Origin of the sequence: Fibrobacter sp., from assembly GCF_045112255.1 — a bacterium.
Taxonomy (GTDB): domain Bacteria; phylum Fibrobacterota; class Fibrobacteria; order Fibrobacterales; family Fibrobacteraceae; genus Fibrobacter.
The window spans coordinates 1-57,671 of sequence record NZ_JBGUHR010000037.1 but is presented as its reverse complement, the minus strand read 5'-3'; the positions used below and the strand labels follow the sequence as shown (position 1 = coordinate 57,671).

Genomic DNA, 57,671 nt, shown 5'->3' with positions numbered 1-57,671 from the left:
AAAGGAAGCATCAGTCCAAGGACTCGAATAACAGGGACTAGCTCGTTCTGACTGTTATAGAACTTGGCAATAAATGGAGCGCCGCAAAACAGGGCAAGATACAAAGTACAAGCTAGCAGCAGGCACGAATAAAAGACGGTCGTAAAATCAAGATTATCAGCATCTTTCTTTTGAATCAGAGCTGTATTTAAACCGCTCTGGACAAAAACATTTGAAATGGTAATAAAGACCATGATAAGAGCTATCAAGCCAAAATCTGCAGGCGATAGCAATCTTGCCAAAACAACCGCAACAATAAACTGAACACCTTGGGTACCAAGGCGTTCAAAATATTTCCAGAATAGCGAGGATATAACAGATGATTTTAGAGACATTGGTAAAAAATTAAAGAACTACAGCCTTCCCTAATTCAGCAGACTTATAGGCGGCATAAATGACACGCAACGTTTCGTGAGCGACCCAATAATCAGACTTTGGCTCACGATTATAATAAATTGATTCCATAAAATCACGCATTTCATCGACATATCCACGCATGATGACATCTTCCAAGAACGGATTGTTCCAGCCTTTCTTAGACGGCAGCATTTCTGAAATATAGACATCATCAAGGCCATCTTCGTCCAGGAAATAGGTGCTCATCAAATCGGACATGGTCAGTTTGCAATTGATCACGGCATCGTTACAATACAGTTCGACATAGTTACGGCTTCCACCCAACAAAGTATCGGTCGCCATAACAACCGCCTTGGTTCCGTCAGAGAACGTAATGATCACCGTTCCAAAATCTTCAACATCGTTTGGCCTTGCCGCAATATGACGATGTTCGTAATCGTTCAAATTCGGTGTTATTTGGGCCATGTCGGCAAATACAGACTGGACCGATATCTTTTCGTTTCTCGCCTTGGCCTCGATTTGCTTGAGCCAAATAATTGCAGATAACGGATGCGCACCTGTCCTTATGAACGTCCCGCCGCCGGTCTTAGCCCATTCACCGGCAACCGGAGAGCTGGAGCCTTTCAAAGACTCCTCGCCTTTTGAAAAAAGGATCTTCGACTTTTTCGCCGTGATGATTTCCGCGGCCTTTGTTACTGCCGGGGCGTAAATGAAATTTTCGGCATAGCAGAACTTCTTTTTCGATTTCTCGACGCAATCCTTCAAGTGGTCAAGAGAGGTCAGCAACCGTTCATACATCTTCACTTTCGAGACACATTTACCAATCGGCGTACTGTCGCCATCTTCCCCAAAATATCCGCTTAACGGCTTTTCGCAGATGACGTGCTTCCCCGCTTTTAAAGCCTGCTCGACCATATCAGCGTGAGCGTATGGCGGAGTACAGACATCAATGACGTCTATTTCAGGGTCGTTTAACAGGTCCTCGAATTTAAGGGAGTATTCTAAAAAACCAAAACGCTCCTGCATCTTTTTGACCTGGTCTTCGCGTCTCGCGATAATTCTCTTATAACATAACGGAATGCCGCTAAATCTTTTTAGGGCTTCCATATGCAGTTCTGTCGCTCGACCAGCGCCGGCCATGCCAATGCAAAGTTCGTGTTGGTTATTCATTCTACGCTCCTATTCAACTGTTACGGCGTCATTAACATAGGATTCAATAAGTTCTTTTTTCATCGTGGATTGATCAGGGAAGCAAAAGAACATGAAGCCGACCGGTTCGGACATATTGTTCTCTATCAAATCACCACTCTGCTTTAGCATAAACACGCTGTCCAAATGCTTATTGTATCTGGACGGGATTTCGATAGACTTAATCTTTCCGTTTTTGGGGGCCAGAATCGTCTTGTAGGCAAAGCAACCCTCTTGACTTACAACAGAAGGAAATGCCGACAGATCCAGGCCACATCTTGCGCGAGTTTCCCAATATTCCCAGTCAATACCTGTAAGGGCGTTGCCCGGGACATGGTACATATTGCCTAAAATGCGACGCATGACTTCGATAATCTGGGCCTCTTTTCCATCATAGATGTACTGCAAATGGAATATGCCATCCTTTAGGTTCAGGATATGGGCGATTTTCTCGATCTGTTCTACAAGCTTGCCTTGAACGATTTCGAAATTGTCGGCAGGATACGTATCGATTTCAACGCGGTACGGATTTAAAAAAGAATATTCGTTATTGCTGCATATCGCGCATACTTTCTGATTGCGCAAAAAAGTGCAGAAGCCATGCTGTGTGCCAGACACATAGGGTTCGATAACAATTCTTTTGGCCCGGGATTTCAGGAATGCTTCCTGGACATACTTAATCCCTTCCGCTTTGTTGTCAGCCCTGTGAATTCCATTTCCCGCGCTGCAATCTGTCGGCTTTACAATTATCGGATATGCGCATGTATCCAGATGCTGGAGAGCGTCTTTCTCAGAAGAGAACGGAGTCGATACCGGACTGGTAATGTTGTTTTTCTTTGCAAATTCCTTGAACAAGTCCTTGTTGTGGAGCGTCAAGGTCGTTTCGTACGAGTCATAGCCGGGCAATCCGAGCTTTTCTGCGACATAGGCTGCGGTGTACACACCGAAATCATTACAACACTGAATGATGGCATCTATAGAATTTTTCCGTGCAATTTCCAGGATTTTTTCTTTGTCCGAATAATCCGCAAGAATAAATTCATCGCACCATTTTTGACCAGGCAGATTTTCCCTGTTACCGGTAACGATAATGTAATACCCAAGCTTGCGAAGTGCACGAACCAAGCCCAGGTCATTGTGGCTCGAGCACAGCAATAACGCTTTCTTCATTATACATTCCCCTTATTGCAAACAAGTTCCAGCACCCTGTTCACATCTTCGTCCGTAAGTCCCGCATGCATCGGCAAGCAGATGACTTCATCGGCCATACGGGTTGCAACAGGGAGGTTTTCCTTGGTTGCAGACGGCAAGCCACGGTAAATGGCGAAACTCGAAATCAGCGGATAGAAATAGCGGCGTCCAAGGACATTGTGTTCCTTCATTTTCTCGTAAAGAGCGTCACGGCTGATACCATATTCCTTCTCGTCCACGAAAATCGGGAAATACGAGTAGTTGTAGGTCACGTCATCGCGTTCCTTGAACATGGAGATGCCAGGAACATTCGATAACGCTGCACGGTACTTCTGCGCGACCTTCTTGCGGGCGGCAATGGCATTGTCAATGTGCTTGAGGTTGCAGAGGCCGTAAGCAGAACGGATTTCGTCCATCTTGCTATTGATGCCCGGAGCAACCACAGTCGTTTCGCCTGCAAAGCCGAAGTTCTTGAGGTAGTCGATGCGCTTTTTGGTGCGGGCATCGTGGCAGATAAGAGCGCCGCCTTCCACAGTGTTGTACGTCTTGGTTGCATGGAAGCTGAGCGTGTTCATGTCACCTGCATCAAGAATCGTGCGGCCATTCACCTTCACGTTGAAGGCGTGGGCGGCATCATAGATGATGGCAAGGCCGTATCTGTCCGCGATTTCCTGGATGGCTTCGATATCGCACGGGTTACCGTACACATGCACAGGCATAATGGCTGTTGTCTTCGGAGTAATCGCTTCCTCGATTTTCTGAGGATCAAGGTTGCCCGTCGCCGGATCAACATCGACAAATACCGGGGTAAGCCCATTCCACCAGATAGAATGTGTCGTCGCCACAAAGCTGTACGGGGTGGTAATCACTTCGCCCGTAATGCGCATCGCCTGGAGCGCCGTAATAAGCGGAAGAGTCCCGTTAGTAAACAAGCTAATGTATTCAACTCCAAGATATTCGGCGAGAGCGCGTTCCAACTCCTGATGATAATGGCCATTATTAGTAAGCCACTTGCGGTCCCAAATATCCTTAAGATACGGCGTGAGTTCTTCCAAAGACGGAAGAAGGGGGGAAGTGACGGTTATTTGCTTATTTGCCATAAATTCTCCATGACAGTTCTACAATATAACAGGTAGATCTTTTACACTGTAAAAATTGCAAAAATACACTTATTTTCGATCCAAAAGATTCACCAAAAAACATCCACACTTAAAAAAGGGCTTTATTCTACACAATTTATATAATACGGAAACAACAAAATACCTCATCGTCCAGTAAAAGCTTTCAAATTTCACAGGGAACAATGAAAGCTCGATTTTCTTAAAGGCATCCCAATCATACGTAAAGAAACAATGAGGGAGAAGTCTGATCGAAAATCTCTTTTTTGCCTTATCCCAACCTTCAAAACGTCTTGCATGATCAAGAAAATAAAGATATGTTTTGTTATGGGTAAAACAGAACTTAAATATTGCTCTCTTTGATTTAAAATGCGAAGCTGACTCTGAAAGTTTTCTATAGACACTTGTACATTCAGGTAAATAGTGTCCCTTAGAGATAGAAGCTAAATGCAAAAACATCAGTCTATCCCCACAAAAATATTCTTTTCTATTTAATTTGGGTCTAGAGAGATACAATTCCTTTCGGCAACAGAATGTTAAAGTCCATATAGACGATGTCGGATTCAGCATTTCATGTGCATAATTATCTCCAGACAACCCCTCGATATTCATATCAAAAAACTGTTGCGTTTGCTGATTAAAGCCTTTGAAATTGGTATAAGAATATCCATAATCCAAATTCTTTTCAAGGAAGCTTATTTGCTTTTGCAACTTTAAAGGATCTATCCAATAATCATCACCTTCACAAAAAGCTATATACTTTCCCTTACATGCAGAATCGACGATTTTATCCAAAGAATCATCATTCTTTGAATACTGATTTTCAGTTTCATAGATAGGCTTGATTATCTTAGGATATTTTTTTTCATATTCGCGTATGATATCCGCAGTTTTATCGGTAGATGCATCATCATGGACGATTACTTCAAATGGGAAATCGGTCTCTTGACTTAAAAAGCCATCCAAAGTCTGAGCGATGTAAGACTGCTGATTATAAGTAATACACCGAACGCTGACCAGCGGAGTATTCCAATCTTTTGGCCATTTTTGAATAATTTCTTCCTGAGTTCTATTTAGCATAAATCAACCATTTTTAGAGAGACCTGCAAAAGAGCCGTAACTTTCGCTTCGTTTTATTGCGAAGAAAGCGAACAGGAACCACATATGCATATAAGCCCAATTGCCACTTTGAACAATCTGTACAATAAAAAATGAAAAAAGCAAAGCAAAGGATCTTATGGATGCCACTATTTTTTTATTCCGCTTCCAAATGACAACAAGCGGGCGGATAAACAAAATAAAGCCATATACCCCAAAATTAGCCAGCACTTGAAAAATTATTGCAGAGGACATTGCATTTCCCGTTTTTCTCATATACAGGACATCGTTGAGATTCATTGCAAAAGGCATGAATTTCTGAATATATTCTAAAGTAAAAACGTGACAACCACCTGCACCCAAACCAAGCAGAGGATTATGAAGAAACATTTTTAGAGCAATCATAGGAAGCCCAAGTCGTACAAACGCGCTTGAATCAGACTCGATTGTTTCAGAAATACTCTTAAACTCCAATACTCTCTTGGCAAAATACGTACCAGGGTCAAGCAATAAAACCTGATACATCGCAAAGCAAATCAACGCAAGCACCAACAACACTGCGATAGATTTCAAAACCATTTTTTGGAAATTTCCCTTCGCAATGCTGGAAAACACACCATAAAAGGCCACCGACAAGATGATCAAAAGATATCCCTTCGTGCTAACCGTAAACAGCAAGAGCATTGCGGCGACAATCGTACAATACATCCATTTTTTCAAATGAAAAACTTTATACAGATAAGCATAAACGAAAATGGCAAAAACCATGTGCTGGGAGGCATAAGAAGCTTCCGAATTTGTCAAGCACGGACGGAATTCCTGCCAGCCTCCAAAGATAGCGTTGATGACGGACTTAAATACGTGCGGCAAGATATGGTAACAGGATAAAGTTTCCAAAGTGCCCAGGAACATCGCCGGAATATAGGCGTATCCAACATACTTTAAAACGGTCTTGGGAAAATCGGGATCCTTATGGCTAGATAGGAACTGCGAAAAGACAATAACAGAAAGCATCCCCATCGCCAAGCCAGGAACATAATATTTTAAGCCAACAAAAGATCCTGTATGGAAAAGCAAGACAACACTTCCAACAGAGACAGAAACAACACTAAAAAAGAGAATCTGAATAACAGGCTTAGGCAAACTAAAGCGGCCATGATTCTGGAGCAAATAAATGGCAAAGGCGGCGACAATAAAATACAGCGACAATGGCCTATAGACAAAAGGCAATATATGCGGTATAGCGTCGTACGGCAATGCAAGAATTGCCATAATCACTAATTTATCTGCTAAGGAATGCGTAGACATCGTCTTTCCCAACCCTTACATTTTCGAATATGCGTCCAGTAATTTCTGGGTTACCACAGCTTCCGAATACTTTTCAGCAATGAGCTTCCGCAATGCGGGCTGATAAGTCTCGCCATTCATGAATTTTTTTACAGCTAGGCCAATTTCATCGACGCTATAGGGATCGACAGCGATGGCATTCGGTAAAAAGTACTCCTTAGGGCCGCCTATATTTGTAATCACAATATCGCAATCATAGCTGGCAGCTTCTAGAGCCACTAACCCAACCCCTTCTCGAATCGAAGGCAGCGCAAATACTTTCGCCCTAGAATACAGGTCCTTTAATTTTTCATCGGATACGCGGCCCAAATTCTGGATATTCTGGCGAGAGCCAATCTTACGCGCTAATTTTGCGTTAAATTCATCTGTACTTGCACCCGCCAAAACCAAGTCAAAATTATACTTTAGCGCGGCATCGACAAGCCGTTCCACATTCTTTGTCGAATCGCAAATTCGAGACACATGCAAGCAGAAGTTTTCCTTCTTATTTTGATCCAAAGAATCTACTTTCGAAAAGCGGCTGTTTAAAGGGACCAGCTGTATTTTGGAAGGGCTAATACCGAACGCATCCGACAGGAACTTCTGTTCATATTGCGTTCTGGCAAGGAACACGTCAAAAACAGATTTATAACGCCTTAACGCAGAATAGTCCGCAAATATTTTTGCCTTCGGATATGAAATCCGGGAAAGAATTTTATATACAAGCAACGGATAATGCGGATCTAATACTGGAGAACAGACAAACTTCGCCTGCGGTGCACGCAGTTTTAAAGATGAATAAAGGGAAAAAAAAGACGAACCAAAAAAGAAAAAATGTATCACATCAAAACTTTTCCAGTCGTATGTCTCCCAGGGATTTATTTCAACAACTTCATGCCCCATTTTTTGCAACATGTCGCGCCACTGGACAGCCTGCATCTTGATTCCTCCAAAGGAACCACTGACTATCGTAAAATAAGGCAGCAAGTACGCAATTCGCATTACGAGTATTCTCCAAAGTCAACAGAATCGTAATTTCCGTGTCGATTGTAACGCTTTTCTACAGGTGGCAACTGCATATAATCGCCATACATGTTCGTCAGGTATTCTATATAGCCTTTAGGTATTGCAAACTCAGTATCTTCAAACGGAACTTTTATGGTTTCAACAAGTCCTTCTTTTGAACACGTTTCCTTATAGCCGTATGCACCTAGCAAATTTACGGCAACGGTTCCCGACGACAAGTTGTAAAATTTCAGGCTTTTCGAAATGATATTTTTCAATACAAAATCAGGCACCAGATGAGCAACAGCGCCCATTATCTTGGCAACGATCCATTTAACATTGGATTTCTTATTGTACAGGACTCTGGGAACATATCCCTTTTTATAAATGTAAAATTTATATGTAACCTGAAATGCAGCCAGCTGCAAAAGCCTTTTTCTTTTTGTCGGGGCTGCGGTATCGATCGGGAAAACATCCACAAAGATTCCCTGATGGACACTTTTGGGGGCATTGCGTTCAGGATACTTGGTTCCATTCAATTTTACTTTTGCAAAAGGGAACCCGTAACCTTTTTCCGTATCCCAAGTTTCTAAAAAGAACTTCTTCTTGTCTAGTTTTTCTTCCGCAATTTTGATAAACCGTTCATAGTCTTCCCTCAGCATTCCTACATCAAAGTCATCGTCCCAGGGAATGAAACCTTTATGTCGAATGGCACCAAGAAGAGTTCCACCAATCAGGAAATACGGAATTCCATTTGATTCACACAATTCCTTTATGGCTTTAGCGATATCCAATTGCAAAAGCTGCAACTTACGCAAATTTTTTTCAAAAACTTCGTTCACGGTTCCCTTCTATGCTTTTTGCACATTCAAATCTTTTTTTATCTGAGTCGTGCTTATTTCAGGTGTCCTTGGCAAATAGACTACTTCCACGCCTTCTTCTTTCAGGAAATCAAACTTTCCAGCCCAATCATCGCCCATTACAAAAGTATCTATATGGTATTCGTGAACATCCGTTCTTTTCTGTTCCCAGCTTTCTTCAGGAATAACAAGATCAACGTAACGAATAGATTCAACGAGAGTCTTTCGCTGTTCATAAGAGAAATAGCACTTCTTATGTTTTTCATTCCAGTTAAATTCATCGGAAGAGACAACAACGATAAGATAATCCCCAAGAGCCTTTGCCCTTTTCAGGAGATTAATATGACCATAATGCAAAAGGTCAAATGTACCATATGTTATAACGCGTTTCATAGCATTCCTCTAGCAAATCCAGCCACCAATTTTTCGATCTTTCGTGCAGACCACAAATAGCGATATTTCGTAAATAAGTACGCCAGCCCTTTTATGTGTTCCCAGTTGTGCTTACTGAAAAGCTTTTTGCGCGAAAGGCGCTGCCAGCTATGCAAGATCCTGGCATTTTTATTTTGGACAACTCCGAAGCCAGCCAACCAGCAGCGCAGGCAGAAATCAACGTCTTCAGGCGCATAAAAAATCTTCTCGTCCAGGTAGCCGACCCGGTCCAAAATCTCCGGCCGGAACATCCAGCAGGCGCTCATCAGGTACCCGACAGGGACAACTTTCTGGTCAGCCGGATAGCTGTAAAATTCAAGCGACTCGCCCCAACGCTGGGCTTTCTTTAAAGGCAGGACCTTGGAAAGCTTAATCGTCAATGTCGGTATCTTGCGGCCGCTATTTTGCAGAACGCCCGCTTCATTCCTCATTTCCGGCCCGACAATACCAACACGCTTGTTGTCCAAGGTTTTTACCATCGCCTGAATGGCATCGTCATTTACTTCGGTATCGGAATCCAGAACGCAAATGTAATCGGTATCAGGACTAATTTCCTTGAGGGCCAAATTACGCGGGACCGTAGTCCCTTCATTAACTGCACGTTTGATAACATGCAGTTGAGGATATTCTTTTGCCAATGAATCCAGGATTCCTACAGTCTTGTCTGACGATCCGTTGTCTACAACATACGCAGAAACATCAAAGGACTTCAATGCAAAGACAGAACGCACACATCGTTCTATAACGCGTTCGGAATTCCATGTAAGAATGACAAATGCTAAGGTCGGTTTTTTAGCGCCCATGCTACACCAGTTCCTCCTCTCCGCAATCTTTAAACCAATCACGGAAAGCGTCTTCTAGTGAATAGGAAAGTGGATAATCTTTCGCTAGTTTCTGGCCGTCGATATTTGTGCTCACCATCAGTTTTCTCACACGGGCAGGGCATATGCCCAGACCAAGGCCGCCAAACAAGCCACAGAGAGTCGCAGCGGCCATCATCGGTTTACGTGGGATAAAAGGAATCCGACGTCGCATGCCGGTCGCCTTGAGCATGGTATTGGCAATCTGCTCAATCGTGAACGACGGGTAATAACAGCAGTTGTAAAGCTTTGTTTTTTCGCCTTCAGCTTCGCCCATTGCAAGCATCACCCGAACCAGGTCCTTCACATAAATACAGGCTTTTATGGTGTCCTTGCGGCCAGCGTATGCAAACTTGCGCTTTTTCAGAGCCTTATAAAGGCGGGTCATATTGCCATTTTCACCCTTACCGAATACAATGCCCGGCCGTACGATCGAGAGCCTGCGACTTGCATTTTCAGCAGCCCACTCACGATGGATCTTTTCAGCCACCAGCTTGGAGATTCCATACGGGGTGTTCGGGGTCGGAAGAGTTTCTTCCGTCTTCAGTTCTTCCGCAGCACCGTACGGAGCAATGCTGCTCGTAAAGACGATATTTTCGATGCCATGCTTGCGGGCAAAATCGCAGACATTTTCAGCACCGCGAATATTTGTTTCGAAATAGGCGTAATCAGGATGCCCCGGAGTGCGGTGAATTGCGGCAAAGTTAAACACGAGAGTATTTGCGCCAAAATCGCCCTGCAATTCAATGGAGTTGCGAACATCGACACGCTGATAGGAAATCACACCATCTGATTGAGCGGTATCGGCAAGGAGGTCAGCAATGTATATCTTTGCATCTGGGTATTTTTCACGGAGCAGGTCCACCACATGCGAACCTATAAAACCACATCCGCCAAAAATGACAAAAGAATCAAATTTCATTACATCATCCGCCTTATTCATAACAGTCCTGCAATATAGAAAATATAAGAATAGTAAAATAAAATGCTTTTTTTTTCACTATATAATAGGCACAATTCCATATAACGGCACCTTTTTCCAGATGTTAATTTTTTCTAAATTTGGGCGCATGGCAGAAAAAAAGAAAATTCTCGTTATGGTCGCAAGCCCGAAAAGGGAACGTAGTGGAACCCTCATCCCGACAAAGGCTTTTGTTGAAGGGATCGAGCAAAATGGCGACTATGAAACCGAATATATTTTCATCGACAAGATGAACATCAAGCCGTGCCGAGGTTGCCTCAGCTGCTGGGGACGCGAGGACGGTTCGTGCTTCATGAAAGACGACGATGTTCCGATGATTCGCGAAAAGCTCATCAATTCGGATATTGTCATTTGGAGTTTTCCGCTGTTCCTGTTTGGCGTCCCGGGCCAGATGAAGGTCTTGATGGACCGCATCGTGGGCATGGTCCATCCGTACATGGGCCAGAAGCTCAAAGAAGGGGCTAACGCCATGGGCACCCCGCTACACGGGCTGCAGTTCCAGAAAGAGGGCCAAAAGATCATTCTGCTTTCGAGTTGCGCCTGGATGGACTTGGACGTGGTTTACGAGCCGGTCCGCAAGCAGTTCGACATCATTCTCGGTCACGAGGGCTACACGCTTATCGCCTGTCCGCAAATGCGTGCGCTCGACCACCGTGGCGGGCCGCGCCGCTTGAACATGCTCCGTGAAAAATACCGCAAGGGCGGCGCCGAACTCGCAACGACAGGCAAGCTTTCACAGGAAGCGATTGACTTGATGCAGAAGCCGATCTTTAGCGACGACGCCTACGAGACGCTCGTCGTGGAATTCGTGACGCACATGTTCGATAGAGACGATAATTTCTAGCGCCTTCGTTCGGCGAGTTACTAGTTAATAGTTATTAGTTACTAGAAATTTGTTAAAAGACGCGGCATTGCCGCATGTGTCATGCCCCGTCGGTGCGGGGCATCTTTTTTTTAGGAAAAATGCCGATCCCGGAACAGAGTCCGGGATGACGCTTTGAGAGACATAAATACAGAAAAACCCTGGCGAATGCCAGGGTTTTCCGTAAAAGCAAAATCGCAGATTAGCGCTTGCTGAACTGGAAGTGCTTACGAGCCTTCTTGCGGCCGAACTTCTTACGTTCAACGGCACGTGCGTCACGAGTCATGAGGCCTTCCTTCTTGAGAGCCGGCTTCACTTCTGCGTCGTTAGCAACGAGTGCGCGGGAGATGCCGAGACGGACTGCGCCCATCTGGCCAGCGATGCCACCGCCACGAGCGGTAACTTCGACGTCCCATTCTTCAGCGTTGCCAAGGATGGCGAACGGAAGATTTGCAATCATGTCCTGCACTTCAGAATGGAAGTATTCCTTGAAATCACGACCATTGATAGTGCGCTTGCCGGAACCCGGCTTCAGGATCACAGCGGCGATAGCGTTCTTACGACGGCCAGTGCCGCGGTAGATCTTCTTATTTTTTGCGGTAGCGATAGATTTATCCTCCGTTCTAAATTACAAGTCTACGACTTCAGGTTTCTGAGCAGCGAACGGATGTTCGGCGCCAGCAAAGATTTTGAGCTTCTTGATCATCTTGTGGCCAAGAGCGCTGTGCGGGAGCATGCCCCAGATAGCTGCTTCGAGCGGAGCAGTCGGGTTCTTTGCCAAGAGGTCGGCAAAGTTGATCCAACGTTCACCGGCGATGTGGCCAGTGTGGTGGAAATACTGCTTCTGGAGAGCCTTGTTGCCAGAAACGGCAACCTTTTCAGCGTTGATGACAACCACGAAGTCGCCAGTGTCGACGTTCGGGGAATAGATGGCCTTATGCTTGCCCATGAGGAGACGAGCAACTTCGCTAGCAACGCGTCCCATGGGTTTTTCAGCTGCGTCCACAAGCTTCCACTTGCGGGAGACAGTCTTCGGGTTTACCGTAATGGTCTTCATGTAAATCCTCTAGTGAGTGAAATTCCGGGGCACACGCGCCCCGAGAAAAGCAGAGTAAATTTAGATGATTTTTCGCAAGGGTTCAAGGGTAAAAAAACACTTTTTTGACAAAAAGCCCGAAAAATAAGGCTTACACACTATATCAATTATATCAATTAATACAATTGTACTAATATTTTAGCTACGCCGGTACGAAAGCCCCGCTCTTTACGGGCCATTAAAGAACCCGAATAACAGAGCGAACCTTGTCTAAAACAACCCCCGCAAAACATGTTGTTGCAGTAATCAAAACGGAAATCAAGAATACGACAAAAACATTTTTCTCTGAAAAAACAAGACCTGCAAAGAACGCGAACAGGGCCATAAACGGCATAGGTGGATAATGCAAAACCATAATATCCAAAGTCTTTTTCCCAACAAAACTAAGAATCTTTAAATCCGACGGCAATAATTTGCAAAACCATAAAATTCCGATAGACGCTAAAGATCCTGTCATCAAAAAAACAAACGGATTTCCATAATGAATCAGGTGCATATTTACACTATTATCCGTATATGTCTGAATAAGGGCAAAAACCGCCACAGAAACAAGACCAAGAGCGAAATCCCCCTTTTTAGTAAAACCAGCATTATTTACATGCGCAAACAAGCTTCCAACAAACAGGAAGAATACAGAAGGCGCCAATCTTGTAATTGAAATAAACAAATACAAAACCAGTTCGCAATCCTCAAAATGATGACGATACGAAGCAAAAAACAAATCACAAAGATATGTAACCACTGCAAGCACAAACAGCACAACAACAATCTTGGTCTTTGTACGTAACTTTAACCAGCAATTCATTAGAACAAAGATTATTTCTGAAAACAACAAATTCCATAAAAACCAAAGCGGAGCAAGGCCCCTCCCTGTTAAAATAGCGCATAAGCGTTCTTTAACGTCAAAATCATGGGAGGGTTGAACTAAGGATTGCACGAACATCAAAAGGACATAAAATGCGCTCCAAAAAAAATAGGGTCCCAAAAGCCTTTTGGCAGTCCTTGGGAGCTTTCCAATCTTTACATCCTTTAACGACAACAAAAATCCACTTATCACAAAAAACAAGGGCATATGGAAGCTGTAAATAAAATGATTAGAAAAATCCATCCCATCACAATATTTCTGCAAGCAATGCGCAAAAACAACTAGAAATATCCCCAACGCCCTTGCGTAATCCACAAAGACAATTCTTTCCTTACCCATTTTAAACCCGCTCTCCTTGGCGTTCATTTTTCCCTGCCGCAGTCTTCCGCATAAAGGCCAAGGCTTTGGACTTGCGGCGGGCGGTTTCCTGGAGGTTCACGGCGACATCGAATTCATCGACGATTTCACGGCCGAGGATTTCTTCGAGCACGTCTTCGAGACTCACGATACCCGCAATCGCACCGAATTCGTCAACAACACCCACCATGTGGCCTCGTTGCTTGAGGAATCTAAGCAACAGCTTGTCGGTCATGAGGCTATCAGGCACGAGCTGCATCGGGCGCATGAGCTGTCGGAGCTTCACATCGCGGTGGCCTTCGGCAAGCTGGTTGTACGCATCGCGGCGAAGCACAATCCCGATCCAGTTGTCCTTTTTGCCGTCGTAAAGCGGTACACGCGAGAACGGCCAGTTGCCGCGCTCGTCAAGAGTCTCGCCAATCGTACTGTCTGCAGAGAGAGTAAACACGACCTGTCGCGGCGTCATCACGCGGCGCACTGGGAGCGACTTGAGCGAAAGGATGTTCTTGATCACGAGAGCCTGCTGGCGGTCAATCACGTCTTCGCGAAGTCCGAGACTCACGAGGCTGTTGATGTCCTCGATGCTCACGTCCTTCTTTTCCTTGTCTTCGTGCGTCCAGTGCTTGGTAAGCGTGAGGCAAAGCCAGATGATTCCCGTCCAGCTGAGGATTTTCGTGATGTAGTAGAACGGCACGGCCACAAGCGGCGCGCAGACTTTCGCCTGCTTCACGCCGAGCGTCTTGGGCGTGATTTCGCCAAAGAGCAAAATGAGAACCGTGAGCACCACGGGGAGTAACATCGCCTGCGAAGGAGTCAAACGCTTCACCGCCAAGGCCGTCGCCAGGGACGCACCCACCGTATTCGCGACTGTATTCACCACAAGCACCGAAGCGATGTAGCGGTCGATATTATTCTTCACGTGCTTCAGGTAACGCGCGGTAAACTTCTTTTGGCGTTCCAAAACTTCCACCGTCGAAGGCGGGACGCTGTAGAACGAGGCTTCAGTCACAGAACAGAACGCCGAAGCGGCAAGACAACAAAAAACAGTTAAAGCAATTTCGAACATAATTTTGCGCCTCCGGCGCCTTCAAGTTACAGTTTCATCATTTTCAAGATGGCGATGCCCGAACAAGTCGGGCATGACAAAATGCACGAGAACAACATAGCCAATGACCATTGACTAATAACCATCAATCAGCATTGGTTCTATCGCCCAGAACTGGGTGCGTTCTATGTCGCGGATAAAATCTCCCATAGATTTCGCATTCACAAACGATTCAACAAAGGACTCATCCGTATTCAACTGCATCAGTTCGATATCCGTAGACTTCGGGATACCGGCAAGTTCACGGACTTCGTCAAGGGCATCGTCAAATCCGCCCAAGCTTTGCACAAGCCCGGCCTCTTTGGCCCTCCAGCCGACCATCACACGACCGCCACCATACGCGGAATCCACAACAGCCTGGTCAATTCCCGTCGCCTGCGACACAACGCCTGTAAAGCGGTCATAGAAATCATCCATATATTCCTGGAGCGCAGCCTTTTCGGTATCGGTCCACGGGCGAGTAAACGAACGCGCGTCGGCATAATCATTCGTCTTTACCGGTTCGGTTTTCAACCCGATTTTTTGCATCAAGCCAGAAGCGTCAATCTTTCCGCCGTAAATTCCAATACTCCCGACAATAGCAAAAGGTTCTGCAACAATCTTATCCGCACCGCAGGCAATGTAGTAGGCGCCCGAAGCTCCAATGTTTCCAACACTTGCCACGATAGGAATGTCAAACCGCTTCAAATTCTTGAGCGCTCCCCAGATTTTATCCGAAGCAATTGCATCTCCACCCGGCGAAGAAATCCGCACAAGCAAAGCCTTCACGCCCATTCCGGGGAGACGGCGCAAATTATCAAGAACCACCTCGCCCATGCGCGAATCAATTGTTCCATTGATGTTCAGGAGCGCAACCTTTGCCCGATGTATCCAGCTTTCGTCAAATATTTTCATGTTCGACGGAGACCATGTCCTAAAGCCCACATGGGGAGGGGCGTCCATATCGAAAAAGGTTTTTAGGGCGTAAGCAGGAACCTGGTCAATGTAAAGCAAAGTATCAACCAGCCCAGCCTTTTTCGCCCCAATCGCGGTGATGACCGGCTTTTGCGCAAGCGAATCAAGCATCTTCAGGCTCTCGGTCGAAGATCCCGTCTTTATCCGCTCAGCAACCCGCATACGGAGAATTTCCCAAAGATCCTTATATAGCGATTCCATATTGCTACGCGCATTCACCGACAAGGAATCTTCCATATAAGGTTCTACCGCAGACTTGTAGGCCCCATGGCGCAAAAATTCCACCTTGACACCTAATTTATCCAAAAGCCCCTTGTAGAACATAATCCCGCCGCCAAGCCCAAGCCAGGTAAAATGGGCCGAAGGTTCGACAACGATGCGGTCCACGCTTGCGGCCGCCATCAAATCCGAAGGACGCACATCATCCATATAGGCAATCACAAGACCGCCACGTGCCTTAATCTTTTTGACGTAGCGATTGATCTCTTCAGAAATCGCCATATTGCCCTTATAGCCCGAGAAGTCTAGCACAACAAGCCCTGCAGACGGATCCCTGAGCAAATGTTCGAACAAGTTTCGAACCTTCATCAGGCCAATGGAAGTTGGCTCGAAGAACAGGAATTTCTTTTCGACTTCGGTCACGTCCATGTTGAGCGGCACACGCACAATCTGCCCCACATGCGACGAGCGCGGATTGCGGGCTGCATGAAACCCTATGCTACCGCCCTTCGGCAAGAAATCATCAAAGATTTTAAGGGATGCATCAACGTGCCCGCCAAACGAAGTAGAAAGAGTAAGCGTGTATTCATCGTCATCGCCGTAGAGCGGGACCTTGAATCCAAAACGGTAACCGTAAAGCGAAAGTTCCAGAAGCAATCGATGCTCTTTCCAGTTCTCGACATCGTAACTCACATTGAGAAAATCGCCCATACGGATCGTGGCACCTGCATTGTGGATTCGTTCCATCGAAGAGGGGCCAACGTACAGCAAGTTTTCGCAAGAATATCCCAGCGAGAGCATGGTAAAAGGGCGAATCAGGATACCTGGAGAATAGCTCCACTCCGTTCCCTTGAAATCAGCGCTGCGAAGCGCCGTGATGCGACCGCCCCAGAACACGCTACGGTCAAAAAGCGGAAATCCGTGAGTCAGATTCCAGCGGGACTCATCCATTCCCTTGCCGTCAAAGCGGTACTCAAAACCCGCACCAAAGCGGTCCAGATTGCCACCCACGCGAAGTTCGGTAATGCCGTCGTCATATTGGTAAGTGAGAAGCGCACCCTTGGAATCCAGAGCCGAAAGCCCCGCCGGGTTCCCGAAAACACCATGGCCACCATCAAGTGAAACAAAACCTGATTCACCAGGAAGATAGGCAAAAACCGACGTAGTAAATGCAAATAGCGGTATTATAAATTTTCTCATCGATGATATAATAGAAAAATTGCTATTTTGATTTGAGAGTGTAGGAAAAAATTTAACACAGTGGTGGTTATATGGCTTCATCTTCTAAGAAAGAAGAAACAGACCTTTTCGATTTACTGAAAGAACTGGCTAAAAATTGGAAGATCATGATTCCAAGCATCATTTTGTCTGGAATCATCGGCGTCTTTGTCGCAATGTGGATCCGCCCTGTTTATAAAGTAGACGCCTTGCTGCAAATCGAATCGAAAAACAACAAAAGCCTAAGCCTCATGGGGGGCCTTGGCAATTTATTCGCTTCGACAAGCCCGGCCGCCACAGAAATCGAACTCATCAACAGCCGTCAGATCATCGGTGAAGCCGTCGAGAAGATGCACCTGCAATACATCGCAGACCCCATCAACAAGCTGGATAGGCTGACGCATCATGAAGGCCGCATGGAACTCAGCGCATTTGAAGTTCCCTGGGACAGCATTCCTGCGGACGAAAAAATCAAGCCCTGGATTGCAAAGGCCATCGACAGCCTTTCTTTTGAACTTTACGACCACAACGACAAGAAGATCCTGACAGGTATTATCGGACAAACATACAGGATCCCATATGCAAGGGATACTGTGATTTTCAGCGTATTCAACATGGAAGCCGTAGCTGGGCAAGAATTTGAACTTACAAAGCTAGACCGTCTGGACGCTATCGCAAAATTTAAGGGCGCTTTCGAAGTCAAGGAAAGAGGCAAGAAAACTGGAATACTGGAATTCAGCTACCAGGACATTTATCCAGACCGCGCAACAAAAATCGTAAACGAAATCGCCACGACATACTTGCGCCAAAACGTAGAACAGAGAAACGCCGAAGCCCAAAAGACTCTGGAATTTCTGGAAAAGCAGTTGCCCGACGTCAAAGCGCAAATGGACAGCTCGCTCCTCAAATTCAACACCTACAGAAACAAGGTCGGCTCCATCGACATCGATGCTGAAACAAGGCTCGTCCTTGAAAAGCGCACCCGTCTCCAGCAGAGCCTGCTTGAATTGCAACAAAAGAAACAGAGCGCCATTCGCCTGTTCCAGCCGGAGCATCCAACAATCAAGACTCTCGAAGAACAGGAAGCCGCCATCAAGCGTGAACTGGCTTTAAATTCCAACGAGACAAAGAAGCTTCCGGCAACGCAGCAAGAAGTACTCAAGCTCACAAACGAAGTTGACATGAGCAAGATCATGTACACGACCATGCTCAACAACATCCAGCAGCTTAAACTCGTTTCGGCCGGCGAAGTGGGTTCAGTCCGCATTATAGACTTTGCCGAAGAAGTCAAAAAGCCGTCAAAGCCAAGAAAAACCGTTATCGTATGCATTGCCTTGTTCTTTGGAGTTCTTCTGGGTGCATGCATCGCCCTGCTTAAGAGCAAGTTCAGCAACGGCGTTCGCGACGCACACTTCATCGAACGCGAAACCGGCTTCAGCGTTTACGCCAAAGTTCCCAAAGGCAATCCCAAGGGCACCAAGGGCACATGTCCGCTTGCCGTGGTCGAACCAGACGATGTCGCCATCGAATCGCTCCGCACATTGCGCAGTTCTCTTGAATTCAGCATGGACGAAGGTTCAAGCCCAATCATCGGCATCAGCGGTCTTATCCCCGGCGTAGGCAAGAGCTTTATTTCCGTAAACCTCGCCGCCCTATACGCAGGACTCGGCAAGAAGGTTCTGCTTATCGATGCAGACCTTCGCAAAGGACGCCTGCACAAGGAATTCGGGATCAAGCGCGGCAAGGGACTTTCTCAGGTGTTGTTGCACACCGCAACAGCAGAAGAAGTGATCAGCAAGACCGAAGTTGAAAACCTGGAAATAATCCCCTGCGGAAATGTTCCCAGCAACCCGTCCGAGCTACTGGGATCCAAGCGCTACAGCGACTTGATCCAGGAACTCAAGAGCAGGTACGACTTGATCATCATCGACACGCCGCCGATCATGCTCGTAACAGACGCCGCTCTCGCCTGCCGCGTTGCCGCACAGATCGTCATGGTCATCGAATACAACAAGCACAGTATCGACGCCATCCAGGACGGCATGAAGCAGCTTTTGAAGGGCAACAACACGGCACATGCAAGCTTTGTCATCAACAAGTACGAACATGGCCACAACGACGGCTACGGCTACAAGTACGGCAAATACTAGTCGAAATCCATCCTTGCATTAAAACCAAACGCGTGACCTGTTTCCATGCCAAACAGGTATCCGCGATTTATTTCGTAGGATAGCGATATCTCGAAGATTTTTTTGAGCCATGTGAAATAGCGGACCGCATCGACATGCATTTTGAAACCTCGATACAGATCGTCCATCTTACGGTACGGCTTATCGAGATTCAAGTTTTCTGATTCCTGGATGCGCCAACGGTACAGGAAAACATAGTCCAGCTTCCATCCGGAACGGTCACTGCGATACCACGGCAGCGTCCATGAAATAGATCCCTTAAGGCCCAGTTCATCTCCAGGGCGAAATCCGCTTTTTTCAAGAAACGTAAAAAATTCGATCGCCGCGCCAAGCGTCATATTTTGCGATAGCTCGTAAAGGCCAAACGGCGAAATTCCAAATCGGTGGAATCGGTTTACCTGGGAACCACCGCGTGGCGGGAATCGCCAATTCACATCGACGCCCCAAAGCGGAAACGGCATCATCTTGAAACCCAGATAGGATTCGTTCAGGCCATTCACACGCAAGTCCACCACTTCGTGAATTTGATCATGGAATTCGAGATTGTATTCATAACTCACAAACCGATACGCAAAATCGCCGAAAACGCTAAAGCACTTGCAAGGCGCATACGCTCCAGTCAAGTTCAGATCGGCGCTGTAGACGTCATCACGGAGTTCTGCAAGCCCACCCAGTTGCACAAAGCTTTCGGGGGTGCGCACTGGGAAAACCGGCTCGCGGGCAAACGCGACAAACGAACCAGGCAAAAGCAAAAAGACGAAAATCCTTTTAAGAAGCGCAATCATCAAGTACCGCCGTTAAGATAAATAAAAATTCAGACAATCTAATTATATTCCTACACTTTTATATTTACGGTTGTTATATTTTGAAGCATGATAAAATACCTTTCGACTTATATAGCAATTATTTACGCATTGGTAGCCTGTAGCGATAATCCGGGCAGTACCGCGGACGATCCTAGCAACAAGACTCCAGAAACTCACGCGGGAATGATTCTGGTCGAAAGCTCTCAAAAAGTCGTTACCCTCGGAACAAAGAAAAAGGGCGCAAAAGAAAGCGAGACTCCTGAACTCAAGACGGTCCTGAATTACGACTACTTCATGGACACTACCGAAGTGACCTGCAACGAATTTAAAAAGGTCATGAAAGGCGAAAAGATCGCCAAAGCCATCGATTGCGATAAGGAAGGCCCCATCACCGACATTACCTTTTTCGACGCCGTACTTTTCGCAAATCAAAAAAGCAAAAACGAATCTCTCGACAGCGCCTACGAATATTCAAAAGCAACCTTTGACGATGAAGGGCACTGCACAAATCTGAGCGGATTCATTTACAACGCCGACAGCAAAGGTTACCGCCTCCCAACCGAAGCCGAATGGATTAAGGCCGCGACTAGCTCATATAAATTCAAAGACTTTTCCGGCAAGTTCATAGAATGGACAAACGACTATCTTGGAAAACTCAAGGACACAACTATTGTCAACTTTGCAGGCGCAAAAAATTCTAACGATCTTGGGGAACGCGTCGTTAAAGGATACAATTCCGAATCTGGCAAATTAAACCTGTATTCACGAGGCGACGTATATACGGTAACATCGGCCTCACATGCAGACTACATCGGATTCAGGCTTGCGCTCGGAGCTATCCCCGAAGCCACCTGGCTAGACAACCAGGGACGCGTTCTGGAATCTCCGGTATTGATTCTCGCCAAGACAGACGATTTATGGGATTACACAAAGACAACCGGCATGAAGCTTGTATTCCGCAACGACATAACAGGCAATCTCGCCTACATTGACTATGCGAAAGACGAAAGCAGCATCATTGAGATCGTCGATACAATATCCGCTTACCACCCGGACATTTCACCTGACGGTAAAAAAGTCGCGTTCTGCACCGGGCTTGAGGGGCTTACAAACCCATCCAGTCTTTACGTACGAAATCTGGATTCTACAGGATCAAAACTGATTAAACTAGATGTCAAAAGCGCTGCCATTCCGCGCTGGGATGTCTTGAAAAATGGCGATACCGTAATTACATATGTTTCAAATCCAGGGAACAACAAGGACAACGACGCATTCCAAAGTTACAGCACTTGGCAAGTTCCTTTTGCAAACGGAAAATTCGGGTCACCTAAAAAACTATTCAACGGAGCCTATCACGGCGGCATCAGCGAAGACGAAAATTTGTCCGTAACCGGAGCAAGGCTATTACGTGCAAGAGTCAAAGGCAAAGATACCATTTGGTATAACAAAGAACAAGCCTGCAATGCATCCCTTGCAAAAGACAGCAGCAAACGGACCGCATTCCTGGACTTCGCGGGAAAAACAGGCAAGGACTTCATTGGGAAAGATTACGCCACGCACCAATACATTCTCATTGCCGATAGCACAGGAAAGCTCAAGCAGTACATACAAGCGCCAACAGGCTACACATTCGATCACAGCGAATGGGCTGTTGGAGAAACAAACGACAACATGGTCGCCACGCTTGTCAATTCCAGCGGGGCACATAAAAGAATTTCTCTGATGAATCTTGCCAAAAACAAGAACATCGACCTTGCGGAAGGCGAAGAGCTATGGCATCCCTGTTTCTGGATCAAGAAAAAGATAGCCAGAGACGACAACGATTTCGTATTCGATCCCGATAGTGCAGGAATGTATTACAACACATCGGGAGCCTGCCCCAACGCAATTGTATTCAGATACAAAATGGAATTATTATGGCAATTCAAGGATTCTTCGAACACCGTAATTATAGGTTCTTCGCGTTCTTACTTCGGAATAAATCCTCTTCTATTCAATAAAGAAATTACCGCCGTCAATCTGTCGGTGTCTTCATCAAGCATCATTGGCAACAGCACTCTTTTTTACGACTACATTCTGCCCCATTATAAAAAATTAAAAGTCCTCATTACTTCTGTAGACCTAGACCGCGGACACTACCCAGGAACAACAAAAGAGAATATTTTCTATGATTCATACAAATCCTATCCAGGCTACGTTTACGATAAAAATCACGACTTCTGGGTGGGCAAAGAAACAGACAAACTATACAAAGCTACATTCAATTCTCCAGGAGCTCCGAAATACGCATCCGCATTACGTCCTAACCGAGGATTTTATCCGCAAAGTCCCAGCCAGTGGGGTTCTCCCATTTTTGTTATGGACTCCAATTGGATCAACTGGGAAAGCAGCCGAAAAGTATTTGAAGGAAAGATCGAAACCTTCGAGAAGCTGTTGCAAAAATGCAACGAGGAAAAGATTACCGTAATAGGCGTAATCACACCGCAAAATCCGGCCTACAAGGAAACAGGAGCATTCGGCCGTCACGGACTCTTAAGAAGCGCCGTTCCAAAATACATGAAGATTCTGGACGATTTCATGGAGAAATACCCGAATTTCATCCTGGTCGATGAAAATAAAATGGGAGATCACGACTATACAGACGAGATGGCCATGGATGCCGACCATCTATCCGAACTAGGAGCCGCCAAGCTTACCCATCGCCTAGATTCCTTGATCCAGACACTCAACATCAACTGGAAATAAAAAGCAAATTCTAAATTTCTCGAAGTGGTCCGATTATCAATATTCCTTTTCGTCTTTAGCATGCTATGCTCCTGCGTTTGGAGCGATATCGATAGCAATCCTAGCTATCTACCACTAGATGATTCGGAATATCCATACGTGGACTTGCCGCGTCTGGTCATTGAAACGGAAAACTTCGCCCAAATCAGAAACAAGGAAACCAAGATTCCGGCCAAGCTTCAAATCTACGGCAAAAACAGCCCAGAGAGCGATGTGCTGGATTTGACGGTCAAGGGTCGCGGTAGTTCCAGTTTTACGATGGCAAAATACGGGATCAAGCTCAAGTTCAAGAAAAAGCAGTCCCTCTTTGGAATGCCTCAGGACAAAGAATGGGACTTGGTCGCAAACCAGCGCGACAAAAGCATGCTGAGAAACTACATCACCTACCAGCTTGCACAAATTCTGGGAGACGACTATTCCCCACGAAGCCAGTTTGTCGAAGTGTATTTCAACAGAGAGTATCTCGGAGTCTATCAGCTTGTAGAACACCAGAAAGTATCCAAGGACCGCATAGACCTCACAGAAAGCGACTCAAGCTTTTTCTTTGAAAAGACAAGAGACCTTGACGATGACGAGATCTTCTTCAAGAGCTATCTCAACAATTCATTCATCATACGCTATCCTAAAGACGCAAACGCAAATATCACCAATTTTCTAAAAAATCACGTAGACGACTTTGAACAAAGTCTAGAAAAAGGCGATATCGACCTAAAACAATGGATTGATATAGAAGACTTTGTCCGCTACTACTGGATTCAAGAATTCTCTAAAAACATCGACGGCGCCTTCGGCCGGAGCATCTTCATCACGTGGCAAGACGGAGAACCTTTCCAGATGGGTCCCGTCTGGGATTTCGACCTCGCCTACGGCACAGGCAATAAGCAAAAGACAAGTCCATACAGCTGGTACGTCCGTTACCAGGGATGGTACAAATACCTTTTCAAAAACAAGACCTTCACAGAACACGTCAGCAAATACTGGAAGGCACATCGGGCATTTTTCGAAAATTTACCAGATTCCATCCAGTCGTCATCAAAGATTTTGCAGAAGGCTTCAAAAAACGAATTTAAGCGCTGGCCTGTTCTCGAAACCGATGACCACTGGCCATTTGTCGATTCATACAAGAGCTACAGCGATGCCGTAGACAGCCTAAAGAAATGGACCGAGCAGCGTTTACAGTGGATTGACGAGCATCTTTAAATCAAATCCTAATAATTATCTATCTTTTAGGACATTAACGAAAGGTCTATTATGAATATTGGCGTCATTTTCGCAGGCGGCGTCGGTTCCCGCATGCACAGCAGAGACTTGCCGAAGCAGTTTTTAAAAATTCACGACAAGCCCATCATTGTCCATACCCTGAGTCATTTTGAAAACTGCGCCGACATAGACGCCGTTGTCGTCGTTTGCGTAAAAGAATGGATAGACTTTTTGAACGGCCTTCTAGAAAAGCACCATCTTAAAAAAATAAGGGCTGTCGTTGAAGGCGGTAAAACCGGCCAGCTTTCCATTTATAACGGACTTTGCGCCGCAAAGGAAATTGCAAAAGAGGAGCCATCCATCGTCTTGATCCACGATGGCGTACGACCGCTAATAAGCCCGCAGCTGCTTTCGCAGAACATCCAGAACGTCAAGCAGTTCGGGTCATCCATAACGGGCGCGATTGTAAAAGAAACCATTGTCGAGATTGACGACAATGGAGGCGTTGTCCTGGTACCCGACAGGGCCCATTCCCGAGTCGCAAAGGCACCACAAAGCTTTTGGCTCAAGGACATTCTTGACGCCCATCAGAAGGCTCTTTCTGAAAACATCCATGACTTCATAGATTCCTGCACCATCATGAAGCATTATGGCTACAGCCTCCATATGACTGACGGTCCATACGAAAACATCAAAATAACAACGCCCGATGATTTCTACACCATGAGAGCCATCCTGCAAGTCAAAGAGGACGCCCAGATTTACGGATTGGAGTAAAGATGAGTTTAGCTGAAGTATTCAAGGAAATCGAATCCAGGACTTTATTCATTTCTGGAGCAACAGGACTCATCGGCAGTACGCTAATCAGGACGATTTCAAAAAATGCACCGTCCGCAAAAATCATAGCTTTCGTCCGCGATGAAGTCAAAGCAAAACAAATCTTCCAGGATATTGACTGTTCGAACATCTCATTTTTCAAAGGCGATGTCAGAAGCCCTATATGCATAGAAGCTCCCATTGACTACATTATCCACGCCGCAAGCGAGACTTCAAGCAAGGCTTTCATCGACACACCAGTCCAGGTTATTGAAATAGCCATCGCCGGGACCAAGAACATGCTTGAACTAGCCTGCCAGAAGAATGTCAAAGGATTCGTGTACTTGTCAAGCATGGAAATCTACGGTACGCCACACAATGACGACAAAATTTTCGAAACGCACGGCACGGATCTAGACACTATGAATGTCCGTACCAGCTATCCCGAAAGCAAGCGACTTTGCGAATCCCTTTGTACCGCCTACGCAAGCGAGCGAAATGTCCCCACAAAAGTAGTCCGCCTCACGCAAACATTCGGACCGGGAGTCCAGTACAACGATGGGCGAATTTTCGCCGAGCTGTCGAGATGCGCCATTGAAGGACGCGACATCGTTTTACGCACCAAAGGCGAGACAAAGCGCAGTTACCTGTACACGCTTGATGCGGCAACAGCCATCCTCACGGTCCTTACAAAAGGAAAACCCGGCGAAGCCTACAATGCAGCCAACGAGGATTCATACTGCTCCATCTACGAAATGGCCCAACTTGTCGCGCAGGAAATCGCCCAGAACAGGATTCAGGTTAAAATCGAAGAAAGCGACATTTCAAGATTTGGCTATGCCCAGACTTTACACATGAATCTGGACACATCAAAGCTAAATAATCTCGGATGGCAAGCCACAACAGATTTGAAATCCATGTTCGAGAAAACAATACAGAGCATGCACCCGTAAGCCGTTCACAATAGCCACAGCGCCTCGCAGCAAATGGAGATAATCAAAAATTTCTATCTTAAATAGTTATAATGACAAAGGTAATCACATACGGTACATTTGACCTTCTCCATCAGGGACATATCAATCTTTTGCGTCGCGCCAAAGAACTTGGCGACTACTTGATTGTCGGTGTCACTAACGACAATTTCGACCGTGACCGCGGCAAGCTCAATGTACGCAACAACGTCCTCGAACGCGTAGAAGCCGTGAAGGCGACAGGACTTGCGGACCAGATCATTATCGAGGATTACGTTGGCCAAAAAATTGACGACGTCCAGAAATACGATGTCGATATTTTTGCCATCGGTTCTGACTGGGAAGGCAAATTCGATTACCTGAATGAATTTTGCAAAGTCGTTTATCTCCCGCGTACCGAAGGCATCTCGTCAACAATGCTGCGAGCAGAATCGCAAGACATCGTTCGCGTCGGCATCATCGGCTGCGGACGTGTGGCAAGGCGTTTTCCGTCCGAAGCCAATATCGTAAACGGGGTTTTTGTCACCTCCGTCTATGACATCGACAAAAAGAAAAGTCAAGAATTTGCAAAGAACTTTAACGATGTCCAAGTCTGCGACAATCTCCAGGAACTGTTCAGCAGAGTCGACGCCGTTTACATAGCCACGCCGCATCTAGCCCACTACGAGAACATCAAGGCAGCCCTAAAAGCCCAAAAGCACGTTCTCTGTGAAACCCCCATGCTCCTCAACGGCGAACAAGCCAAGGAACTCTACAGGTTTGCAGAATCGCAAGGACTGATCCTTATGGAAGCAAACAAGACGGCCCACTGCCCAGCATTCAACCACCTGGTGGTCCTGATAAAATCAGGCGTCATCGGAGACGTTGTTGATATTGAAGCTTCACTTTCGCAACTGCTAGACAGGACCGGCCGAGAATTCGACCCTGCTCAAGCCGGTGGTGCACTTTTCGAACAAGGCTCCTATCCACTTCTCCCGATATTCAAGTTGATGGGCATCAACTACGACGAACTCACGCTCTACAGCCGCATGGAAAAAGGCGTTGACACCTACACACGCGGCGTATTTCGCTACCCCAGAGCCACATGTTCCTTCAAAGTCGGGCTTGGCGTTAAAACCGAAGGGAACCTTGTCATTTCAGGGACAAAGGGGTACGCCTATGTTCCCGCCCCCTGGTGGCTCACAGACTATTTCGAGCTACGCCACGAAAACCAGAACGAGAACAAAAAATTTTTCTACAAGTGGGACGGTTTCGGACTCCGCTACGAGATCCAGGAATTTATCAGCTGCATCGTCAACAAGCGCTTTTCATCGGCAAGATTGCGCAGACGCGAAAGTATCCAGATGGCTTTTGTCATGCAGCAGTTTAACGAACGCAAGAACTTTTTCGAAATCTAGAGGCTTTTTATGATCAACTTTACGGTAGGCCCAGTACAGTCTAGCGATGCCGTTCGCGCAATCGGCGCAGAACAAGTTCCGTATTTCCGTACAGCCGAATTTTCAGAACTTATGTTTGAAAACGAAAGGCTTGTCAAAAAATTTGCACACGCCCCGGAAGGTTCCAGAGTCGTTTTCATCACCGGTTCAGGTTCTGCCGGCATGGAAACCGCCATCATGAACACGCTCTCACCAAAAGACAAAGCCATCATCGTAAACGGCGGAAGCTTTGGCCATCGCTTTGTTGAACTCTGCGAACTGCACGAAATTCCCTTTACCGAAATCAAACTCAATCCGGGCAAGGCTCTTAAAGCAGAGCACTTAAAGGATTTCGAAGGCAAGGGATACACCACATTCATCGTGAACAAGCACGAAACTTCGACAGGTGTCCACTACGACATGCAGCTCATCAGCGACTTCTGCAAGAGGAACAACCTCTTCCTGATTGTCGACTGCATCAGCACCTTCCTTGCCGACCCATTCGACATGGCAGCCCTCGGTGCAGACGTGATGATTACGGGATCCCAGAAAGCGCTCGCCTGCCCGCCAGGCATTTCGGTCATGGCGCTTTCGCCCAAGTCACTTGAGCGCATCGACCGCATCAAGTGCAAGTGCCAATATCTGGACCTGAAAATCGCATTGAAGAACGCCGAACGCGGACAGACGCCTTGGACACCAGCAGTAAGCATTTTGCGTCAGATCAACGCCCGCCTCAAGGAAATCGACGCCAACGGAGGCGTGGAAGCAGAAATCGCCCGCACAGCAGCCCTTGCAAACTATTTCCGCGAAAAGATCAAGGGGCTTCCGTTCGAGATTGTTTCGGAATCGCTCTCGAATGCAGTCACGCCGCTCCACCCGACAACAGCGTCCGCTAACGACATATTCCTCAAGATCAAGGACGAATACGGCATGTGGATCTGCCCCAACGGCGGCGAGATGAAGGATACCGTATTCCGTGTCGGCCATATCGGAGCACTCACGACCGAAGATTACGATAAGCTTGTAGATGCTTTTAAAGATTTGCAGAAAAAAGGTTTCATCTAAGAGATTCTTCAATGTCCAGTATTATTAACAAACTATTCCCGAAACGGGTGAAGAACGCATTAAAAAAGATCTTCACAAACAAGCAGGAAATTGCAAAACTGAACAAGGAAATTGAAGACCTAAAATATCAAATTGAATATTTCAAGCACCATTTCGACATTACAGAAATGAAGCCTGCAACAGGTTACCTGCGTGATTTTCAGCTTAGGGAACTAGCGTTTACCCAGGAAATCCTTAAAATACTTGAACCGTACAACATCAAGCCTTTTCTGGACGGCGGTGCTCTTCTTGGAGCATGCAGACATAAAGGATTCATTCCCTGGGATGACGATGTTGACCTTAGTGTTACGCGCAAGGAATTCAATCAGCTTATTGAAATTGCAAAAAAAGATTTTGTATGGATTGACTCTACTAAAAAGGACTGCTTTTCTGCAAAATTCTACGACATGGCAATCCGTGCTAATCCCGGTAAACATGTATTTATCCTAACGCCATTCTGTTTGCACATTTTCCAGGGAACCTGCCTCAGGGATTCCGTGAATGTCGAATTCTTTCCGAACGACTTTGTCAAGGACGACGTGACTGAGGAACAGTTCATCTCCTATCGGGAAAAAATTTGCAATTTCGTCCACAGTGATCACAGCTGGAAGGATAAATTTGAGTTTTTCGAAAACGAGCTAAAGAACAACGACATTTTCTCTGAAGAGAAGACATCGCGTATCACCCCGGGAATCGGCAACTGGGCGCTCACTGAATTTAAATTCCGAGGATTTTGGGACTACAATTCACTATACCCCTTGCATCCAATAACCTTTGAAAACGCAGTTTTCCCAGGACCAAATGACCCACATGCCATTTTAGAATTCACATATGGCAAGAACTGGATGCAATTTCCGAACGATGTCGGAACGCCTCATACTCTAGAAGAACAAAACATTTATTTTAAATCAATAGGCACTCCAATAGATTACAGGGAATTCTAGTGGGGCTTTTGAATATGAAGGAACTTACTCTAAAAGAAATCCAGGATTTCTCCCTTGACATTTTAAAGGATGTCCACAGATTTTGCGAAAAGGAAAACATCCGCTACACCTTAGCCTACGGGACTCTCATTGGCGCAATACGGCATCACGGCTTTATCCCCTGGGATAACGATATCGACATATGCATGCCCCGTTCTGACTACGAGCGTTTCATAAGGACATACAAATCTGAAAAATACGAAATAGCTTTCTTTGGAGAAGGATGCAAATTCGACTGCCTGATTGCCTACGCACGAGTTTTTGACAACAAGAAAACCATAGCCAAAAATGCGCATTGGATTGCAGAACCCGCAGGTGTCTGGATTGACATATTCCCTCTGGACGGCGTTCCCGACAACTTTGATGATTTCAAGACGCTGTACAGCAACCTGCACGACGAATGGGAAAAGATCATTCCCAAAAAGATCCAGTTCAAGCGAGTAACGCACTGCGCAGGCATCAAGAACAAGCTCAAGCTTTTTCTCAAGAAGCTGCGCAAGAGAAATGGGCTTGGCGGTCACAGGATGCAAAAAGAATATAACGAGAAAATCGCCCAGATTCCTTTTGAAAGCGCCAACTTCTGGTCACAGCTTTCCGTCATGGACAACGGTCCTGTAGAACATTTCCCGGTGAATACATTTAACGAAAGAATCCTCCTGGATTTCGAGGATTCCCAATTCTACGCTTTGAAGGACTACGACACTGTCTTGCAGGCCGTCTATGGAGACTATATGCAGCTCCCCCCGGAAAGCGACCGCGAACCCCATCAATCATTCATCAAATTTTACTGGAAAAAGGACAAAGTCTAAGTCCCCATGAGTTCAATTAAGCAACAGACGATTAGCGGTTCCAAATGGAATTTCCTTGAACGCGTTGCCGCTCAGGGTATTCAATTTATTATAGGAATTGTCTTAGCCCGTCTACTCCTTCCGACTGACTTTGGAACGGTCGGACTACTCGCCATCTTTTTTGAAATCTCGCAAGCATTTATCGACAGCGGGTTCAACTCGGCCCTCATCCGAACAAAGAATCCGACACAAAAAGATTACAGCACCGTTTTCTATTTCAATCTACTCATATCGGTTGCCGTTTACGCGATACTCTTCTTTGCAGCGCCCTGTATAGCCACATTTTTCAACATTCCCATTCTCTGCCCGATTTTAAGAGTACAGGCAGTGACTCTGATTATCAATGCAGCAATGGCGGTCCAGGTGTCCATGCTAAACATCAGGCTTGATTTTAGATCTTTAGCCAAACGGAGAATCTGGGCAACCCTTATCGGAGGTGTTTGCGGAGTCATCCTCGCCTACAAGGGATTCGGCGTTTGGGCTTTGGTGTACCAGCAAATTATTTCCGCCATCATCAATCTTGTTTTCATCTGCTACATCTGCCGCTGGATTCCCAAAGCAGGTTTCAGCAGCGAATCATTCAAGCGACTCGGTTCGTTTGGCAGCCGCCTCCTTGCCGCAGGCCTCCTGCATACACTCTATAGGAACCTGACAACATTTGCCATAGGCAAGTTCTACTCCGCAAAGGATCTCGGCTTTTACACCCGAGGTGCAAGCATCGCCGACTTACCCGGCAGCACCATAAACGGAGTCCTGCAAACCGTCACCTACCCCATCCTCGCCAAAATTCAGGATGACGAAACCCAGCTCGTACGCATATACCGCAAGTACATCCGAATCACCTCTCTTGGCATATTCATCGTTTCTGGAATACTTTGCGCACTAGCAGAGCCATTTATCCTTCTTGTATTTACAGACAAGTGGGCAGACTCTGTCATCTACCTCCATATTTTCGCATTTTCCTACATGTTCGACCATTTAAGCACAATCAACCTGAACTTGCTCAAGGTCAAGGGCCGTTCGGACTTGTTCCTTAAATTGGAAATCATAAAGAAATCCATTTCCATTACCCTTATTTTACTGGCAATCCCTCACGGGGTTCTCGCGATCTGCCTTGCAAAATTCATCTATAACCAAATTGCAGTGTTTATCAACACCTACTATACCGGAAAGCTGTTCCACTTAGGCTACATTCAGCAAGTCAAGGACTTTGCACCCTATCTCATCCGCTGCGTACTTGCCTGCACTCCGGCTTATTTTATAACTTATTTAGGGTTGCCACATATCGTAACTCTGATGCTTGGAAGCGCAGTCGCCCTGATGCTTTACTGGATCATGCTCCGCAAGAATCCCGACATGCTGGAACTCGTTGACCTACTTAAAGAAAAATTCAAGAAGAAAAAATGAAAATTTTGGATCGATTCAAGTTAAAGATAAAATGCTTATGCAACAAGCTTACGGAGAAGAATCCCAAGGCTGTTTTCTTTTATCCCCATGAAAATTGCGGACTCGACGGCTACGATATTCTCAACGGAGAATCCGACAATGTCCTTTGCCTTTTCAACGACATGATTCGCGATCCGAGATTTAACGATTACCAGTTCTATCTTCTGTATTATCACGATGACCGTTTACAGTCTTATAGAGACTATTGCGAAAAATTCAATCTCAACCGAATCCACTTTGTCAGATTCAAAGATGGAAAAGGAACACGTAAAGCGATTTCTAAATGCTACACCATCTTTACGGACTCCGACTACACGCGCATCCAATACAAAGTTTCAACGCAAAGAGCCATCTGCCTGAATTACTTTGGCGGACTGATCAAAAATGAATTTCACCGATGGACAAATCACGGCGGATTCGACAAGATGCTCCAGGAACAAAAGGATATGTACAGAATGTACGATTACCATCTCTCCACATCCGATATCAGTTCCAAATTTATTGCGCTCGACAACTGCCATTACTACCCGCATTTCATATCGCTCGGCTTTCCGCGAAACGACATCCTTTTTAAGGATTATTCAGCATTGAGGAACCAAATTGAAAATCTCGTAGGATTCAAGATAAACAAGCTGATCACTTACGTACCGACGCATCGCGACTATGAAAATCCGGCACGAGAATTTTACGACGCAGACAAGGCGACCAGGCGATCCATCTGGGGACACGTCTCCGAAAACGAACTCCAGAACCTTGAGCAAACGCTTACCGAAACCGGAACCTTGATTATCGCAAAAGTCCACCCCATTCAGCAGGCACAAACATCCGTCGTAAACACAGAAGGTTCAAAGCATATCCTGTTCTACAAGGATCTCGCACAAAAAATCAAAACGAGCCTGAACCCGATTCTTGCCATTTCGGACAGCATCATCACAGATTACACGACTACCGTTTACGATTTCCTTTATATGGACCGCCCCATCATCTATTATTTCTATGATATCGAGCGCTACCGAGAAACAAGGGGATTCTTTATCGAACCCATAGAATCAATCTGTGCAGGACATATAACCTACAATATGGCACAACTCCAGGCCGCCATCCGTGATATCGCCGAAGGGAAGGATCCCGAAAAAAAGAAAAGGGCTTTTTTGAGGCAGCTATTCATAAAATATGATGACGCCAAAGCAACAAAGCGCATCAAGGACTTCTTCTTTTCCAAGCAAGTATGATCACTTTTTACGTAGCCATATTTGTCCTTTTTGTTTTTATCAGGCACGTTCTACAATACATCATCGCCAGCGGCTACGATTTTTTAAGTTTGCAGGACAAGCTTTTCCTCAAGATTGATCGGGAACTGGATTAGCTCATTGTCGTCATGTTCCTTTTTTACTTCAAATACACCTCTCGCCATCCGATTTACTTTTTTCCATATTTGCAATTATCATTTTATCACTAACAAAGAAGGCTTGGTGGTACAATACTTTTTTGCATTTGATGCAGGCATTCTATTTTCCTATTTCAAGGATCGGCTGATTCCGTTTTTCAAAAAATATTACCTACAATCTTTATCGATCTCGATCATTCTTTTCATAACCCTACATTTACAGCATTACCCTTTTGACGATGAAAGTCAAGGTCAAAAGCCCAGCCTTGACATGGTTTGGGCAGCACCTATTCCCACTATACATATACCAGCGTCTAGCAATGATTGCCATATCAGACATGGATAACGGCGCTTTTGTAAAAGAAAACCCTTTAGCCTATATGCTCATCTGCAGTTGCATCATAATACTGGTCGCCATACCATATCAATTCTTCCGAATTTCATTTGGTAAGTAAAAATCCCAACACCTTTTTTTTTATATTTCCCGAAAAAAGGATTCTAAGAAATGTACTACGTTAACCCGATTATCAAGAGTTTCTTCCGCACCAACCAGCCTGAAGGCCGTGGTAAATATGTACGACTGGACCAGAACGAAAATCCCGACGGAATTCCTCAGTGGCTCTTCGACAAGGCCATGGCTAAAGTTACGCCGGAATACCTGTCCATCTATCCCGAAGAATCCAAGCTGACAGCCGAATACGCAAAGGTCATCGGCCTCACCGAAAACAACATCGCCCTCACCGACGGAAGCGTCGTCGCCATGGGCTATGTCATCAAGGTGTTCGGCGAACCGGGCAAGGATTTAATCTGCGTTACGCCGACATTCGGCATGTATAAGGTCTACGCCGACATGCAAGGGATGAACACGAAGTTCGTCCACTACGAAAGCGATTACACTTTCGACATCGAAAAGCTTCTCGCCGAGATCAACGAAAATACAAGCCTTGTTTCTATCGTCAATCCGAACATGCCTATCGGCAACGCCTACTCTCTCGACGAAATCCGCAAGGTTCTGGACAAGGCAAAAGCAAACAATGCACTTGTCATTATCGACGAAGCATACTATTTGTTCCACAAGGAAACCGCTCTTGACCTGTTGAAGGAATACGACAACATGGTCATTCTGCGCACGTTCTCGAAGATGCTTTCCATGCCGGGCCTGCGCATTGGCGTTGTCATTTCCAATCCTGAAAATGTCCAGTACATCCGCAACTACAAGCCGCACTACACCGTCAATGCGGTTGCACTCGCCGTCGCCGAAGAAATGGTTGCAAACTACGACCGAGTCGTCAAGGAACTCACCGAAAAGTTCGAAGCCGGCAAGAAGTGCCTGCTCGAAGCCCTCGACAAGACCGGTTACTCCTACATCCCGACGGAAGGCTGCTTCATCTGCATCACCCCGAAGCACAAGACAGCAGAATACATCACGGACGAACTCAAGAACCGCGGCATCCTTATCTTCTGCGGCAAGGGCGACTCCGCAGGGTTCCTGCGCGTTACCATCTGGGACAAGAAATACATGGAAATGTTCATGAAAGAACTCGTCGACATCGACGTAGCATAGGAGCGGATTAATGAAGCACATTGCAATCATCCTTGCCGGTGGAGTCGGAAAGCGAATGGGCGGTTCCATGCCCAAGCAGTTTCTCTCCCTGAACGATAAGCCAGTCATTGTCTACACTCTCGAAAATTTCCAGAGAAACGAAAACATCGACAGCATTGTCGTTGTATGCGTAAAAGACTGGATCGATCACCTGAAAGAAATTCTTGACGAATACAAGATCACGAAGGTAAAGTGGGTTGTCGCTGGCGGCGACACCTCGCATGATTCCACCAGAAACGGAATCTTCTTCCTTCGCGACAAGCTTGAAGACGGAGACCAGGTCATTATTCACGATGCCGCCCGTCCGATCCTTCCGCAAGCAGCCATCAACGAAATGCTCCGCATTTCCCACGAAAAAGGGAACGCCTCTCTCGCCATTCCATGCCACGAGACCGTCCTTTTCACGAACGACGGCAAGAGCGGGGACAAGGAACTCGACCGCAGCTCGATCATGCGTGTGCAGACCCCGCAGGCCTATAATTACAAGTTCATCCGTGAACTTTATGAACAGGCCGAAAAGGACAACAAGCACGATTTCATTTACGCAGACCTCGTTGCCATCTACTACGGCAAGCGCATCTATTTCTCTAAAGGCTTTACAAACAACATCAAGATTACAAGAAAAGAGGACATTCCTCTTTGCAAGTCCTTGATGCTGTTCAGCGAAGACGATCTGTTCAACTCGTAATTCCAGGAGTAAAAATGTTCAAGACTATTGCCATCGGCTGTGACCACGCTGCTGTAGAATACAAAGAAAAGCTAAGGGCATATCTGCAAGAACAAGGTTATACTGTACTGAACATGGGTACAGATACCACAGATGCTTGCGACTACCCCATTTACGCAAACAAGGTCTGTGACAAGGTTACCTCCAAGGAAGCCGATTGCGGAATCCTCATCTGCGGCACAGGCATCGGCATGAGCATGGCGGCAAACAAGCACAAAGGCATCCGTGCCGCCGTCTGTGGCGACCTCAAGTCGAGCGAATTCACAAGACTCCACAACGATGCAAACGTGCTGTGCATGGGCGCCCGAATTATTTCCTATGAACTTTGTGAACAGATCACGAAAAAGTTCCTCGAAACGGACTTCATGGGTGGTAAGCACAAGGTCCGTATCGACATGTTCGAATAAAAAGCCGCGCTATCTAAAGCACAAACCACTTAATAAAGCGGGCAAGCGTCTTTGGCGATTTGCTGAATTTAAAAGAAAACAAGGCAAGTCGCCAACGCTTTGCAAAATCAGAAACGGATTTTGCATTTAGCTGGACATCTCTGGCAATGCGCTCACGTGAAGAGCCGTACAGCCTGAAAAAATCCGGGTGCTTCGCCAGAATCAGTTTCCAGGCCTTCATTACAGACGAAACATTCACAGAAATCGAGTCGTTCTGCAAGCAATAATCCACCAGCGGTTCTTCGATGCAGTACACCGAAAATTTTTTCTTCGCGCGCAGCAACAGCTCCAGCTCCTGGAATCTCGGCATATCGCGATCGAATTTTTCACATTCAAATATTTCACGTTTACCGAGCAGCGTCTGCGTACCTATAGAGAGCGGAAAATCCGAAGGTTTCAGAAATCCTTCATGGAAATAATCCGAGACAAGTCCCTGGACCGCGCCGTCCTTCATCTTGCGCATCCGCGAGAATACTAGATCAGCCTGATTTTGTACAAGCGCTGCAATCTGCTTTTCGAGCTTATCCGCATGCCAGATATCGTCGCTGTCCTGAAATGCAATATATTCCCCCCGTGCATGGGCGATGCCATTGTTTCGGGCAACGCAGGCGCCAGCATTCTTTTGCTTGACATAGACAATCCTGTCGTCATTAAAGGCACGTACAACTTCCTCAGTATTGTCAGTAGAACCATCATCGACAACAATCAGTTCAAAATCCCTGTAAGTCTGGCGAAGGATGCTTTCAATCGCATTCGAGATGATTCTTGCTCGATTATAAGACGGAAGGACTATTGAGATCATACTATTTCTTACCCTTGCACCAACCGCATATCGCTTGGTACATGTTCTCGCTATAGCAGGTCCCCGTAATGGACCTGTCCTCAAACAAATCATTCAACTGGTCAGTCACTTTCTGGCTACCGGCAGCGATGTTACAGATAAGTTCCTGAGCCGTAAAAGCCTTATCCTTGACGACACGCGCATAAGCATCGTTCAAGGACGAATACGACAAATAATCCTCTTCATCGGGAACAAAAAATACAATCGGCCTTTTCAGAAGGGCGAAATCGACACAGCAGCTGGAATAATCCGTCACCAGGCAATCAGCAGCCATCAGCAAATGCTGCACGGACTTGACATTCTTATCCGCAAGGACCTGGAAATGCGTATCCTCGACATCCATCTTGAACTTTGTCAACGGATGAAGTTTCACCAAAAAAAGAATATTTTCCCGCTTTAGAAATTGCAGAAAATCGGAACTGGACGAAAGCTCTTGCAGGATATCCTTCACGGTATCCCGGTGCGTATTCGGGCTTACGCGATACGTAGGCATGTAAAGAACAACCTTCGAATACAAGGACATGTCCATATTCGAAATCAGGCTCGACTTGTCCATTTTCTCATAGAACAGGTCATTGCGCGGCTGCCCCGTTATTACTATAGATTCGCGCCTTACGCCAAACTGTTCCATCGTGCGCTCCGCCGTATATTCCGAAGTCGCAAGAGACAAATCGCGATAGACCCAGTTAAAAAACAAGTCTACCGTCTTTTTCAGTTTCAACTTAAAGCCATGATAATTTTCATTATAGATTTTTTTGAAGCCGCCAACACCATGCCAAAGCGAAACGATTTCCGCCCCACCTACTAAAGGAAACAAGCCAAAATCTTCAAGCCCGTTAGTCATAATGGCAACACCGCAACGAAGCGCCACCGCAATTCCCTTGAAGGAGTTCCACATATAGGCTTCATAGCCAAGGGCATTCACCCGTTTCACGACCGCAGGATTCCGGGTTAACCAGACACACCTAATTTCCGGATGATTTTTATTCACATGTTCAAAAAGGAACTTGGCATTGTCATCGTATTTTTTTCCAGTCCAGCAGCCAAAAACCCAGAGGTCTTTTTTACGGAACGGCAGCAGCTTCAGCACGTGAAAAACAACGCCCACAAGGGGCATCGAAAATTTGCGCCATTCAAAAATTTTTGACAACTTACTCATGCCACTTCACTTTTGCCGCACGCTTGTTATTGACAATCTTTGCACTGTGCTTAGAATACAAAACAACAGCCCACATCGGCAACAAAAGATAGACCCACTTTTTCAAAAAGCCAAACGAGAATATCGTCTTCCGGCAAAATTTTTTCCAGAAATACGATTCCATCACTTCTTCAAGAATCGGGTTCTTCGCCCCAGCATTACGCCAGCTTCCGTTCTGTTCATGTACGCAGACGTTGTTACCATCATACGTGTTGATCATGAAATAGGAATCAGGATAAATCACCAGGTCTTCAAAGACATTCGGCGTTCCGTCAAAGCGGACAAGTTCATCCCTGTAGTTGTACTTTGTCATGAATATCTTTGTCATGATGCAGGAATTCGGGGTCATATCGATTGAATCTCCGATCCTGAAATGACGATCCTTATAATATTCCAGGCAAGCCCTGATAAAGGGATGGTCCTTTTCGCAGCCGATAATGTGAGTCGAAATCTGGTCCGTAAATTCCGTTCCCAGGAACAGCTTGTGCTTTAGGAACGGATCAAAAGAAGAATGAACCATGACGTCGGTATCCAAATAAATACCGCCATTATTCAGGAGAACCCACAATCTAAAGAAATCCGACACAAAAGCCCATTTCTTGGCCTCATAGGCTTCCTTAGTAAACGGGAAATCCGCAATCGGCAAATTCGATTCGTTCCACTCAACAATTTCATATCCCGGAAGCTTTTCTTTCCAGGACTGGAGGCAGCGCAAAATGCCAGCCGGCTTTTCGCTATTCGACAGCCATATATAATGTATCTTCTTAGGAATCATCTACACGCTCCACAGAGATCTAAAAAATTTACGAGTATTCCTGAATATGTATGGGGAAATCCACTGCACAACAATCAGCATTTTCAAAAGCACCGCCACAACTGAAGACAAGTTCTTTTTCGTATAGCGGACTTTTGAAATTTCCGACTGTATTATCGAAAAAGAACCGTAACGATCAACATCATCCAGCTTTCCGCGACCGCCGCGGACAAGATGCACCACAGAAGGACCTTCAATGATTCTACGTTTCAGGCCGACATTTTTCATGTGCCATTGCATATTCGTTTCTTCGTAATACAAAAAGAAATCTTCATCAAATCGCGCATGAGGAGAATTCTTTACAAACAGGGCGGCGCCATTTACGAAATCGACATCGCCGACAATCTTTCCGTAAACAGGTACGGGACGAAGTCTTGAAACATCCATGCGCAAAAATTTCATCACATTCTTTACGTAAAATGCAAGCAAGTGATGCAGCCCAGCCTTGAGCAACTGAAACTTCTGCGGAAACCCGCCATACGACAAAGTCAGCTTTCCGTCAGCATCTAGCAAGTTGCAGCCCAGTGCGCCCAGGCTTTCACCATCATGAGCTTTCCAGTAATCGTAAAATTCCTTGATGGCGTTATTGAGCAAAAGCGTATCGCTATTCAAGTAAAAAATGTATTCGCCGCGAGCCACGTCGAGGCCGCGGTTGTTCGCCGTGCCAAATCCCAGGTTCGCGCGGTTTTCCAGCAACACAACCTGCGGGAACTCTCTACGGACCATTTCCACGGAACCATCAACAGATCCGTTATCCGAAACAATCACTTCAAACGAGATATCTTCCGTCTTTTCGTAAACGGAGCGCAAGCAATTTCTCAGCAAGTCGCAAGTATTAAAGCTGACAATGATGACGGAAACACAAACAGAGGAACTCATTCGTCTTCCTCCACTGCATCCTCTTCATCCTTGTCACCTTGTCCTCGTATTTTTTCAAAATACGTTTCATATTCGACCTGCAGTTCGTCCCTACGGTCAAACTTGCTTTGAATATGCCCGATACAGAACCAGTAAAGGAACGGCTGCAAAGTTCCCAATTCCCAAACGGCGGCGCCGATCATGGCCACCAAGCAAAAGCAAAGTGTGCAAAATTCAAAAAAGGCATATTTAAAAATCTTCAGTCCGCAAGAAAGCGTATAAAGACAAATGCCCAGAAGAAGAACAAGACCGAAAATACCGAGTTCTGCGGCAACGCGAATATAATCGCTATCAGGGATTCCCATATAGCCTTCTTCCACAGCGCCATGCCCATAGCGCCCAAGTCCACTGCCAAAGAACGAAATATCCTTAAAGAACGTGTCGAACAACGCGAAACGGTCCCCCACAAGGCTACCTTCGTAATTCACCGAGCGGTTCAATATGTATTCAACAAAATCGACATCGAGATAGTTCATCACAATAAAGAAAATTCCGATTCCAAAAACAATAGTCCCACCCCAGAGCATATAGAGCAAATTACGGGCCGGCAACTTTCTCATTGTCGCATAGAACGTCAACGCCACAAGGAACAGCACTCCAAATGCAATCGACACACGCTGCTGCGCAAAGAACAGGCAGAAAAAGCTCAACGCAAAGCAGCCCAAATCAAATTTCCGATAGCAATTGTCTACAACAATTTTCTTGGCGGCGTACATAAACAAGAACAATGACGAATAGCCAATAAAGTAAGAATGCGGCCAGAACGAGGACATTCTGGTAAACTCATACAGCAGCTTTCCAGAGAGGTCGTTTACATTCGAATCAAAATTATTCCAAATCACATCAGCCTTGTAGCTCACATAGAAATAAGGCTGGAAAAAATAAAAGTAGACACCGCACAGCATCGCGAAAAACAGCGGCTGTCGAAAATTTTCAAAGAATTCGTCCGTCTTAAATTGCTTGCTTCTTGCAATAAAATAAAAAAGCAATGGTACAATCTGAGACCTTATCCCCAGATAGTACAACCTGAACGAGTAGGCATATTCAACAAAGAAATAGCTGACAAGGCAATAAAGCAGATAGACAAAGACGACGCCGTCGAACCATTTCCACCGAATCGAGGAATAGCAGACCAGGACAGCGCCAATGACAACAAGAATTAAAGCAAAAGAAACATCTCTAAAGCCAAACATTAAACTTGCGGCTATCGCAACTAAATACCAGTAATAGTATTTGACAATGTTGACTAAAAATTTTTCCAAAAGTTCAATTCCCGGGAAACTACTTTTGCTTTCGATACTTCCACAACAACTTCAAAAAGCGCCAGTCTCTCAGCACATATCTCTTGAACATGCGACCCGGTTCCTGCCACATACGGAAAAACCATTCGAGACCATAATCAGACATCCACTTAGGTGCACGCTTCTTCAGGCCTGCCGCAAAATCAAGGCTTGCGCCGACACCAATGCATACAGGAACATTCAGCACATCCTTATACTTGCTGATAAACACTTCTTGCTTCGGGCAGCCAAAAGCAACAACCAGAATATCCGGTTTTGCAGCCTTGATCTGTTCCAAAACCTTTTCGATTTTCTGAGGATCCGTTTCAAAATCAAAATCTGGCGACAGGCAGCCCACAACCTGCAAGCCTTCATACAGCTGTCGCATATTCTCGGCGGCTTTCTCCGCAACGCCAGGAGCAGCCCCCAAAAAGAATACTTTATACCCTCTTTGAGCAGAAAGTTCGCACAGCTTAGGCAAAAAATCAGAACCCGATATTTTTTCCTTGATCGCGCCGCCATAATACTTGGACAGCCACACTATAGGCATACCATCAGCAAGGACCAGGTCCGCCTTGCTATAGGCATCGCGCAGTTCCTGATTTGATTCCAGAAGAACAAGATGATCGACGTTCGGCGTTACAATAAAAGAATTATTCCTTTTCTTTACCAATTCATCAGCGACAGCGATAGCCTCATCCATAAAAAGGCTATCAATCATCACATTCAAAAAACGGACTTTCGACATTACAAAATACCCTTACTCCGCTTTACCTTTACCGATGCAGGTCACTTCAAACCCAATCCTGCGAAGAGCATCGGCATCCAAAATATTACGGCCATCAAATACAAATGCAGGCTTCGTCATCGCGCTGTAAATGCGATTCCAGTCGAGTTCCGCAAAGCATTTCCACTCCGTACAGACAACAACAGCATGAGCGCCTTCAACAGCCTTATAAGGATCTTCTTCGAACTTCACTTTTTCAAGAACGTCCTTCAGGTCACGCTTGGCATCAGGAATCGCCTTCGGGTCGGTCACGACAGGCTCGGCATGTTCGGCAAGCAAGTCGCGCACCACGAGGTTCGCCGGACTTTCGCGGGTATCGCCAGTATTTGCCTTGAACGCAAAACCGAACACGGCAATTTTCTTGCCCGCAATCGTATTGAACATGGTTTCGAGCATGCGGTCCACCACACGGTGCGTCTGCCATTCATTAATCTTCACGACGCTTTCCCAGTAGGCAGCCACCTCCGGCAGTCCATAGTAGCCGCAAAGGTAGACGAGGTTCAAGATATCCTTCTTGAAACAGCTACCGCCAAATCCGATGGAAGCCTTGAGGAACTTGGAACCGATGCGGCGGTCCTTTCCCATAACATAAGCCACTTCATCGACATCGGCACCCGTGCGTTCACAAAGCGCACTGATGGAGTTGATGGAACTGATTCTCTGCGCAAGGAAGGCATTCGCCGTAAGTTTCGTGAGTTCGGAACTCCAGAGGTTCGTCGTGAGGATGCGGTCGCGTGGCACCCAATGGGCATAAATGTCCACAAGCTTCTTGCATGCAGCAAGCCCAGATTCCGTCTGGTGGCTACCAATCAGGACACGGTCGGGTTCAAACAGATCGTTAATCGCCGTACCTTCAGCAAGGAACTCGGGATTAGAGAGCACCTCGAAATGGAGTCCCTTGTCATTAGAGTTCAGAATACGTTCCATTGCAGCCGCAGTGCGGACCGGGAGCGTAGACTTTTCAACGATGATCTTCCCTTCGTCTGCAATTTCCAGGATGTTACGAGCTGTCTTTTCCCAGTACTGCAAGTCAGAAGCCTTTCCTGCTCCATGCCCAAAAGTTTTCGTCGGAGTGTTCACCGATACAAAAATAATGTCCGCTTCCTTGATCGCCGCCGGGATATCCGTACTAAAAAACAAGTTACGACCACGTGCGCGCTTAACAACATCATCCAAACCAGGTTCAAAAATCGGAAGGTTTTCGCTATTCCAGGCATCAATACGCGACTGGTTAATATCGACAACAGTAACCTTGACATCAGGGCACTTGTCGGCAATAACGGTCATTGTAGGCCCGCCGACATAGCCTGCACCAATGCACACAATTTTAGTTTCCAGACTCATGATAATAAAAGATAGCAATTACAGTGTATACAATTATTCCAAGTACTCAAAATATGCGTTTTTTATAAGTCTTCAAAAATCTTTTCAGACCTATTTAAAGAGTGCCTCGACTTCATTCACGTATTGCGGCTGTATTATACGCAATGGCGCAGTTTCTCCGTCGCTCCACCCTATAAAAGTACTTCCAGAAAGGGGTTCCGCATAGAGCGTCACCGCGAAATCTTCGAAGAAATTCACGGTCATTTTTTCCTCATCTACAGGGAGATTATGCACAAGGATCCTGCCGGGGCCGTTTACAGACAAAATCACAGAAGCCTTTTTCCCAAGCGCAAAGAATTCCTGCATTTCATCAAATACGACGCCAGGGCGCTCCTTTGCAAAATCCTTGATGACGTTCAGCTGTTTTGTCATCTTCGAGGCGCTCAGCTTCCAGCGTTTCTGGTCACGGGGAATCTCCGACTGGATTTCATCCATCATTCCTTCGATACGGGCAAGCACCCGCGAACTTTCAAAATTCATTTGCAAAAGCACCGCCATCCGATTGACAAACGCCGCCTTGAAACCTTCATTTTCAAGCAACCGGCGCAAAAGCAACGTATGTTCAGGGCCGTTCGGCCAAGAATCGCCATCTTCCGCAGTCGCATATTCAAAAATGTTATTCGAACACGAATTACTTCCGCTATCAAATCCGAAATCCATATCGTAAAGGACCCATTTCCATTTCACGGACGTCCTTTTACCGCGCCACTTCTTGAGGTTATTCGCAGGCCAGTCGCGATTATCGGCAAACAGCTCCGTATGCACATAGTTAAGGTAATTATCAATATCGATTTGTGACGCGACATAAGCATAATTTTCATCGTCATCGAGAGTATGCGATTCAAGCCAATCCATAAGGGCCGTGTAATCTATTGACGAACCGGCCAAAACAGAATTTTCCGCATCAAGCAAATCAATTTCATCACCATCCATCCCATAATGTGTCTCGAAATAATACTCGTTAGAACGCTCACGGATATCGTGTATGCCATAGTACTCGCCATTGTAATACACAACCGCAGGCCTTCCACGCTGATAATCAACGCCAAGCCCTTCACTTATAGAACTCGCAAGCCTATCCCGGATGTAATCCTTTCCAAAATTATTGCCATTGTTGCGCAAGATAAAGCCCTTAAACTTATCCAGATCCGGATAATCCGGGAACAATTTATAATTCAGCCGCTTATCGCCATATTTTTCGCGGAATGTTACCGCAATGGACTTTTTATTTTGGGTACGGCTGTAATTTCCAAAAATCTTGAGTCCGGCCGATTTTGCGAATGCAGGCGAATTTGTTCCCGGCTCCATCAACTCCACCGTCACAGGGATTTCCTTATCAAGCCAGTAATTTGCCCCATAATAGGGGATAACACCGTCCGCAAAATTTCCCCTCTCATAAATTCCAGAATCTGGATCAAAAAGGGAATTAGGATCAGTCGTCAAAAATACGGCAGGAATCGACGAAGCATTTTCAAAGACATAAGTACGGACAAGTTCTTCACCGCGAAGAGCGCCCGCCGCAAAAGAAGCACAACGGATCGTCATCGTAGTATCAACCTTTATCGACTGTGTCAAAGGACTTTCTTCTGTAGGAGCAAGGCCCCCAACAGCACAGCGTACAGTAACATTCTGCGGGAAATTCACCGTAAACTCGTCCGTGTAAAAACCCGAAGGAGGGAATTCCACCAAGGAATCTATCGAAGGCGAACGAGCCGGAACAACAGCACCAGCAGAAGCCCCATAGGGAGACGGCTCACCATAGCCGAAGCCCAAAGCACCCGCGTCGTCCAAGGATCCTAGCGACCATGATTTTTCAGAAGGCAATTTCGGGTATGCGACAGAATCCAGAATTTCATGATTCTCATTGACGAGATAAAGACTACCGCCCTTTTTGCCGAGCTTAAAATTCGCATGCGGCTCATGCCCACGATTCCTGGCAATGAACGAGAAGGTCTTCATCACGACTTCCTTCTTTTCACGTTTTTCCGGGCTGAAGCGAGTGCCGTAAATATGCGCCAAATCAGGGAATGTCTGATTCTGAGGCAAGATCAAGCGATATACCGTAGAAGAATCGCCCGTTCCAGTTAAAACAAATTCATAGCCTTTCCAGTCGTCCACATCAGGCTGCGCGAGGCGCATCGACACCTTGCGATCTTTCGTAATAAAAGCATGCAAAAGGATTTCGTTTGCGGCAGAAATATCCACATCATCCGACTTATCCGAAGACCCAGTCCCGACAAACGCAGATATCGATGACCATCCTAGATCGTCATTTTCCCCAAGCCGCATTTTCGAGCCAAACATGGACTTGCCATTTTCCTTAAAGCAGAACTTTTTCTTGCCGTCAAGCGGATCCGCATAACTTTCACCGGGAATATCGTCATTTTGCGAATCAGTCCAAACCCAGCAACCGGGACCAATCATATCGACCGAATCATGCGGAGGCTGAAAGTCTCGTAAATCCTTTTCGGACATGAACACAAGCATAAAATCATTCGGCGCAATTTTGACATTCCCGAATTTCCATTTAACAGGTTCATCGAGATTATCCGTCAGATATGTTCCCGACAGGTCAACCGTATCGGAAGAACGATTAAAAAGCTCAACCCAGCCAGCGTCTCCGCCTTCATGGTCTTTGTACACCAGATTTACAGAATTGATCTCGGAAAAAATCACCGAAGAGTTCCCAACATACGGGAGTTTCGAAATCGGCTGCGGATCATTCGGAATGTCTTCCGAACCCGCGACAACAGGATTCGGATCCGAGCACGACGCCACAATAAGCGCTATGCAAAAAGCGACAAAACGATAATCCATCCACACCATAGGCGTGAATATATATTCTTAAATGAATGCGCGAATGTCGCACCGCGTCATAAAAGATTTAAGTAAGAAATGACACGTTATGTCAGTTGATTGTAAGTAGAACTTAGTCAAAAAGGATCATTTGACAGATTAAAAACAACTCAGGATTTTTTCCTGCGCGGTCTGCGAATAATAAAGAGGCAGGCGCCAATCAACACGAGCGACACAGAAACCACCTTGCCCATCGGGAACGCTTCGTAAAAAACGAGCGCACCTGCAAGCGTCGGAACCGCAGCGCCGACAGCAGCGCTGAACGGGATAATGAACAGGGCACGGCCACGCGAGAACGACACCTGCGAATACAAAAAAGCGATACCGTAAGTAGCGATATAGCCAAGCGTCCTGAAATCCACAAGCAAGTTCGCCACCGACGAGAAATCAATATTGTCAAGGTCAAAATCCATCGCAAGGCTCTTGTAAAAAGCAGCCGAGAGTCCAAAGCCGACGCCCATGATGAGCGAGTCCACCATTTCGCGGTCCTTCACCCAGAGGTGCGCAATCAGCGTTGCAAAGCTAAGCCCGCCCGCATACAGCCAGAGCGTTCCGACATTCTGCACCGCTGTCGATTCCCCGAGATTTTCAACAGAGTAAAGGAGGCCCGCCACGACAAAGCAAATCGCGACCACAATACGCTTGGTCAAAACTTCCTTCAAGATACAGAACCCCATAAGCGCCGTCAGCACCGGATTCAGGACCATCATCGGCTGCACTTGCGAAAGATCGTACTGCGCCATAGCGATGTAATAGCCAAGCGTTGCAAGCCCGGAACAAGCAATTCCAAGCCACCAAAATTTATTTGTAACAATGCCCTTGAAAAATTCCCAAGGATTCGATGTGCCGCCCGTGCGCTTGCCAACAGTGGACACCCCGGACTTTTCCAGGATATTGCCACAAGCAAACAAAAACGCAGGACCGATGGTCAAGAGAAGGAATAGCATAGCAAGTTACTAGTTACTAGTTTATAGTTACTAGAATTTTTATCCCTTTTGCATAAGAGAACGTATCATTCGGCTAATTTCATCTAAAAGAACTAATGGCATTTTTAATTTTATTTCATCAACATATCCGATTTCTTTGCATAATAATAACTGAGTCTCTAATTCTGCTGCAGACCCCTTAGCGATTCTCAGAAAATTCATCATTTGACTTTTAGATTCACGTCCACAGCCTTCTGCAATATTAGATGGTATTGATACAACAGCTCTTCTGATTTGATCTGACAGAGCAAAAAGCTCTTCCTTGGGAAGTAACTTTACTATAGCATAAACTTCCTTAGCCAAATCCATCGCTTTACGCCAAACAATTAAATTTTGATAATTCGAAACTGCCATAATCAAAAACCTAGTAACTAGTAACTCAGAACTAGTAACTACTTATCTCGATATATTTCCTGATAGATCCAGTAATTCCCCATGACGCGCTTGACGTAGTCGCGGGTTTCCCAGTAGCTGATGTCCTCGACGCGCAAATCCCACGGGAGGCCTTCGCTTTCGGACTGCCAGCGCCTTGTCGGCTTCGGGCCCGCATTGTAATTGCAAAGCACGTACATGTAGTCGTTTTTGTATTCGTCCTTGAGATCCACCAAGTAGCGGATACCCAGGCGGATGTTCATGTAGGCGTTGTACAGGCGCTTCGGATTAAAGTCCGAGATTTCCTCCTTGTCGGCAAGCATCTTGCCCGTCGCAGGCATAATCTGCAAAAGGCCGCAGGCGCCCGCAGGCGATGTAATCTGGAAATCGAAAATGGATTCCTGGCGCATCACGCTATAGACAAAGAACGGATCAATGCTTGTGCCCGAATAGTAAACTACTGGGTCAGCATACGGAACCGGGAAGAGGTAATGAAGCACGTCAAGCGGAGGAGACATAAACAAGCGCCTATCCATCTTCGCCTGGAACTGGCGCGCAAGCCTGTAACCGGCAGCCGTTTCGCCCATTTCATAGAACAGCTTCCCGTATTCGTACAGGAAATCCATGCGCTTGAAGTTCTTCTTCTTGACTTCTTCATAGAGCCTGAAGGCTTCTTCTTCGAATCCGTAGAGGAAAAGCTTCTTGATACGTTCGTAACGCTCCTTGCTGTACGAGGCGTCCGGCTTTCCGAGCTTGTTTACAGAACGGATCCAGTCGATTGTCGCCGCATGGGACATCGGCACTCCATGAGCATAAGGAATCTTTTCCGACGGCAGCAGGCGATTGTCCAAGAGCTTCGTGCGGCTGCGGTGAGCATAGTACGAAAGCGGGAAATCCTTGATGCAGTCGAGGTACGCCGCACGGGCAAGCGAATCCTCGCCCATCTTCATGTAAGTATCGCCAAGGAACATCCTGGACGCACTGCCGCTCCAGAGGAACGGATCCTTCGTCGCATCGCGGAAATAAGCAGAAGCTTCCACCCACATGCCACGCTTAAAGTAGCAGTAGCCGATGCGGAATCTCGCCCACTGGCGCCTCAGATTGCTCTTGAAACGCTTGTGGATGAGCTTCTTGTAGCATTCAATCGCCTTGTCATACATCAGCTTCTGTTCAAATTCAAAGCCGCGCAGCCAAAGGTTGTTCGCATTCTCGTTGCTGAACTGGCTCACATCCTGCAAAAGCGAATCATAGCTGTGGATTTCTTCGTCAAAAAGCCCCGCAGCTTCCTTACGGTAAAGCTTGAGAATCGCCTGGATCCAGGACGGGCGCGGGTCCACATTTTCGATCAGGAAACGGTACTGTTCAATAGCATCGGCATTACGGTTCAGCGAGCGGAGCGCAGCCGCACGCTTTTCCCACAGTGTAATGCGGGTGTTCAAATCCAGAGTGCTCTTTTTCAAGCGGGCATAGGCCGGATCGTCAAGCACTACGGCCGAGGCTGGATTTTTCTGGACCTGCTGGGCATCCAGAATCTGGATGGAATCAAGCAACTCCAGACAGCTTTTCATTTCGTCCTTCGTGCAGGCCATCTTCGCGTAAGCGACCTTTTCCGCAAGCGATTCCGGGGCACCGAGTACTTCCCTCAAGCGGCGCACAGAAGCATAAGCAGAATCCTTGTACGATGTACGGCTCGTCAAAAGCTTCATGTACATGCGCTTCGCCTGCTTCAGCTGGTATGAATCTTCCAAGTAGCGGGCATAGCGGTACTTGAGCGGATCCACATCATCGCCATCCGGATTTCCATTGAGGTAGACCATCAACGAATCCGCGCGGGCCACATCGTTCAGCGAATAATCGGCCATCGTCGCTTCAATTCTCAAGCGGTCGGCGGCATCGCGCCAGGCCCTATCGTTTTCCAGGCTCTTTTCAAGGCGCAGCGTCTCGCGCATTTTGGCAAACTTTTCCTGCTTGAAGTTCGCCTTCGCCATGCGCAGCACTACAGTTCCCATCAATTCAGGTTCACGGTGGCGCAAGGAATTATAGGCCGTATAAGCGCTATCCCACTGCCCACTGTAATAGAAATAGGCTGCACGGGCAAAATCGCGGTGGTTCTGCGAAATTGAAATATCGTTCATTGTTTTCTTTGCACGGGCCGCACGAATAACCGCATCCTGGAACTGGTCCGGAGCAATCATTTCCTGTTCCGCAAAAGGCGACTTGTACGTAGAATATACGGAGCCATCCACCTGCGCATACAATGCAGCAGTGCAAACAAATAACAATGAATAAAATAATTTCATCAGCAAACCAAATGTTTTATTTTTCAACCTGTCCCACAAAACCAGATATACCGAGTTCCATGATCGTCTGTGCATACTTCTTATGCAAAAACTCATTTACGCTCTCGGCATCATCCATTTGCAGGACCGTCAACGCAGTATCACGAACATCTTCAAAGTTGATGGAACGGATAATCTTCTTCGTGGTCATCACGCTCCACGGAGTCATCGAAAGCTCATCAACACCAAGCCCAACAAGCAAAAGCACACTCATCGGGTCCGTACACATTTCACCGCAAACTGCAACCGGAATTCCTTCGCGATGCGCAGCCACCACAGTCTGGTAAATCATGCTCAGCACAGACGGATGATGCGGCTGGAACATATTCGTAATAAGTTCGTTCGTACGGTCAACAGCAAGCGTGAACTGGATCAAGTCGTTTGTACCCAAACTAAAGAAATCCACTTCCTTAGCAAGCTTATCCACAATCATCACAGCCGCAGGCACCTCGATCATCGAGCCAATCTTCACGACAGGGAGCTTATGGCCTTCATCCTCAAGCTGCTTACGGGCCTTGGCAATGCATGCCTTTGCGCGGCGCAATTCCGTCATGCTCGAAATCATCGGCAAAAGGATACGCAAGTTGCCTTTAGTATTGGCAAGCAAAAGAGCGCGCAGCTGCGTAATGAAGATGTCTTCACGGTCAAGGCACACGCGAATCGAACGCCAACCCATAAACGGGTTTGATTCGTTCACCGCAGAAACCCCCGAAACAAGCTTGTCGCCACCCGCATCAAGCGTACGAATCACGACCGGATACGGGTCCATTTTTTCAAGGATGTGCCTATAAGCGCTTTCCTGTTCCTTTTCAGTCGGAGTATCCTTCTTGAAGAACAGGAATTCCGAACGGTAAAGGCCAATACCCGTAGCGCCAAAGTCCGTTACCTTATCTGCTTCCGTCGGGATTTCGATATTCGCATGCAACACAATGTACTTGCCATCGCGAGTCATCGGTTCCAGCTGGCGCATCGTGAAAAGTTCACGGCGCTGGCGCTCGAACATTTCCTGGCGTTCATGGAACTTGCGGATATCCTCTTCGTTCGGGTTGATGATAACTTTACCATCAGCACCATCGACGATAATCGTATCGCCGCTTTTCACAAGGGCCGCTACGTTCCTAAGGCCGGACACAGCAGGAATCTGAAGCGCTCTAGACAAGATCGCGACATGGCTAGTGCGGCCACCCGTATCCATCACGATGGCGTTAACTTGTCCAGGCTTCAAAGTCATCAGGAAGCTTGGAACAAACTCATGAGCCACAAGGACAAAGCCTTCTTCGTCAGACACATCCTCCAATACAGGTCCGGAGTCGTCCATCGCAGACATCAGACGGTTATACAAGTCCCTGAGGTCAGCCGCCTTATCGCGCATAGCGGGCGAATCAATTTTTTCAAACTTTTCGATGTATGCGTTAAACACGACATGCACCGCCCACTTCGCATTCTTGTGCTTTTTCCTGATCTTGTCGAGGACGCCGTTAACAAGTCCCGGATCCTGCAAGATCATCAAGTGGGTCGCAAAAATCAGGCTATCCTTGATGCCTGCTCTAGTCTCTGAAATTTCCTTAATCTGAGCAATTTCTTTGGAGGTCTTACTAATCGCCTTCAAAAACATTTGTTCTTCCGCAGCGAGACGACTCTCCGGAAGCGTTTCATCTACTACAGAGAATTCACGGTTTGCAACAGGGAACACCGTCCCCATAGCAAAGCCTGGGGAAGACGGCACACCGACAAGTTCTGTCCTCGGAGATTTCCGGGAAGACTCATCGGGAGCTTTTGCCACAAAATCAGCAGGGTTCTTCGTTGAAGTGGTCATCAAAAAGCTTTTCCAACTGCTGAACGACTAACTCTTCATCCTCGCCATCGATTTCGAATTTCACTTCGGAACCAGCCGGGATCGCAAGCATCATCACATTAAGGATGCTCTTCGCATTGGCCTTGGACCCATCAAATACAATGGACACATCGCTTTTGGCCTGACCCGTGATATCAACAATCATACCGGCCGGACGAGCATGGATGCCCAGTTTGTTGGAAACAGTAAATAACTTTGTAATCATCAATTCCTCAGAAAAAATCCACATTTATATCAAGGCCATCCTGGAGGATGATCTTGAACAGACTATCAGCAGAATGCACCGTCTTGACAAGATCGTCGTGCAGCTGTCTATCGTTCAGCAAGATACCAACGGTATTGTCCTTCGAATCCATCTTAGCCTGCACTTTAGCGATCAGACCATCCAAGTGTCTGGTGACTCCTTCCAGTTCAGAGATCAACTGGTTGGCATTCCCCATAACCTTGTCCGTTCCGGCAAAAAGGCCGTTGATCGGTTCCTTGACGCCATCGACAAGTTCATTCACCTTGACGGTCACCTTGTTCAGGTTTGCAAGACTCTTCTTGAGCTGCGGATCAGTCGTCACCACAAGCGACATCAGGCGGTCTTCAAGATTTTCGGCCTTCACCAAAAGCGTCTTGAAGCGGTCCTGGAAATCCGGGTTGGCAATCGTCCCGTTCAAGGCGGTCTTTACCGCTTCCAGAAGCACCTTCGTCGAATCACAAACTTCACCGGCAAGCCCAAGCGCTTCGGCAATGCCTGCATCGAACTGGCCCGTGATTGTGTCTCCCGGCACATAGTATTCTTCCGAATCGCCAAGGATCATGCCAATCTGGCGTTCGCCCATGATGCCGATGTTCTGCACACGGATTTCAGAATCCTTCGGGATTTTCACGTTCGACTTAAGACGGACCGTCACAACAACGCGGTGGCCCGCAAGTTCGATGGATTCAACGCGACCAAGCTTTACACCATTGATCTTGACAGGGTCATCCAAAACAAGCGTACTCACCTGCGTAAAGCGCAAATGGTACACATCAAAAGTTTCACGCAGATCCTTCTCGTTCAAGAAAATCATGCCAAATATCAAAATGAAAATGGCCAAAAGAACGACAAGTCCGACAGAGAAATATAAAGCGGTATTCTTTTTCATCCTAAAAACAATCTAGCATATTTTGCGATTGGCATTAGACTCATATTAAAAATAATGGGACATATTCAATTCGGAATTAGGAAGTAGGAATTAGGATTTATTTAATTTAGCGGCCTCGCCGCGATTATTTCAATTCCAAACTCCGCATTCCGAATTCCTAATTACTCTTCAACCCTCACGATGGGGCTGTTCGTCTCGATTCCGTTCACATGGCGGTCCAACCAGTCGAGCAAAAGAGCATCCCTTTCAGCCTGCGGGAGCGCAAACTTTTCACGGCCCTCTTTCTGCATGAACACGTCAAGGTATGTCATCAACACGCCACCAGCAACAGAGACGTTCATCGATTCGGTGATGCCGTACTGCGGGAGCTTAAATTCATAGTCCGCATGGGCAAGCGTATCCGGATGGTTCCCGTGGAACTCGCTACCCAGATAAAAAGCCATCGGCTGGCTCAAATCGAGATCCAGCACAGAGTTCGTCGTATTCGTACTAGCAACAGCAATCTTGTAGCCCTTTGCGCGGAGCTTTTCCATGCAGAGCATGCGCTTCTTGTACAGATAAAGGCTCATCCACTTGTAGGAACCCTTCAATATAGACTTGTTCACGCTGTAAGCGTTGTCTTCTTCAATGATGTGAACATCCTGGAGACCAAATACTTCGGCGGTGCGAATCACGGCAGAAATATTGTGCGGGTCAAACAAATCTTCAAGCACCATGCAGAAATGACGCGTACGGCGATTCACGACAGAAGTCAGGAGTTCGCGGCGGCGTTCCGTGACACGTGCAAGTAAAGTTTCCAAATCCTTAGGTTCACTCATTTTCTAGTCCTTTTTTATAAAAGTATTTGCCTTGATTTCAGCGGGTTCTTCCTTGGGTTCCGCAGGCTTGGCCGGCTGAGGCTTCGGGGTGCTGAGTTCCATCCGGGAACGTTCGAGACGTTCAGCATCGCCCAGTTTCCAGGAGCCGCCGGACACGACCTTGTCAAACTCTGCTATATGGCGCTGATTTTCAGGCGTTTTCAATTTTTCATTTGTCTTAAGCGGTTTTCTGTTTCCGTTGTAGAACATCGATGCAGCCTTCTTGATATCGTTCACGACGTCATCGATCTTCGAGTTCACAACGCTCTTGAAGACGCGCATCTGCATGATGGAATTCAGCACAGAATTGCCCGGGAACACGACCGCAGTGAGTTTGTACTTAAGCTTTCGCGGTGCGACCAGGTCCATATCCAGATAGGCAATGGCAGTGCCCTTCAAGGACCACTTCAGAATCTCGGCATAGCCATATCCAAAGAACATGTTGCGAAGCATCGTCTTTGCGCCAGCGCTATCCTGCAATGCCCAGTAGAAATCGCCAGAAAGCCCATGACCGTTACCGCCCGAGAAATAGCGACGGTTCATGCTATTGTACTCCAGCGTATATTCAGACTCCAGATATGCGTTAATCAAGTCTGCCGTAAACGGCATGTTATCGAACAGGAACGTAATTTCGTTGACTTCGAGCGGAAGCGTTCCTTCGCTTTCGTAGATAGCCCTATACTGGCGGCCCAGACGCATAAAGACTTCCGTCATCATGGGAGCCTTGATATCCGTCGAGAAGCCGCGCTTTACAATCTCCTTGTACGGAGCGCAGAATTCATTATTGTACTCGATCTTTTGCCAAGGCTTCAGTTCGGCTTCGGTGCAAGCTTCGTACTTGATGCCAAGACACTTGTTCATTCCTGCACAGAACGAGCGCATGTCGTCATCTTTGTTGTGCATTTTCACCAGAAGCTGCCGACGAGAGACCTCCGACACAGGAACGCTTTTGGCCGCATACGACAGAGAAGAGCCTAATGTGAGCACGACAGCCACACACACGCCCATAAATGAAACCAGCAAACTCTTACCCTGCATAAAGGCCTCCCTCTTGAAGGTTACCTGAACTCAAGACTGTCCAGGGGAACTACTGTAAACGGTTTCAGCGAATCGAACATGGCAACAGGGCCAACAATCGAAATCGTCATTTTCTCCTTATCAAAATACTTAGCGATCATCGCCTTGACCTGTTCTGCCGTTACCGCATTGATCTCTGTCACATAATCTATATAATGATTATCCGTTTTGCCAAGAAGTTCTCCCTTTGCAAAGATAGATGCCGTCGATGCGGGGGAATCAAAAAGGCTCGGCAAGCTCTCCACCAGGGATTTTTTCGCCTGCACGAGTTCTTCGGGAGTCGGGCCTTCCTTCGCAAGCTTCTCCACTTCCTCAAAAATGAGCTTCATGGCAAAATCTACCGTTTCGACCTTCGTCTGAAGCGCAATCGTCGTCATCGCCGTATCGCGGTAGTCGTTACCCACTGTGCTATAGACACTATAGGCAAGGCCTTCATCGCTACGGACACGGTTCATGAGCCTGGAACTAAAGCTGCCACCGCCGAGAATAAAGCTAGCCACCGCTGTCGGGTAATAATCCGGATGCGGACGCTTCACAAACGGCTGGTTCATCGTAATGTTCGCCTGCGTGATATCCTTGTCGACCACATAGACCCCTGGTTTGCGGGCAAAAGCAAGCGGTTCTGGCTTGGGACGTTCCGCCTTCGGCTTTTCAACATTCCAGTCCGCAAAGAACTGCTTGAGCACGGTCACCGCAGAATCACGGTTCACATCGCCAGCGAGAGCAAAAACGATGCGCTTCGAAGAGAACACACCCTTGGCAAGGCGTTTCACGTCAGCGGCTGTCACCGCCTTGTACTCGGCGGAATTGGCATCCCAGAGTCTCGGGTTCGGCGCATAGTTCACCTTGGACTTCAGGGCAGACAGCACCTTCGCAGGCGTTTCATAACGGCGCTCGTATGCAGTCACAAAATTCGCCTTGACGATTTCAAGCTGAGTCTTATCGAATGAAGGATCCGTAAGCACCTTCTTCGAAAGTTCCAGCATCGAAGGGAAATCCTTCGAAAGGCAGTTGATGTCGAAAGCCGAAAGATAGGTGCCAACGCTCGTCGAAATCGATGCACTGACAAATTCCAGGGAATCCTCAAGCACATGCGGCGTAATGCCACCGCCTGCACCACGACGGATCATGGAACCGACCATTTCAAAAGCAGCCTCGTCCTTCAAGACCTGCGGCAAATTGCTTTCTTCAAAATAGACCGTAAAATCCACAAGCGGAAGCGAATTGTCGCTCACAATGTAGCCGGTAATGCCATCGGCAATTTCTACCCGAAAATCTTTCGGGTACGGAGCGACATACTTGTACTCTGGGAACCCAATCTTGCTATAGTGTTCCGGCAAGTCGCTCGCGGCAACAAAAGCCGAACTGGAACTTTCTGTAGCGGATGCATACATATCCGGAACATGTTTAACATGAGATGCTTTTTTAGGCATCATGGAACATGACGTCAAAGCAACCAAAGCCGCAAAGGCCGCAGCAGGAATCAAATAATTCGTTTTCATCAACTAGAAAATAGCAAACTAATTAGGAACATTCCAAAATAGACCAACCAATTTAAGGTTTATCGTACCCCATTCTGTAAATAGACATATATTAATAATTGAGCCTTCCTAGTGGCCACAACACGCGTAGTAAGCCAACCTCCGGCTTCCGCACAGTTCTCCAGTCGAGACACAGCCCCACCAGGAAGGCTTCTTCAATCCCTCCTATGAAAAAGACCCGACGCGAGCGCGCCGGGCCTTTTTTCATTTTCACTCTATGTCATTCCCGCCCATTCTATGTCATTCCCGCCGCCGAGCGGGAATCTCCATCTTAAAATTGAAAATGCCCGCAATTCATGCGGGCAAGACATATCTAATGACTAATGACCATTGACCAGCAACTAGCTAAAGCGTCCATTGAGCTGCTTGCGGCGGCGGCCGCGTTCCGAAATGACAGCCTCAATCAAGAACAGGAGTGCGGCAAGCCCGAGGAAAATCTGGTAGCGGTCCTGGTAATTTTCCATACGGTCGCTGCTTTGGTCCTTCTTTTCAAGTGTCGAAATTTCGGTCAGGACCTTTTGCAACTGGAACTCGCCAGGGCTTGCGTAAAAATAAAGTGCGCCCGTCACATTTGCAATTTCCTGTAGCGTCCCTTCTTCAAGGCGGGTCGTCACGATGTTGCCTTGCATGTCCTTCTTGTAGACGCTACCGCCATTCTTATCCTTGAGTGGTATAGGCACTCCTTCGCGGGAACCAATGCCAATCGTATAAATCTTGATGCCGAGTTCAGCCGCTTCCTTCGCCGCATTGACCGCAGCAGCCTCAAGCTCTTCACCATCGCTCATGAGAATCATCACGGAATGCTGGCTTGCACCGCCGGAATTTTTGAACAAAGTCATACCCTTGCGGATGGCGCTTTCCAGGTTTGTACCCGGCATGAGCCACCCCGGAGTGAGTTCGCGAAGCACCATCTGCACGGTCCCGTAATCAAGAGTAAGGGGCACCATCACCTGGGCTTCACCGCTAAACGCCACAAGGCCCACGCGATCCCCCGTCAGGGATTCCAGGAACGCCGAAATTTCGTGACGGCTACGCACCAGGCGGTTCGGCTTCACATCCTCGGCAAGCATCGACAAGGAAACATCCTGCAAAAGCACAAGGTCCTGGCCACGGCGCTCCACATGTTCCATTTTACGGCCCCACTGCGGACGGGCAAGCGCCACAAACAAAAAAGCAATGGCAAGGAGCAACAACAAGACCTTAGTCAGGCGCCTCCACGGAGAGACACTCGTAGAAAGTTTAGACAACATCGAAAGCGAAACAAAGCGGGCCGCAAGCTTTTTGCGACGATGATACGCATAGACAAACAAAAGCGCAAATAGAGGCAGAGTAAAAAGGCCCCACAAAAAATTCGGTTCGGCAAATCTCATTATCTACTCCAGTAAAACATCTTGCATCAACAAGCACCAAGAATATACAAAAGTCTACGAAAAAAAACTTCAATTTACCAAACAACGCGAGGTCTAAAAACTAAAATAAAATCATAAAAATCGTCGAGAGAATAAAGCGTCGGCCAAGGATGGGGAGGGTGCAGGGAGGGGCCCGTGCGGCCTTCGCAACTCCGAGCTGGGGCCCCG

At 46.7% G+C, this 57,671-nt stretch carries 50 protein-coding genes (1 of these 50 running past the window's edge); 15 read left to right on the top strand and 35 right to left on the bottom strand.

Annotated features, from left to right (window positions below; all coding sequences use genetic code 11):
- The 11 genes from ACJMM9_RS04200 to ACJMM9_RS04150 all read right to left on the bottom strand — a co-directional run.
- On the bottom strand, positions 1–374 hold the 5' portion of the coding sequence (locus ACJMM9_RS04200; RefSeq protein ID WP_405324123.1) for a lipopolysaccharide biosynthesis protein. The gene continues 1,093 nt to the left of window position 1, outside the view; the window shows 374 of its 1,467 coding nt (coding positions 1–374); it begins with the start codon at positions 372–374; its stop codon lies beyond the left edge, outside the window.
- Positions 375–384: 10 nt separating this feature from the next.
- Entirely contained in the window at positions 385–1,566 is a 1,182-nt protein-coding gene (locus tag ACJMM9_RS04195; RefSeq protein WP_173465008.1) for a Gfo/Idh/MocA family protein, read from the bottom strand.
- 9 nt (positions 1,567–1,575) lie between these two features.
- Positions 1,576–2,754, bottom strand: coding sequence for a hypothetical protein (locus ACJMM9_RS04190; RefSeq protein WP_405324121.1), 1,179 nt, complete (start codon positions 2,752–2,754; stop codon positions 1,576–1,578).
- Positions 2,754–3,875 carry a DegT/DnrJ/EryC1/StrS family aminotransferase gene (locus ACJMM9_RS04185; RefSeq protein ID WP_405324119.1) on the bottom strand — a complete coding sequence of 374 codons (1,122 nt, stop codon included), beginning with the start codon at positions 3,873–3,875 and terminating at the stop codon, positions 2,754–2,756. Before ACJMM9_RS04185 ends, ACJMM9_RS04190 begins: the two co-directional genes overlap by 1 nt.
- A gap of 69 nt (positions 3,876–3,944) precedes the next feature.
- Positions 3,945–4,973 carry a glycosyltransferase gene (locus ACJMM9_RS04180; protein ID WP_405324117.1) on the bottom strand — a complete coding sequence of 343 codons (1,029 nt, stop codon included), beginning with the start codon at positions 4,971–4,973 and terminating at the stop codon, positions 3,945–3,947.
- A gap of 3 nt (positions 4,974–4,976) precedes the next feature.
- Complete coding sequence (locus ACJMM9_RS04175) at positions 4,977–6,263, bottom strand: O-antigen ligase family protein (protein ID WP_405324115.1); 1,287 nt, start codon at positions 6,261–6,263, stop codon at positions 4,977–4,979.
- Between the two features lie 51 nt (positions 6,264–6,314).
- Positions 6,315–7,256 carry a glycosyltransferase family 4 protein gene (locus ACJMM9_RS04170; protein WP_405324113.1) on the bottom strand — a complete coding sequence of 314 codons (942 nt, stop codon included), beginning with the start codon at positions 7,254–7,256 and terminating at the stop codon, positions 6,315–6,317.
- A 62-nt stretch (positions 7,257–7,318) separates the two neighbouring features.
- Positions 7,319–8,164 carry a phosphorylcholine transferase LicD gene (locus ACJMM9_RS04165; protein WP_405324111.1) on the bottom strand — a complete coding sequence of 282 codons (846 nt, stop codon included), beginning with the start codon at positions 8,162–8,164 and terminating at the stop codon, positions 7,319–7,321.
- Between the two features lie 9 nt (positions 8,165–8,173).
- Entirely contained in the window at positions 8,174–8,575 is a 402-nt protein-coding gene (gene tagD / locus ACJMM9_RS04160) for a glycerol-3-phosphate cytidylyltransferase (protein ID WP_088640306.1), read from the bottom strand.
- Positions 8,572–9,417 (bottom strand): glycosyltransferase family 2 protein, encoded by an 846-nt coding sequence (locus ACJMM9_RS04155; protein ID WP_405324109.1) that lies wholly within the window; start codon positions 9,415–9,417, stop codon positions 8,572–8,574. The genes tagD and ACJMM9_RS04155 overlap by 4 nt, the downstream gene beginning before the upstream one ends.
- 1 nt (position 9,418) lies before the next feature.
- Positions 9,419–10,396 carry an NAD-dependent epimerase/dehydratase family protein gene (locus tag ACJMM9_RS04150; RefSeq protein ID WP_405324107.1) on the bottom strand — a complete coding sequence of 326 codons (978 nt, stop codon included), beginning with the start codon at positions 10,394–10,396 and terminating at the stop codon, positions 9,419–9,421.
- Between the two features lie 148 nt (positions 10,397–10,544).
- On the opposite strand from ACJMM9_RS04150, the gene ACJMM9_RS04145 reads away from it, so the two are divergent.
- Entirely contained in the window at positions 10,545–11,300 is a 756-nt protein-coding gene (locus ACJMM9_RS04145) for a flavodoxin family protein (RefSeq protein WP_405324105.1), read from the top strand.
- Between the two features lie 220 nt (positions 11,301–11,520).
- Here the strand turns inward: ACJMM9_RS04145 and rpsI are convergent, their stop codons facing one another.
- From rpsI to sppA, 5 genes are all read right to left on the bottom strand, one after another.
- Positions 11,521–11,925: a 30S ribosomal protein S9 gene (gene rpsI, locus ACJMM9_RS04140; RefSeq protein WP_014545713.1), complete on the bottom strand. Its 405-nt coding sequence runs from the start codon at positions 11,923–11,925 to the stop codon at positions 11,521–11,523.
- Positions 11,926–11,946: 21 nt separating this feature from the next.
- Entirely contained in the window at positions 11,947–12,375 is a 429-nt protein-coding gene (gene rplM / locus ACJMM9_RS04135) for a 50S ribosomal protein L13 (protein WP_405324103.1), read from the bottom strand.
- Between the two features lie 217 nt (positions 12,376–12,592).
- Positions 12,593–13,645 (bottom strand): acyltransferase family protein, encoded by a 1,053-nt coding sequence (locus tag ACJMM9_RS04130; RefSeq protein ID WP_405324101.1) that lies wholly within the window; start codon positions 13,643–13,645, stop codon positions 12,593–12,595.
- Positions 13,620–14,702, bottom strand: a complete 1,083-nt coding sequence (locus ACJMM9_RS04125) for a hemolysin family protein (RefSeq protein ID WP_405324099.1) — start codon at positions 14,700–14,702, stop codon at positions 13,620–13,622. The genes ACJMM9_RS04130 and ACJMM9_RS04125 overlap by 26 nt, the downstream gene beginning before the upstream one ends.
- A gap of 114 nt (positions 14,703–14,816) precedes the next feature.
- Positions 14,817–17,114, bottom strand: coding sequence for a signal peptide peptidase SppA (sppA, locus tag ACJMM9_RS04120; RefSeq protein WP_405324097.1), 2,298 nt, complete (start codon positions 17,112–17,114; stop codon positions 14,817–14,819).
- Positions 17,115–17,185: 71 nt separating this feature from the next.
- Here sppA and ACJMM9_RS04115 point away from each other — a divergent pair, with 71 nt between their 5' ends.
- Positions 17,186–19,282: a polysaccharide biosynthesis tyrosine autokinase gene (locus ACJMM9_RS04115; protein WP_405324096.1), complete on the top strand. Its 2,097-nt coding sequence runs from the start codon at positions 17,186–17,188 to the stop codon at positions 19,280–19,282.
- Here the strand turns inward: ACJMM9_RS04115 and ACJMM9_RS04110 are convergent.
- Entirely contained in the window at positions 19,279–20,106 is an 828-nt protein-coding gene (locus tag ACJMM9_RS04110) for a hypothetical protein (protein WP_405324094.1), read from the bottom strand. The genes ACJMM9_RS04115 and ACJMM9_RS04110 overlap by 4 nt on opposite strands.
- A gap of 87 nt (positions 20,107–20,193) precedes the next feature.
- Between ACJMM9_RS04110 and ACJMM9_RS04105 the strand changes: the two genes are divergently transcribed.
- The 13 genes from ACJMM9_RS04105 to rpiB all read left to right on the top strand — a co-directional run bounded on the left by ACJMM9_RS04105 (position 20,194) and on the right by rpiB (position 35,818).
- The gene (locus ACJMM9_RS04105; RefSeq protein WP_405324092.1) at positions 20,194–22,872 is read left to right on the top strand and encodes a TIGR02171 family lipoprotein; all 2,679 of its coding nucleotides are present in this window, start codon (positions 20,194–20,196) and stop codon (positions 22,870–22,872) included.
- Positions 22,873–22,932: 60 nt separating this feature from the next.
- Positions 22,933–24,111, top strand: coding sequence for a CotH kinase family protein (locus ACJMM9_RS04100; RefSeq protein ID WP_405324090.1), 1,179 nt, complete (start codon positions 22,933–22,935; stop codon positions 24,109–24,111).
- A 51-nt stretch (positions 24,112–24,162) separates the two neighbouring features.
- Positions 24,163–24,888 carry a 2-C-methyl-D-erythritol 4-phosphate cytidylyltransferase gene (locus ACJMM9_RS04095; RefSeq protein ID WP_405324088.1) on the top strand — a complete coding sequence of 242 codons (726 nt, stop codon included), beginning with the start codon at positions 24,163–24,165 and terminating at the stop codon, positions 24,886–24,888.
- A gap of 2 nt (positions 24,889–24,890) precedes the next feature.
- Entirely contained in the window at positions 24,891–25,880 is a 990-nt protein-coding gene (locus tag ACJMM9_RS04090) for an NAD-dependent epimerase/dehydratase family protein (protein ID WP_405324086.1), read from the top strand.
- 71 nt (positions 25,881–25,951) lie between these two features.
- Positions 25,952–27,295: a Gfo/Idh/MocA family oxidoreductase gene (locus ACJMM9_RS04085; protein ID WP_405324085.1), complete on the top strand. Its 1,344-nt coding sequence runs from the start codon at positions 25,952–25,954 to the stop codon at positions 27,293–27,295.
- Positions 27,296–27,304: 9 nt separating this feature from the next.
- Positions 27,305–28,378 carry a pyridoxal-phosphate-dependent aminotransferase family protein gene (locus ACJMM9_RS04080; protein WP_405324083.1) on the top strand — a complete coding sequence of 358 codons (1,074 nt, stop codon included), beginning with the start codon at positions 27,305–27,307 and terminating at the stop codon, positions 28,376–28,378.
- 11 nt (positions 28,379–28,389) lie between these two features.
- Positions 28,390–29,361: a LicD family protein gene (locus ACJMM9_RS04075; protein ID WP_405324081.1), complete on the top strand. Its 972-nt coding sequence runs from the start codon at positions 28,390–28,392 to the stop codon at positions 29,359–29,361.
- Between the two features lie 14 nt (positions 29,362–29,375).
- Positions 29,376–30,209 carry a phosphorylcholine transferase LicD gene (locus tag ACJMM9_RS04070; protein WP_405324079.1) on the top strand — a complete coding sequence of 278 codons (834 nt, stop codon included), beginning with the start codon at positions 29,376–29,378 and terminating at the stop codon, positions 30,207–30,209.
- Between the two features lie 6 nt (positions 30,210–30,215).
- Positions 30,216–31,655, top strand: coding sequence for a lipopolysaccharide biosynthesis protein (locus tag ACJMM9_RS04065; protein ID WP_405324077.1), 1,440 nt, complete (start codon positions 30,216–30,218; stop codon positions 31,653–31,655).
- Positions 31,652–32,926 carry a CDP-glycerol glycerophosphotransferase family protein gene (locus ACJMM9_RS04060; protein WP_405324076.1) on the top strand — a complete coding sequence of 425 codons (1,275 nt, stop codon included), beginning with the start codon at positions 31,652–31,654 and terminating at the stop codon, positions 32,924–32,926. Before ACJMM9_RS04065 ends, ACJMM9_RS04060 begins: the two co-directional genes overlap by 4 nt.
- A 660-nt stretch (positions 32,927–33,586) precedes the next feature.
- The gene (locus ACJMM9_RS04055; protein WP_405324074.1) at positions 33,587–34,645 is read left to right on the top strand and encodes a pyridoxal phosphate-dependent aminotransferase; all 1,059 of its coding nucleotides are present in this window, start codon (positions 33,587–33,589) and stop codon (positions 34,643–34,645) included.
- A gap of 10 nt (positions 34,646–34,655) precedes the next feature.
- The gene (locus tag ACJMM9_RS04050) at positions 34,656–35,372 is read left to right on the top strand and encodes a 2-C-methyl-D-erythritol 4-phosphate cytidylyltransferase (RefSeq protein WP_405324072.1); all 717 of its coding nucleotides are present in this window, start codon (positions 34,656–34,658) and stop codon (positions 35,370–35,372) included.
- A 14-nt stretch (positions 35,373–35,386) separates the two neighbouring features.
- Entirely contained in the window at positions 35,387–35,818 is a 432-nt protein-coding gene (gene rpiB / locus ACJMM9_RS04045) for a ribose 5-phosphate isomerase B (RefSeq protein ID WP_405324070.1), read from the top strand.
- Positions 35,819–35,831: 13 nt separating this feature from the next.
- Here rpiB and ACJMM9_RS04040 read toward each other — a convergent pair whose 3' ends face one another.
- The 18 genes from ACJMM9_RS04040 to ACJMM9_RS03955 all read right to left on the bottom strand — a co-directional run bounded on the left by ACJMM9_RS04040 (position 35,832) and on the right by ACJMM9_RS03955 (position 57,464).
- The gene (locus tag ACJMM9_RS04040) at positions 35,832–36,659 is read right to left on the bottom strand and encodes a glycosyltransferase family 2 protein (protein ID WP_405324068.1); all 828 of its coding nucleotides are present in this window, start codon (positions 36,657–36,659) and stop codon (positions 35,832–35,834) included.
- A 1-nt stretch (position 36,660) separates the two neighbouring features.
- Entirely contained in the window at positions 36,661–37,857 is a 1,197-nt protein-coding gene (locus ACJMM9_RS04035) for a CDP-glycerol glycerophosphotransferase family protein (protein WP_405324066.1), read from the bottom strand.
- Entirely contained in the window at positions 37,850–38,671 is an 822-nt protein-coding gene (locus ACJMM9_RS04030; RefSeq protein ID WP_405324064.1) for a glycosyltransferase family 32 protein, read from the bottom strand. Before ACJMM9_RS04030 ends, ACJMM9_RS04035 begins: the two co-directional genes overlap by 8 nt.
- Positions 38,672–39,589 (bottom strand): glycosyltransferase, encoded by a 918-nt coding sequence (locus tag ACJMM9_RS04025; RefSeq protein WP_405324062.1) that lies wholly within the window; start codon positions 39,587–39,589, stop codon positions 38,672–38,674.
- Positions 39,586–40,821 carry an O-antigen ligase family protein gene (locus ACJMM9_RS04020; RefSeq protein ID WP_405324060.1) on the bottom strand — a complete coding sequence of 412 codons (1,236 nt, stop codon included), beginning with the start codon at positions 40,819–40,821 and terminating at the stop codon, positions 39,586–39,588. Before ACJMM9_RS04020 ends, ACJMM9_RS04025 begins: the two co-directional genes overlap by 4 nt.
- Positions 40,822–40,909: 88 nt before the next feature.
- Positions 40,910–41,656 (bottom strand): WecB/TagA/CpsF family glycosyltransferase, encoded by a 747-nt coding sequence (locus tag ACJMM9_RS04015; protein WP_405324058.1) that lies wholly within the window; start codon positions 41,654–41,656, stop codon positions 40,910–40,912.
- Between the two features lie 12 nt (positions 41,657–41,668).
- On the bottom strand, positions 41,669–43,039 hold the full coding sequence (locus ACJMM9_RS04010; RefSeq protein ID WP_173353258.1) for a nucleotide sugar dehydrogenase: 1,371 nt from the start codon (positions 43,037–43,039) through the stop codon (positions 41,669–41,671).
- Between the two features lie 90 nt (positions 43,040–43,129).
- Positions 43,130–45,895, bottom strand: a complete 2,766-nt coding sequence (locus ACJMM9_RS04005; RefSeq protein ID WP_405324056.1) for a CotH kinase family protein — start codon at positions 45,893–45,895, stop codon at positions 43,130–43,132.
- Positions 45,896–46,044: 149 nt separating this feature from the next.
- Positions 46,045–46,881 (bottom strand): EamA family transporter, encoded by an 837-nt coding sequence (locus tag ACJMM9_RS04000; protein WP_173465038.1) that lies wholly within the window; start codon positions 46,879–46,881, stop codon positions 46,045–46,047.
- Positions 46,882–46,920: 39 nt separating this feature from the next.
- A complete protein-coding gene (locus ACJMM9_RS03995; protein WP_405324053.1) occupies positions 46,921–47,274 on the bottom strand; it encodes a four helix bundle protein in 354 nt (117 codons plus the stop codon).
- 38 nt (positions 47,275–47,312) lie between these two features.
- The gene (locus ACJMM9_RS03990; protein WP_405324051.1) at positions 47,313–49,592 is read right to left on the bottom strand and encodes a transglycosylase SLT domain-containing protein; all 2,280 of its coding nucleotides are present in this window, start codon (positions 49,590–49,592) and stop codon (positions 47,313–47,315) included.
- A gap of 16 nt (positions 49,593–49,608) precedes the next feature.
- On the bottom strand, positions 49,609–51,447 hold the full coding sequence (ptsP, locus tag ACJMM9_RS03985; RefSeq protein WP_405324049.1) for a phosphoenolpyruvate--protein phosphotransferase: 1,839 nt from the start codon (positions 51,445–51,447) through the stop codon (positions 49,609–49,611).
- On the bottom strand, positions 51,419–51,691 hold the full coding sequence (locus ACJMM9_RS03980) for an HPr family phosphocarrier protein (protein ID WP_072829670.1): 273 nt from the start codon (positions 51,689–51,691) through the stop codon (positions 51,419–51,421). Before ACJMM9_RS03980 ends, ptsP begins: the two co-directional genes overlap by 29 nt.
- A 7-nt stretch (positions 51,692–51,698) precedes the next feature.
- Entirely contained in the window at positions 51,699–52,619 is a 921-nt protein-coding gene (locus ACJMM9_RS03975; protein WP_088640274.1) for an MlaD family protein, read from the bottom strand.
- Between the two features lie 161 nt (positions 52,620–52,780).
- Positions 52,781–53,437, bottom strand: coding sequence for a TrmH family RNA methyltransferase (locus tag ACJMM9_RS03970; RefSeq protein ID WP_405324047.1), 657 nt, complete (start codon positions 53,435–53,437; stop codon positions 52,781–52,783).
- Between the two features lie 3 nt (positions 53,438–53,440).
- Complete coding sequence (locus ACJMM9_RS03965) at positions 53,441–54,514, bottom strand: hypothetical protein (protein WP_405324045.1); 1,074 nt, start codon at positions 54,512–54,514, stop codon at positions 53,441–53,443.
- A gap of 20 nt (positions 54,515–54,534) precedes the next feature.
- Positions 54,535–56,055 carry a M16 family metallopeptidase gene (locus ACJMM9_RS03960; protein WP_405324043.1) on the bottom strand — a complete coding sequence of 507 codons (1,521 nt, stop codon included), beginning with the start codon at positions 56,053–56,055 and terminating at the stop codon, positions 54,535–54,537.
- A gap of 380 nt (positions 56,056–56,435) precedes the next feature.
- Complete coding sequence (locus ACJMM9_RS03955; protein WP_173465042.1) at positions 56,436–57,464, bottom strand: VWA domain-containing protein; 1,029 nt, start codon at positions 57,462–57,464, stop codon at positions 56,436–56,438.
- Positions 57,465–57,671 lie beyond the last annotated feature (207 nt).

What these genes read in the sequence shown, in the direction of transcription:
- ACJMM9_RS04110 (WP_405324094.1), bottom strand. Translation starts at nt 20,106, where the DNA reads ATGATTGCGCTTCTTAAAAGGATTTTCGTCTTTTTGCTTTTGCCTGGT.
- ACJMM9_RS03960 (WP_405324043.1), bottom strand. Translation starts at nt 56,055, where the DNA reads ATGAAAACGAATTATTTGATTCCTGCTGCGGCCTTTGCGGCTTTGGTT.
- ACJMM9_RS04155 (WP_405324109.1), bottom strand. Translation starts at nt 9,417, where the DNA reads ATGGGCGCTAAAAAACCGACCTTAGCATTTGTCATTCTTACATGGAAT.
- ACJMM9_RS03970 (WP_405324047.1), bottom strand. Translation starts at nt 53,437, where the DNA reads ATGAGTGAACCTAAGGATTTGGAAACTTTACTTGCACGTGTCACGGAA.
- ACJMM9_RS04020 (WP_405324060.1), bottom strand. Translation starts at nt 40,821, where the DNA reads ATGTTTGGCTTTAGAGATGTTTCTTTTGCTTTAATTCTTGTTGTCATT.
- ACJMM9_RS04145 (WP_405324105.1), top strand. Translation starts at nt 10,545, where the DNA reads ATGGCAGAAAAAAAGAAAATTCTCGTTATGGTCGCAAGCCCGAAAAGG.
- ACJMM9_RS04195 (WP_173465008.1), bottom strand. Translation starts at nt 1,566, where the DNA reads ATGAATAACCAACACGAACTTTGCATTGGCATGGCCGGCGCTGGTCGA.
- ACJMM9_RS04030 (WP_405324064.1), bottom strand. Translation starts at nt 38,671, where the DNA reads ATGATTCCTAAGAAGATACATTATATATGGCTGTCGAATAGCGAAAAG.
- tagD (WP_088640306.1), bottom strand. Translation starts at nt 8,575, where the DNA reads ATGAAACGCGTTATAACATATGGTACATTTGACCTTTTGCATTATGGT.
- ACJMM9_RS04190 (WP_405324121.1), bottom strand. Translation starts at nt 2,754, where the DNA reads ATGAAGAAAGCGTTATTGCTGTGCTCGAGCCACAATGACCTGGGCTTG.
- ACJMM9_RS04075 (WP_405324081.1), top strand. Translation starts at nt 28,390, where the DNA reads ATGTCCAGTATTATTAACAAACTATTCCCGAAACGGGTGAAGAACGCA.
- ACJMM9_RS04060 (WP_405324076.1), top strand. Translation starts at nt 31,652, where the DNA reads ATGAAAATTTTGGATCGATTCAAGTTAAAGATAAAATGCTTATGCAAC.
- ACJMM9_RS04065 (WP_405324077.1), top strand. Translation starts at nt 30,216, where the DNA reads ATGAGTTCAATTAAGCAACAGACGATTAGCGGTTCCAAATGGAATTTC.
- ACJMM9_RS03975 (WP_088640274.1), bottom strand. Translation starts at nt 52,619, where the DNA reads ATGAAAAAGAATACCGCTTTATATTTCTCTGTCGGACTTGTCGTTCTT.
- ACJMM9_RS04085 (WP_405324085.1), top strand. Translation starts at nt 25,952, where the DNA reads ATGACAAAGGTAATCACATACGGTACATTTGACCTTCTCCATCAGGGA.
- ACJMM9_RS04025 (WP_405324062.1), bottom strand. Translation starts at nt 39,589, where the DNA reads ATGAGTTCCTCTGTTTGTGTTTCCGTCATCATTGTCAGCTTTAATACT.
- ACJMM9_RS03995 (WP_405324053.1), bottom strand. Translation starts at nt 47,274, where the DNA reads ATGGCAGTTTCGAATTATCAAAATTTAATTGTTTGGCGTAAAGCGATG.
- ACJMM9_RS03965 (WP_405324045.1), bottom strand. Translation starts at nt 54,514, where the DNA reads ATGCAGGGTAAGAGTTTGCTGGTTTCATTTATGGGCGTGTGTGTGGCT.
- ACJMM9_RS04095 (WP_405324088.1), top strand. Translation starts at nt 24,163, where the DNA reads ATGAATATTGGCGTCATTTTCGCAGGCGGCGTCGGTTCCCGCATGCAC.
- ACJMM9_RS04000 (WP_173465038.1), bottom strand. Translation starts at nt 46,881, where the DNA reads ATGCTATTCCTTCTCTTGACCATCGGTCCTGCGTTTTTGTTTGCTTGT.
- ptsP (WP_405324049.1), bottom strand. Translation starts at nt 51,447, where the DNA reads ATGACCACTTCAACGAAGAACCCTGCTGATTTTGTGGCAAAAGCTCCC.
- ACJMM9_RS04080 (WP_405324083.1), top strand. Translation starts at nt 27,305, where the DNA reads ATGATCAACTTTACGGTAGGCCCAGTACAGTCTAGCGATGCCGTTCGC.
- ACJMM9_RS04090 (WP_405324086.1), top strand. Translation starts at nt 24,891, where the DNA reads ATGAGTTTAGCTGAAGTATTCAAGGAAATCGAATCCAGGACTTTATTC.
- ACJMM9_RS04035 (WP_405324066.1), bottom strand. Translation starts at nt 37,857, where the DNA reads ATGAGTAAGTTGTCAAAAATTTTTGAATGGCGCAAATTTTCGATGCCC.
- ACJMM9_RS04100 (WP_405324090.1), top strand. Translation starts at nt 22,933, where the DNA reads ATGCTATGCTCCTGCGTTTGGAGCGATATCGATAGCAATCCTAGCTAT.
- ACJMM9_RS04040 (WP_405324068.1), bottom strand. Translation starts at nt 36,659, where the DNA reads ATGATCTCAATAGTCCTTCCGTCTTATAATCGAGCAAGAATCATCTCG.
- ACJMM9_RS03955 (WP_173465042.1), bottom strand. Translation starts at nt 57,464, where the DNA reads ATGAGATTTGCCGAACCGAATTTTTTGTGGGGCCTTTTTACTCTGCCT.
- ACJMM9_RS04105 (WP_405324092.1), top strand. Translation starts at nt 20,194, where the DNA reads ATGATAAAATACCTTTCGACTTATATAGCAATTATTTACGCATTGGTA.
- ACJMM9_RS04070 (WP_405324079.1), top strand. Translation starts at nt 29,376, where the DNA reads ATGAAGGAACTTACTCTAAAAGAAATCCAGGATTTCTCCCTTGACATT.
- ACJMM9_RS04175 (WP_405324115.1), bottom strand. Translation starts at nt 6,263, where the DNA reads ATGGCAATTCTTGCATTGCCGTACGACGCTATACCGCATATATTGCCT.
- ACJMM9_RS04115 (WP_405324096.1), top strand. Translation starts at nt 17,186, where the DNA reads ATGGCTTCATCTTCTAAGAAAGAAGAAACAGACCTTTTCGATTTACTG.
- ACJMM9_RS04180 (WP_405324117.1), bottom strand. Translation starts at nt 4,973, where the DNA reads ATGCTAAATAGAACTCAGGAAGAAATTATTCAAAAATGGCCAAAAGAT.
- ACJMM9_RS04170 (WP_405324113.1), bottom strand. Translation starts at nt 7,256, where the DNA reads ATGCAGGCTGTCCAGTGGCGCGACATGTTGCAAAAAATGGGGCATGAA.
- ACJMM9_RS04130 (WP_405324101.1), bottom strand. Translation starts at nt 13,645, where the DNA reads ATGAACGCCAAGGAGAGCGGGTTTAAAATGGGTAAGGAAAGAATTGTC.
- ACJMM9_RS04055 (WP_405324074.1), top strand. Translation starts at nt 33,587, where the DNA reads ATGTACTACGTTAACCCGATTATCAAGAGTTTCTTCCGCACCAACCAG.
- ACJMM9_RS04005 (WP_405324056.1), bottom strand. Translation starts at nt 45,895, where the DNA reads ATGGATTATCGTTTTGTCGCTTTTTGCATAGCGCTTATTGTGGCGTCG.
- ACJMM9_RS03980 (WP_072829670.1), bottom strand. Translation starts at nt 51,691, where the DNA reads ATGATTACAAAGTTATTTACTGTTTCCAACAAACTGGGCATCCATGCT.
- rplM (WP_405324103.1), bottom strand. Translation starts at nt 12,375, where the DNA reads ATGAAGACCATTACGGTAAACCCGAAGACTGTCTCCCGCAAGTGGAAG.
- sppA (WP_405324097.1), bottom strand. Translation starts at nt 17,114, where the DNA reads ATGAGAAAATTTATAATACCGCTATTTGCATTTACTACGTCGGTTTTT.
- ACJMM9_RS04125 (WP_405324099.1), bottom strand. Translation starts at nt 14,702, where the DNA reads ATGTTCGAAATTGCTTTAACTGTTTTTTGTTGTCTTGCCGCTTCGGCG.
- ACJMM9_RS04015 (WP_405324058.1), bottom strand. Translation starts at nt 41,656, where the DNA reads ATGTCGAAAGTCCGTTTTTTGAATGTGATGATTGATAGCCTTTTTATG.
- rpiB (WP_405324070.1), top strand. Translation starts at nt 35,387, where the DNA reads ATGTTCAAGACTATTGCCATCGGCTGTGACCACGCTGCTGTAGAATAC.
- ACJMM9_RS04150 (WP_405324107.1), bottom strand. Translation starts at nt 10,396, where the DNA reads ATGAAATTTGATTCTTTTGTCATTTTTGGCGGATGTGGTTTTATAGGT.
- ACJMM9_RS03990 (WP_405324051.1), bottom strand. Translation starts at nt 49,592, where the DNA reads ATGAAATTATTTTATTCATTGTTATTTGTTTGCACTGCTGCATTGTAT.
- ACJMM9_RS04010 (WP_173353258.1), bottom strand. Translation starts at nt 43,039, where the DNA reads ATGAGTCTGGAAACTAAAATTGTGTGCATTGGTGCAGGCTATGTCGGC.
- ACJMM9_RS04185 (WP_405324119.1), bottom strand. Translation starts at nt 3,875, where the DNA reads ATGGCAAATAAGCAAATAACCGTCACTTCCCCCCTTCTTCCGTCTTTG.
- ACJMM9_RS04050 (WP_405324072.1), top strand. Translation starts at nt 34,656, where the DNA reads ATGAAGCACATTGCAATCATCCTTGCCGGTGGAGTCGGAAAGCGAATG.